This is a genomic window from Streptomyces sp. NPDC002835 (assembly GCF_053591995.1).
The window spans coordinates 1-57,366 of record NZ_JBSFUW010000041.1 but is presented as its reverse complement, the minus strand read 5'-3'; the positions used below and the strand labels follow the sequence as shown (position 1 = coordinate 57,366).

The window sequence follows — 57,366 nt, the reverse complement described above, 5'->3', positions numbered from 1 at the left end:
GACCGGCTGCCGTTCATGACCCGGACCGGGCCCTCGCCGGTAGGGGTCGCGGAGTCGACCTTGTAGATGAGGACGCCGGCCGAGCACGCGTGCCGGTCGTTGCCCTCGGCCCGGCGGGACTCCGCTATGTACGCCGTCGTCTCGCTGATGCGCAGTACGGCGATCTTGGTTCCGCCGGGCCGTTCCACCGGGGTCAGGCGTACGGTGCGCCGTCCGGGAGAGGCCAGGCAGGCGACCTGGCCGTCGCGGGTCCAGCCCAGCTTCCAGGAGTGCCAGCCCAGGTACTGGGGAGCGTGGCCGGCGATGTTGCCCATGACGTCCCAGCCGCCGACGTACTGATGGGTGGCGCCGGTGAAGGAGTACAGGTCCGGGAGGCCGAAGGTGTGGCCTGTCTCGTGGGCGACGACCTTGTGGCCCCAGCGCCAGAGGTCCTGTCCGAAGGTCACGGCCCACTTCAGGCGGGTGCCGTCGGCGGTCACGCCGGACGAGGCGGGGTCGTGGAGATAGGTCGGGGAGAAGGGGATCGCGGACGCCGCCCTGGTGGGGACGACGTAGACCATGTCGTAGCGGGAGAAGTCCGCATGCGGGTCGGCGGCCGTGATCGCGTCGCGTACGTACTTCTCGTGGGTCTCGAAGGTGAGGCCGCGTTCGAAGCCGTACGAGTCCGAATCCGCCGGCATGCGGATCCAGCGGTGCAGGGAGGTGAGGGCGAGTCGGGAGCGGCCGTAGCTGGCTGTGCGCATCCAGGCGGCGGCCGGGGCGAGCTGAGCGGCGTACGCGCCCGTGGAGTCGGTGGCCTGGGCGTCGGGGAAGTCCACGAACAGCGTCAGTACGCGCCGTGTTCCTGTGGCGGGCTGGAACTGGACCCGATCGGTGTCGTGGCCTTCGTCGGTCCACCCGGTCCTGCCGGGGAGCGCGCAATCGGAGGCGGGAGCGGCTGACTGGGACGCAGAGGATGGGGCGGCCGCGGTCGCCGTGGCGGGGGCGGTCAGGCACGAGGCGAGGGCGAGAGTCGCGGTGACGGAACGCAGACAGATCGGCAGGACAGACATGGGACTCCTGTCGGAGGCGGGCGATGACTGACGGGGCAAAGGCGGCGAAGCGAGGGTGGGCGGGTCAGGCGCGGCCCGCGGCCAGATCCATCAGGCGGGCGAGTACGTGGCCGCCGGAGGTGGTGACGCCGTCGTGCTCCCACTCGTTGGTGACCCAGACACGGGCGGCGCCGACGTCACGCGCCGTGCGCAGGGAGAGGTCCGCGTCGACGTACATGTCGTCGTGGTAGACGACCGCGGCGAGGGGGACCTGGTTGGCGGCCAGGCGGCGAGGGTCGTAGAGCGGGCGCCAGTCGCTTCGCTGGGCCAGGAGGTCCGCGGCGCCCGCGAAGGGGCGCAGGCCCTTGATCTTCTGGAACATCCAGGGGTAGATCATCTCCCCGGTGAGCAGGAGAGGGTCCGCGTCCTCGGCGAATTCGGGGAAGGCGGCGAGTGCCCGGGAGGCCGCCCAGCCGGTCGGACCGGCCCCTTGCCCGTACAGGGTCTCCTGCATGACGGCGAACAGCGGGTTGTCGGTGAAGCCGGACAGGGCCTCCACCTGGTGGAGGAAGGTGTCCGTCAGCTCGCCGTCCGAGTCCATGGATTCGTCGAGCAGCCAGTGAAGGCGCTCGAAGCCGTCACCCATGCCGAGAGCGAGTCCGAGGGTGCGCAGGCGGCAGGGCGTGAGGCGGTCCCCGCCCGGCAGCCGGGTGTCGTCGGCCGCGAGGAGGTCGGCGATCTTGCGGAGTCGAGGGGCGTCGTCCGGGTAGCGGGCGTAGAAGTCGAGGACCCGCTCCCGTACCCGGGGGTACGTGCGGGCGTACACGTCATCGGCGGTCGCGGTGAGACCGGGGAGGCCGCCGGTGACGTAGCAGGCTCGCAGACCTTCCGGGGCCTGGGAGAGGTAGGTGAGGGTGATGAAGCCGCCGTAGCTCTGGCCGAGCGTCTCCCAGGGCTCGCCGCCGCACAGTTGGCGGCGTATCAGTTCCGCGTCGGCCACGATGGCGTCGGCACGGAAGCGGGCCAGATGCGCGGCCAGGCGGGCCGGGGAGTCGAACCGGGAGGCCGTGCGGGCGGTGATCGGCGTGGAGCGGCCGGTGCCGCGCTGGTCGAGAAGCAACACCCGGTGGGTCTTCAGCGCCTGGGGCAGCCACCCCGGCGAACCCGCCGAAGGCCGTGGGCTCTTGCCACCGGGGCCGCCCTGGAGAAAGAGCAGCCACGGGAGTTGTTCACCGGTACGGGCCCGGTCGGCGACCTCGCGTGCGAACACCTGGATCGTCGGGCCGGCGGGAAGGGAGTGGTCCAGCGGGACGGTGAAGACGTGATCGGTGGTTGCGTACGCCGGGTTCATAGGTCCCCTTTCACAGCACACGGGCATCGAGTGATGTGTGACATTGCATAACCAGCGTGAATCAGTGGCCTCGTTCCGAGGAGCTCTCACTCGGGCATAGCAACGCGTTATGGGCCGCCTGTGCCGCCTCAGGCCGAGCGCTTCCCCGTGTCTCGAGTCGATCGCTCGGTCCCGGCCGAGGCAGAGCTGTCGCTGCCGGCCCACAGGGAGCGGACATGTCCCAGGTGCCTGGCCATGCACTTCTCGGCCTTCTTCGCGTCGCCCGCGAGCATCAGGTCGAGGAGTTCCAGGTGCTCCTCGGCCGAGGGGATGAGATCGCCGCGCTCGTTCAGGGCGGTGAGTCCGTACAGGCGGGAACGCTTGCGCAGGTCGCCGACGGTCTCGACAAGGCGCTCGTTGCCGGAGAACGCGAGGAGCGACAGATGGAACTGCCGGTCGGATTCCAGATAGCCGATCAGGTCGTGGTCGCGGGCGGCCCGGACGATCTCCTCCGCGACCGGGCGCAGCGCCTCCAGTTCCTCGCGCGTGGCGCTGTGGGTGACCCGGCCAACCGTCGGGATCTCGATCAGGGCACGGATCTCCGTGTACTGGTCGAGGTCGCGCTCGCTGACCTCGGTGACCCTGAAGCCCTTGTTCCGTACGGGCTCGACCAGGCCCTCACGGGCCAGGTCGAGCATCGCCTCGCGCACGGGGGTTGCGGAGATACCGAAGTCCTCTGCGAGCGTGGGCGCCGAATACACCATGCCCGGACGCAGCTCACCGGAGATCAATGCCGCCCGCAGGGCGTGGCTCACCTGGTCCCGCAGCCGCTCCCGGCCAGCGTTGAGATCGGTCTGCTTCAGGTGGCCCATGGAGGTCGTGATCCCTTCGGTACGGTATGCACCTACCGTACAATGTCACGTTGCTTTGGTAGGTGACAGGGTGTAAGTCCGGCTGGAGGTGTAGAACTCCGACGCCGCCCGGCCCTGTTCGCGGAGCCCGTGGCTGGATGCCTTGGCGCCTCCGAACGGCAGGTGGAAGTCGACGCCGGTGGACGGTGCGTTGATCCTGATCATTCCGGTGTCGAGCCGGTCGAGTCCGCTCAGGGCCGTGTTCAGATCGGCGGTGTGGACCGAGGTGACCAGGCCGTGCGGCACGGAGTTGGAGAGCCGCACCGCGTGGGCCACGTCCTCGGCGGGCAGCAGGGCCGCTACGGGCCCGAACACCTCTTCGCGCAGCAGGCGGTGCCCCAGGGGGACCTTCTCGACCAGGGTCGGGGCCGCGAACCAGCCGGGCCCGTCCGGCACGGTGCCGCCGGCCAGCGCACACAGGCCGTGCCAGGCGTCGCAGACCTGGTCGCGGGCTTGCTGGTCGATGAGCGGCCCACTCACGGTCGCCGCATCGGCCGGGTCGCCGACCGGAACTGCCCGCAGCTCTTCGGAGAGCGCCTCACGCAGAGGGTCCAGGGCCTCGGCCACCGCGATGACGCGGCTGGTGGCGGTGCACTTCTGCCCTGCGTACCCGGCGATCGCCGCGGCAATGTGGGCCGCGGCCCGCTCGATGTCGGCGTCCGGGAGGACGATCGCCGCGTTCAGGCCGCCCATCTCGGCCTGCACCGGAATGCCCCGGGCCGTGGCGGCGCGTGCGACGGCCCGGCCCACGGCGGTCGAGCCGGTGAAGGAGACGACATCGGCGGAGGAGACGAGCGCGTTGCCCTCCGTCGCCCCACCGGGCAGGACGGTGAAGACCCCGGCCGGCAGGGCCCGCTGGACGATCTCGGCCAGGCGCTCGGCGCAGGCGGTGGCCTCGGGGGCGGGCTTGAGGACGACCGCGTTCCCGGTCGCGAGTGCCGGGGCGGCCTTCCAGCTCGGGATGGCGAAGGGGAAGTTCCAGGGTGTGATCAGTCCGGCCACGCCGTGCGGCCGGCGGCGGGTGAGCAGCAGGCCGGGGCCCACGGCGGTCTCGTGGACAGCGCCGACGGGCTCGTACGGGGCCTGGGAGTAGTAGCGCCAGATCGCGGCCGTGCGCGCGACCTCGGCACGTGCTTCGGTGAGCGGCTTGCCCACCTCCCGGACGGCGAGAGCGGTCAGCTCGGCCCCCGCGGCGTCGATGGCGTCGGCGACGGCCCCGAGGGCCGCCGAGCGGGCGGCCGCACCGCCGAGCAGCCACCCCGGCTGGGCGGCGCGCGCCCGTTCCACGGAGTCGACCGCCGCGAAGGCGCCGGGCGCCGGAATCTGAAGCAGGACGTCGGACGGATCGGCCGGATTGCGAGAGATGATGAGGGACTCGGTGGCGGTCACAGGAGGAAACCTCCGGGGAAGGGGTCGTCCGGGTCGAGGAAGTACTGGGCGGTGCCGGTGATCCAGGCGCGTCCGCTGACGGTCGGCACGACGGCGGGCACCCCGCCGACCGTGGTCTTCTCGATCAGGCGGCCGGTGAAGCGCGTTCCGATGAAGGACTCGTTGACGAAGTCGCGGCCCAAGGGCAGTTGCCCACGGGCGTACAACTGGGCCATTCGGGCCGAGGTGCCCGTACCGCACGGGGAACGGTCGAACCAGCCGGGATGGATGGCCATGGCATGCCGGGAGTGGCGGGCGCCGGAACCGGGGGCCGCGAGGTAGACATGCTTGACTCCGGCGATCTCCGGCCGCTCCGGGTGCACGGGCCGCTGCGGCGAGGCGTTGATCGCCTCCATGATCCCGAGCCCGGCGGACAGCAGCTCGTCCTTGCGGGCGCGGTCGAACGGCAGCCCCAGCGCCTCCAGTTCGACGAAGGCGTAGAAGTTCCCGCCGAACGCCAGGTCGTAGGTGACCGTGCCGTGGCCGGGCACAGTGATCTTGCTGTCCAGAGCGGCGCAGAACGCCGGGACGTTGGTGAACGTGACCGACCTGGCCGCACCGTCCTCCACTCGTACGTCGACGGTGACGAGTCCCGCCGGAGTGTCGAGCCGGACGGTGGTGACCGGTTCGACCACGGGCACCATGCCCGTCTCGACGAGGACGGTGGCGACGCCGATCGTGCCGTGCCCGCACATCGGGAGCAGCCCGGAGACTTCGATGTAGAGGACTCCGTAGTCGGCGTCGGGGCGGGTGGGCGGCTGGAGGATGGCGCCGCTCATGGCGGCATGACCCCTCGGCTCGTACATCAGGAGCGTCCGGAGATCGTCCATGTGCTCGATGAAGTGCAGCCGCCGCTCGGCCATGGTGGCGCCGGGGATGACCCTGACACCACCGGTGATCACACGCGTGGGCATGCCCTCGGTGTGCGAGTCGACTGCGTGGAAAACGTGGCGCGTACGCACGGGCTTCCTTCCGTCAGTGGGCGGTGTGGTCACCGGTAGCCGTCGGCGACGGCCTTCTCGGTGGCGTCGCGCACGCCCTCTTCGATCTCCCCGGTGAGCGGGAAGCGCGGCGGGCGGGTGGGGCCGCCCAGCCGGCCCACGATGTCCATGGACAGCTTGATGGACTGGACGAACTCCGTCTTGGAGTCCCAGCGCAGCAGGGAGTGCAAGGACTTGTAGAGCGGGAGGGCGGTGGCCAGGTCGCCGGCGACGGCGGCGTGGTAGAGCTCGGAGCAGATGGCGGGGAAGGCGTTGGGGTATCCGGCGATCCAGCCGACGGCACCGGCGACGGCGAGTTCGAGCAGAACGTCGTCGGCGCCGATCAGCACATCCAGTTCGGGGGCGAGTTCGGCGAGCTCGTAGGCCCTGCGGACGTCGCCGGTGAACTCCTTCACGGCGACGACGCTGCCGTCCTGGTACAGCCGGGCCAGCACGTTGGGGGTGAGGTCGACCTTGGTGTCGATGGGGTTGTTGTACGCGACGACCGGGACCCCGGCGCGGGCGACCTCGGCGTAGTGGGCGTGTACGGCGGTCTCGTCGGCACGGTAGGCGTTCGGCGGCAGCAGGAGCACCGAGCCGCAGCCCGCCTCGGCAGCCTGTTCCGCCCAGCGCCGCGCTTCACCGCTGCCGTAGGCGGCGACGCCCGGCATGACGCGCGCCCCGTCGCCCGCCGCCTCGACGGCGGTCCGCACCACGCGGGCCCGCTCCTCGTCGGTGAGGGTCTGGTACTCGCCGAGCGAGCCGTTGGGCACGACGCCGTCGCAGCCGTTGTCGAGCAGCCAGCGGACGTGGGCGGCGTAGGCGTCGAAGTCGACGGACAGGTCGTCCCGCAGGGGCAGGGTGGTGGCGACCATGATGCCGCGCCAGGGGCGGGTGCTGTTCCAGGTGGGGGCGTTCATGTCAGACACCTCTCTATGGAATGTGACATTTTATTATTGGGCGGGGTGCCCACGAGGGAACCCCGGTCAGGCGTCGCGCCGAGGCACGACAGGGTCGTCGAGCGCGGCCAGTGCCGCGAGGGGAACGGGGACTGCGAAGGGGCGGCGTTCGGGTGGGGGTTCGGCGACCTCGCCCCGGGCCGCGAGGCAGGCGACCGCCGGACCGCACATACGCCCCTGGCACCAGCCCATGCCGGCTCGGGTGAGCAGCTTGACGGTGCGTGCGTCACGTGCACCGAGGTCCTCGATGGCTTCATCGATCCGCCCGGCGGTGACCTCCTCGCAACGGCACACATCGGTGTCGTCCGTCAGCCAGCGTGACCACCCCGGGCCGGGCGCATGAGCGGCGGCCATCGCGTCGGCGAAGGTGCGCATCCGGTCCCTGCGGCGCTGGAGTTCCCGGACCCGGCCGCCATGGGCAGGGCGTCCCAGCACGCGGGCGGCGACGGCCATCCCCGCCAGCTCTCCTTCCGTGCGGGCCAGCGCCGCCCCTCCCACTCCCCCGGTCTCGCCGGCCGCCCACAGACCGAGCACCGAGCTCTCCTGGAGGCCGTCCAGAGCCAGGGCACTGGTGCCGTCGGGCAGGGAGCGAGTGGCGCAGCCGAGCGCCGTGGCCAGTTCGATCTGGGGGACGAGACCATGCCCGGCGGCCAGCGCGTCGCACTCGATCCGGCGTCCCGTCCCCCGTACGGGACGCCAGTCCGGGTCGAGACGGGTGACGGTGACCGCCTCCACCCGGTCGGTGCCGTGCACCTCGGTGACCGCGCTGCGCAGTCGCACCCGCACCCGGTGCCGCAGCAACCCGGCGCCGTGGACCAGCGCCTCGACCGCCTTGTGCGGATTGGTGACGAGCGCCCGGGGATGCCGGGCGTACCGCAGATAGCCGGACGCCTCGACGACGGCCGGCACCCTCGCGCCGGCGGCTGCCAACGAGGAGGCGACCGCGAGCAGCAAGGGGCCGCTTCCCGCCACGACGATCCGCCGGCCCGGCAGCACCAGGCCGGACTTGAGCATGGCCTGCGCTCCGCCGGCGGCCACGACACCGGGCAGGGTCCAGCCGGGAAACGGCAGCTGGCGTTCGTACGCCCCGGTGGCGAGCAGCACCGCGCGGGCCCGCACGCGCACCGGCCGCTCTTCACCTCCGTCGACTCCGGTGACGGCGTGCACGGCCCACATGCCGGTGGCCTCGTCGTCCTTCGTCACGCTCCACACGTGATGTCCGTGAAGATGGCTGACATCGCTCTGCGCCAGCCGTCGGCGCAGGTCGGCGTAGGCGGACCAGTCGTGGTGCAGGGCCTCGGGCCGCACAGCTCCCATGGCAGGTGCGGGATGGCGGTAGAACTGCCCTCCTGTGTGCGCGGAGGCGTCCAGCAGAGCTACGGACAGGCCGAGTTCACTGGCCGTGACGGCTCCGGTCAGTCCGGCGGACCCGGCTCCGAGGACCGCCAGGTCGTACGGCTCAGACTCCGAGGTGGTCATGGCCGTGTCCCTCCTGTGTGGTGATCACGTCGCCGGGTCGCGCGGGCACCAGGCAGGCCCTGCGGTTGGGCTGTGCGTTGATGGTGGCCAGGCAGTCGAAGCACTGGCCGATGCCGCAGAACACGCCCCGCGGGCGGCCTGCACCGCGGGTGGTGCGCCAGGCCAGGATCCCGGCTCCCCACAGTGCGGCGGCTACCGACTGCCCGGGCCGGGCGGTGATGCGGCGGCCGTCGAAAGTGATCTCGAACGGCGGATCGGGCTGCGCCCCGACCAGCTCGGCGGGGGTACGGGCCACGGGCCCCTCCTCTCATGACGAACGTCTCAGGCGGCAGAAGAGAAGCGTTCCGGCCTGAACGGGCTGATGTCGAGCGGCGGTGCACCATCGGTGAGGCACCTGGCGACGATCAGACCCGTCACCGGCGCCAGTCCGATTCCCGCCCCCTCATGGCCGCACGCGTGCAGCAGGCCGGGGACGCGCGGGTCGGGACCGATAGCGGGCAGGTGATCCGGGAGATACGGGCGGAAACCGGCGTACGTACGCATCGCACGCACCCCGGCGAGCACCGGGAAAATCACCGTGGCCCCGGCCGCGAGGCGCCGCAGCGCTTCCGCCGACAGCATCCGGTCGAAGCCGACCCGCTCACGGCTGGCGCCGATCAGGACCGGTCCCGCCGGTGTGCCCTCGACCACCGCCGAGGTCTGCAGCGCGGCGGCCCCGCTCGCCACGTCCGCCACATAGTCGGCCGCGTACACCTTGTGGCGCACGACCCGCGGCAGCGGCTCGGTGACGAGGACGAATCCCCGGCGGGGCCGCACGGGAAGGTCCACACCCGCGAGGCGGGCGAATTCGCCGCCCCAGGCACCGGCAGCGTTCACCACGTAGGGGGCGTGGATCTCCCCTGTGGTCGTACGTACTCCGCGCACCTCGCGGCTGGCGCCGAGGAGCAGTCCGATGACCTCCTCCCCCAGCCTCAGGCGCACCCGGTCGCCGCAGGCGCGCAGCAGGTGCGCGGCGGCGAGTGCGGGCATGACCTGGGCGTCCTCGGGGTAGTGGAAGCCGCCCGCCAGGCCGGGGGCGAGGTGGGGCTCCCGGTCGTGGAGCCCGCCACCGGAGATCTCCTCGGCGGTGACGCCCGCCTTCCGCTGCCGCGCCGCGAACTGCCCCAGTGCGGCCATCCCGGCCTCGTCCGAGGCGACGACGAGACCGCCTTTGGGTTCGTACTCGATCTGCGGCGGCAGCAACCTCGCCAGTTTGGTCCACAACCGGGTGGACAGCAAGGCGAGTTCCAGTTCCGGACCCGGCTCCTTGTCGGAGACGAGGAGGTTGCCCTCGCCGGCCCCTGTGGTGCCGCCCGCGACAAAACCGCGGTCGATCACGGTGACACGGAGACCGGCGCCGGCGGCGTGGTAGGCACAGGCCGCGCCGACCACACCGGCACCGACGACGATGACGTCCGAAGAGTTTCTCGTGAGCACAGCAGTAATATTTCACATTGCACTCACGTTCGCCAGACCACAGCGCCAAGCTCGGACACGGGTGGATAACGAGCCTGCCGATACCTTGCCAGTACAATTTCACATTACTATGTTACAGGGCACACTCCAGCCTCCCTCGGCTGTCCAACTGCTTCCGGAGCGACCACTCATGGACAAGCGCACCTGTACCGCTCTCGCCGCCGCGCTGGTGGCGACCCTCATCCTCGGCGCAGCCGGCTGCTCCGGCGGGCCGGAGGCGAGCGGCGCCCGCAACGGCAAGAACCCGGCAACGACCAACAACGGCCAAGTGGTTGGCGGGACCCCGAAGAAGGGCGGCACCCTCACCGTCCTCTCCAACCAGGACTTCACCCACCTCGACCCGGCCCGCAACTGGGTGATGGGCGACATGGACTTCGGCACCCGGTTGCTCTACCGCACCCTTGTCACGTACAAGGCGGAACCGGGCGCCAAGGGCGGGGAGCTGGTCCCCGACCTCGCCGAGGATCTCGGCGTCTCGTCCAACGGAGCCAAGACGTGGACCTTCAGGCTCAAGAAGGGCCTGAAGTACGAGGACGGCTCGCCGATCAACGCCCAGGACATCAAGTACAACGTGGAGCGGTCCTTCTCCCCCGACCTGCCCGGCGGCCCCGACTACGCAGCCCGCTACCTCGCCGGCGCCGAGGGCTACCAGGGCCCGGCCCAGGGCAAGCATCTCAACTCCGTCAAGACCCCCGACAAGCACACGATCGTCTTCGAACTGCGCAAGCCCTTCGCGGAGTTCCCCTACGCCACCGTGCTGCCCACCTTCGCCCCCGTGCCCCAGGCCAAGGACGCGGGCCCCCAGTACGACAACCGCCCCTTCTCGTCGGGGCCGTACAAGATCGAGTCGTACAGCCGCGACAAGCAGCTCGTGCTGGTCCGCAACACCCACTGGGACCCGGCCACCGACACCGTGCGCAAGGCGTATCCAGACAAGATGGTCGTGGTGATGGGCCTCAAGGCGAACCAGATCGACGACCGACTCATCGCAGGCCAGGGCCCGGACGCCGCCGCCGTGTCCTGGGGCAAGCTGCGCCCCGAGAGCACCCCCAAGGTGCTGACCAAGGACGAGGTCAGAAAGCGGCTGCTTGCCGAGTCCTCCAACTGCACCGAGATGGTGCAGATGAACACCGGCCGTGCACCGTTCGACAACGTCAAGGTGCGTCAGGCCGTGCAGTACGCCCTGGACCGCGAGGGCATCATGACCGCCTCCGGCGGGCCGGCGCTCAACGACGTGGCCACCGCCTACATGCCGGGCCCGCTCTTCGGCGGCGACCAGCCCGACACCCTGAAGATCCCCGTGACCGGTGACGTGGAGAAGGCCAAGCAGCTACTGAAGGAGGCGGGCAAGCCGGACGGGTTCTCCACCAGCATCACCGTCTCCAACGGCGACAAGGGCGTCGGCGAGGCGATCCAGCAGTCGCTCGGCCGGGCCGGGATCAAGGTCACCATCGAGACCGTCGACCCGTCCGCCTTCTACGACACCATCGGCGACACCAAGAGCCGTACCGACCTGGTCTACACCGGCTGGTGCCCCGACTACCCGTCCGGCTCCACCTTCCTGCCCTTCGTCTTCGACGGCCGCTACATCAAGGAGAAGGGCAACTCCGGCAACCACTCGCTCTTCCGCGACCCGGCGACCATGCAGCGGATGGACGAGATCACCGCCATGACCGACGCCCGGCAGGCGGGCAAGGCGTGGCGCGAACTGGACGGCCAGATCCTCGCCAAGGCCCCGGCGGCACCCGCCGTCATCGAGCGCATGCCCCTGCTCGTCGGCACCAACGTCGCGGGCGCCTTCGGCCACACGTCCTTCGGCGGCCAGCTCGACTACGCCACGGTCGGCCTCAAGAACCCCTCAAAGAGCAGCAACTGAAGGAACGTCACCTCATGGCTTCCACCGCTTCCGTTCCGGTGGGGAGCAGCCCCTGGCAGCTCGCCCGCGCGGAACTGCGCCGTCGCCCCTCCGTGAAGGTCTCCCTCGTCGTGGTCGCGCTCTTCGCGGTCATGGCCGTGGCCGCCCCCCTGCTCAGCTCGCTGGGCGGCTGGGGACCCGAGGAGTTCGACAAGTCGGCCATCGACCCCTATCTGGGCGGCCAGCCCATCGGCCCACTCGGTGGCGTCTCGGCCGAGCACTGGCTCGGCGTCGAACCCGTCACGGGCCGGGACCTGTTCGCCCGGGTCGTGCACGGCGCCCGGATCTCCCTGCTCATCGCCTTCGCCGCCACCGCGATCGTCGTCGTCGCCGGGACCTTGGCCGGGATCGCGGCCGGGTACTTCGGCGGCCGCACCGACGCCGTGCTCTCCCGGCTGATGGACCTCACCATGTCCTTCCCGTCGCTCATCTTCATGATCGCGATGATGTCCGTGGCCAGGGACGTCAACCGGGTGGTCCTGATGACCTCCGTGATCGGCCTGTTCGGCTGGCCGGGCATCGCCCGCGTCGTCCGCGGCCAGACCCTCTCGCTGCGGCATCGCGAGTACGTGGATGCCGCGCGCGTCGCCGGATCGGGGCCCTGGCGGATCATCAGCAGGTCCATCCTCCCGGGCGTCGCCGGGCCCGTCATCGCGTACACCACCCTGATCATCCCCGGGATGATCGCCACCGAGGCAGCGCTGAGCTACCTGGGCGTCGGCGTCCGTCCGCCCACCCCCTCGTGGGGGCAGATGATCGCCGAGAGCGTCGCCTTCTACGACACGGATCCCATGTACTTCGTCATCCCGAGCCTCTGCCTGTTCCTCACCGTGCTCGCGTTCACCCTGCTCGGGGACGCGCTGCGCGATGTCCTCGACCCGAGGGGCAGCCGCACGTGATCGTCTACCTCGGCCGCCGGATCGTCGCCGTCGTCGGCGTCCTGATCGCCATCGCGGCCGTCACCTTCACCATCTTCTACGTCCTCCCCTCCGACCCGGCCGCCGCGGCCTGCGGCAAGTCATGCAGCGCCGAGCGGCTGGAGGCGATCCGCGCCCACATGGGACTGGACCAGCCGCTGTGGCGGCAGTTCGCGGACTTCGTCACCGGCATCTTCACGGGCCGCACCATGGGCAGCGGTCAGTACGCGCTGCACTGCGACTTCCCGTGCCTGGGCTACTCGTACGAGAACAGCCAAGGCGTGTGGGACCTGCTGATGGACCGGCTCCCGGTCTCCGCCTCACTCGCCCTGGGCGCCGCGGTGATCTGGCTGCTGCTCGGCCTGAGCGCGGGAGTCACCGCCGCCCTGCGCAAGGACACCCTCACCGACCGGGCCCTGATGGTCGGCGCGGTCGCCGCCGCCTCGATGCCCGTCTACTTCACCTCCGTGATCCTCATCTACGGGCTGATCCGGACGGCCGGCCTCCTCCCCTACCCGCAGTACGTAGAGCTCACCTCCGACCCCCTCCGCTGGGCCTCGAACCTGCTGCTGCCCTGGCTGGCCCTGGCCATCCTGTACGCGGCCATGTACGCGCGGCAGAGCCGCAGCTCGATGATCGAGACGATGGCGGAGCCGTACATCCGCACCGCCCGCGCCAAGGGCCTGCCACGTCACACGGTGGTCGTCAAGCACGGGCTGCGGGCGGGCATGACGCCGATCCTCACCCTCTTCGGGATGGACCTGGGCGGCCTGCTCGCGGGCGCGGTGATCACCGAGTCCATCTTCGGGATCCCCGGCATCGGGCGACTCTTCTACGGAGCGCTGTCGACGGGCGACCAGCCGGTCATCCTCGGCGTCACGCTGCTCGCCGCCACCTTCATCGTCGTCGCCAACCTGGCCGTCGACCTGCTCTACGCCGTTGTCGACCCCCGAGTGAGGTACTGATGGGCGCCCCCGAACCCGTGCTCTCCGTACGGGATTTGAAGGTCACTTTCGCCACCACTCGCGGTCCGGTGCGGGCCGTGGACGGCCTCGGCTTCGAGGTGCGGCACGGAGAGACCCTCGGCATCGTCGGCGAGTCCGGTTCCGGCAAGTCCGTCACCTCCCTGGCGGTGATGGGCCTGCACACCGGCGCCTCGGTCACGGGCTCCATCACCCTGGACGGCCGGGAGCTGACCGGTCTGCCGGAGCGCGAGCTGAACCGGTTGCGCGGTCGCAAGATGGCGATGATCTTCCAAGACCCGCTCTCCAGCCTCCATCCGTACTACACCGTGGGCGAACAGATAGCCGAGCACCACCGCGTGCACTTCGGCAGCGGCAGAAGGGCCGCCCGTGAGCGGGCTGTGGAGGCACTGGCCGAGGTCGGCATCCCCGAGCCGAGACGCCGGGCTCGGGAGTACCCGCACCAGTTCTCCGGCGGCATGCGCCAGCGCGTGATGATCGCGATGGCCCTGTCCTGCGAACCCGAGCTGCTGATCGCGGACGAGCCGACCACCGCCCTGGACGTCACCGTGCAGGCGCAGATCCTGGAGCTCATCGCACGGCTCCAGCAGGATCGAGGTCTGGCCGTCATCATGATCACGCACGATCTGGGCGTGGTCGCCCGCGTCGCCCACGAGGTCCTGGTGATGTACGGGGGCAGGGCTGTCGAAAGGGCCGACGTGGACACCCTGTTCACGGCACCGGACCATCCCTACACCCGCGGCCTGCTCGACTCCCTCCCCCGCCTCGACGACAGCGACGACGAACCGCTGCGAGCGATCCCCGGCACCCCGCCGTCCCTCCTCACCCCGGCTCCCGGCTGCGCGTTCGCGCCCCGCTGCCCCAGGCTCGCCCGCACCTCCGCCGAGGAGCGCTCCCGCTGCGAGACGGTGCTGCCGCTCCTCGTCGGCCCGGCCGGGCATCCGGCCGCCTGCCACTTCCCCGCGTACGAAGGCATCGCCTCATGACTCCCGCTGAACCCCTGTTGTCTGTACAGAACTTGACGATGACGTTCCCCGGACGGCGGCGATCCTCCCCGGTCCGGGCCGTCGACGGCATCACCTTCCACGTGGCGGCGGGCGAAACGCTGGGGCTGGTCGGAGAGTCCGGCTGTGGCAAGTCCACCACCGGCCGCATGATTGTCCGGCTCCTGGAACCCACCACCGGTTCTGTCACCTACGACGGACGCGACATCAGTCACCTGTCACAGCGGGAACTGAAGCCGCTCCGCAAGGACCTGCAGATGGTCTTCCAGGACCCGCACTCCTCCCTCGACCCCCGCCAGACGGTGGCGCGGATCATCTCCGACCCGCTACTCGTACAGGGCGGTCCGGCGGCGGACGCCCGCACGCGCGCCGCTGAGCTGATGGAACTGGTGGGGCTCATCCCCGAGCACATCGACCGCTATCCCCACGAGTTCTCCGGCGGTCAGGCCCAGCGCATCGGCATCGCCCGCGCACTGGCCACCGGCCCCCGGCTGATCGTCGCCGACGAGCCGGTCTCCGCCCTCGACGTCTCCGTCCAGGCCCAGATCGTCAACCTGATGGAGCGGCTCCAGGACGAACTCGGCCTGACCTACCTCTTCATCGCCCACGACCTGTCGGTCGTCAAGCGGGTGTGCGACCGGGTCGCCGTGATGTACCTGGGCCGGATCGTCGAGATCGGCCCGAAGGACCAGGTCTACGCCGCCCCGGCCCACCCGTACACGCGCGCGCTGCTGTCCGCCGTACCGCTGCCCGACCCGGCCGCCGAACGGTCCCGAGAGCGGATCACCCTGCTCGGGGACCCGCCCAGCCCGGCCTCGCCCCCGCCCGGCTGCACCTTCCATCCGCGCTGCCCCAAGGCCCAGGAGATCTGCCGTACTGAGGCACCGTTACTGGGGAACAGGGCGCCGGGCGCGGCGCGGCAGGTGGCCTGCCACTTCCCCGAAGCGGCCTGAACTGGTGCCCGACCTGCAGAGCACGGCTGTGCCCCGACTCCCGCCGAAGGTGCCGGGGCACAACCATCCGCGTTGCGCTACGACTTGGTGATCCGCACGGTCTCGCCGTATCCGTCGGCGCTCAGTACGTCGATCCGGACACCGGCCGCGGCGTCGGTGAACGACTCACCGGCCCAGTACGGGGCGTCGTCCAGCGGGCGGCACCCGGAGGCCGGCGTGCCACTCGGTTTGGCGTCCATGACCCGGATCGGCCCTTCACCGGTCCGCACGGAGGTGTCGATCCGGTAGATCAGCGCACCGGTGGAGCAGGCGGCCGCGTCCGCCTGGACGCTCCGCCTCGATTCGACGACGTACGCAGTCGTGGGACCGGTGCGTACGACCGCCATCTTGGTGCCGGATCCGTACTCGACGGCGGTGAGATACACGGTGTCGCTGCCCGCAGAGGCCCGGCAGACGACCTGACGGTCCTGGGTCCAGCCGAGCTTCCAGGAGTGCCAGGCGAAGTGCTGTGGTCCCGCTCCTCCAATCAGGCCCATCACATCCCATCCGCCCACGAAGCGGTGGGCATCGGTACCCGCGGCGAAGGCGTACAGGTCGGGCAGGCCGAAGGTGTGGCCGGTCTCGTGGGCCACCAGCTTCTTGCCCCAGTGCCACATATCCTGGCCGAAGGTCACCGCCCACTTGATCCGGCTGCCGTCGGCAACGACACCCGCCGTTCCGGGGTCGTACACATAGGTGGGGGTGAAGGAGATCGCCGACGCGTTCCTCGTCGCCACGGCGTAGACCATGTCGTACCGCGAGAAGTCCACGTACGGGTCGGCCGCCGTGACCGCGTCCTTGACGTACGCCTCGTGCTCCTCGTGCGACAGCCCACGCTCGTATCCGTAATCGGTCGATTTGTGCGGCATCCTCACCCAGCGCTGGTGCTGGGTGATGGCCAGCCACGCCTTGCCGTACGAGGCGTTCCACAGCCAGTCCGCACCGGGCGTGATCCGTGCCGCGTCCTCGGCAGGAGACTCGGTGGCGGGGGCATCAGGGAAGTCCACGAAGATCATGGCGACCTTGATGTTCCCCGACGGGCGCTTGAACACGGAGTAGTCCGTGTCCTGCCCTTCGTCCGTCCAGCCGGTGGTACCGCGCAGCGCACAGGCCGACACGCTGTCCGCGGCCGTCGCAGCCCGGGCGGGAGGGTTGCCGAGAAGGAGGAGCGGGAGCAGGGCAGCGAACAGCAGCGGCAGAAGAGCCGGCCGAGTGGTCGACGAGAGAGGTGAGGGTCTCACGTGATCACTACCTTTCCATTAATGGCGTGTGACATTTCACATAAGACTGATGCCGCACGGCCCGGTCCGAAAGCTGTCGCCGGTCCATAACATCCGCGCCATGGATCTGGAGATACGGCACCTGCGGGTGGTGTGCGCGATCGCCGAGGCGGGGAGCCTCACCCGCGCCGCCGCCGCGCTCCGCATGACACAACCGGGCCTCAGTGCCCAACTCCGGCGCATCGAGACCATGCTGGGCGGGACCCTGTTCGACCGGCGACAGGAGGGCGCCGTCCCCACGCCCTTCGGCGAGCTCGTCATCGGGAGAGCCGGCGCCGTCCTGCCGGGCATCGACGGGCTGCTCGCCGACACGGCCCGGGCCGCCCGCCGCATGTCGCCCGCGGACCGGATCCGCGTCGGCTCGGTCGGCGCTCCGCTGCTCGGTCACCTCCTCCTGGCCGTAAAGGCGTTGCTGCCCGAAGCCCACCTGACCGCCCGCTGTCAGTACTCGCCCGTCGCTCTGCTCGACGACCTCGCCGCGGGCCGGCTGGAAGCGGCGGTACTCGGTGATCACCCGGAGCAGGAGCTGCCGCAGCGTGAGGGCGTGGCACTCCATGCGATCGTCACGGAGCCGGTCTTCGTCCTCCTGCCGGCGACCCACCCGCTTGCCGCGCGGGACGAGGTTCCGCTGCCCGAGCTTCTGGACGAAGACTGGGCGGTTCCCCGGCCCGACGGCGACCGGACCCCCGAGTACTGGGCCTCCGTCTGCGCCCTGACGGACCGTGCTCCGTTCGCCCCTTACGAAGCGGAGGGGCGGCAGCTGATCGAGATCATAAGGGCGGGCCTGGCCGTCAGCCTCTGCCAGGCCACGTTCATCGAGGTACCCGGTGTAGCGGTCCGCCCTCTGGCCGGAAACCCCTTGTGGTACCGGCACATTCTGGCCTGGCACCACGATGGCCCTCTCGCGGCCTGCGGCACCGAGGTCCTGCGCCGGGTCGTCGATGGTTACCTGTCCACCTGCACTGCCGGCCCGACGTACGCGCGCTGGCGGGAGCGGCACCGGGCTGCAGCCCGGCCGGTGGCGGTGCCGCCCTGAACCTTCTGAACCTGAAGACAGCAGCAGGAGGGGCATCGATCCACTGCAGATCGTCGACGACGAACACCAAGGGACCTGAGCCTGCTGCTCGTGCGGCGTGTGCGTCGACGTGGCGCAGCGCCTCGTGAACCAGATCGTGGTCTCCGCCGACGGCCGCCAGACCGTTGCCGCTGTCGCCTCCCACGGTCAGGAGAGTGCTGCCGGTCACCGGTTCGAACAACTGGCGCACCACTCCGAAGGCGAATTCCTGCTCCAGGGGACGGCATCGCGCCCGTACGACCGCCAAGCCGCGGACGCGTTTCCGCCAAGCGCTCAGCAGCTGGAAGTGCAGCCGCTGCGGCCGATCATTGAGCGGGCCGTCCTGGCGACGGGCAAGGAGGTACACGTACTCGGCGTCAGCGACGTCCTGGTCCGGACCGACCGACGACGGCTGGAACGCGTGCTGGTCAACCTCATCGCCAATGCGTACAAGCACGGCACTCCCCCGGTAACCGTCGCCATCGAGGGGCCTGTCGTCACCGTCCGGGACCACGGGCCGGGCTACCCGGATCACCTCCTGGAAGCCGTGCCCGCAGCGGTTCCGGACCAGGGCTACGGCCACACCGGTGGGAGAGCAGGGCACGGGCTGGGCCTGACCATCGCCCAGGGCCAGGCCAGAACGCTGGGCGCCGTCCTGGAGTTGGCGAACGCCGTCGACGGGGAGGTGCCGCTACGCTCACGCTGCCCGAAGCCCAGGCGACGCCGCACCGGGAGGTGTCCGCGGCGGACTCCCGGCGCTTTGAGTAGCCGTCATCTCATTTGGCTGCCTGGGTAGATGTCGGCCGTCATGGGGAGCGTCGAGCGGCTGGTGCCGGACGAGTTGTGGGCCTGTTCCAGCCGGTGGCTCCCGCTGTGCGTCCGTCAGTTCGTGTCGCCGCCATAACAGATCATGCCGGGTGGTCGGTGGCCGCACTCGCGGACGCAGGACTGTCGGGCAGGCGTGGGAAGCCATGGCCTGGGTCATGTGGCGATGCCGGCCCGGGTAACGGCAGTCCTGGCAGTGGTCCCGATACGGTCCGGGCCTGCACAACCTGGCCTGCTCGCCCCGGTGTCCGGCCGTTGTTCGGCTCCAGCGGAGCGTCATGACCGACATCGGCCACGGAAGCGAAACGGTCCCGCCGAGGCTAGTAGTGGACGGCCCAGGTCGCCGTGGACTGCATGGTCACGGCGACGGCCGGGTCGCGGACCGCGTCGGTTCGATCGGTGACGACGACGGTCAGGTGGTGCCGACGGACCGAGTGGGAGTCCAGGGGCAGGGCAGAGACGGGTACCGCGGTGCGGCTCTGGTGCGCGGCGACACGCTTGCCGTCGAGGTACCACTGGATGTCGAGTTGCCGCTCACCGGAAAGCCTGGGCACGTCGACCCTGGCGGTGTCCCGGCGGCGCAGGGTGCGGTCGGTGGGAACGCGGGGGGTGACCAGGTTGGCATGGCGGTAGAAGCCGCCGATCATCGCCTCGCGGCCGGGCAGGCTGAACGGTTTGTCGAGGATGCGCATGAGCGAGGCATCGGTCGGCCGGTTGAGGCCGGTCACGTAGTAGCCGCCGCCCTCGTAGGCGCCGACGAGGCCGCCGTCGGGCGAGGTCTCACCGAGCCAGCGATACCACTTGGTCCGGTTGGTGCGCATGCCGTCGGCGGTGAGGGTGGAGATGTTGGACTCCCCGGGCTCCTTGCCCTCATATTTCTCGTACCCGGGGTAGTCGGCGTAAAAGTACTCGTCGGCAAGCTTGCCGAGCGAGTGGCCGGTCTCGTGGATGGCGACCTGTCCCGACTTCTCGTTGCCGGCGGAGGCGGTCGAGATACCCTCGTACCCGAGCGTCTTGCTGGGGGTGTTGTAGCCGGCGCCACCGTACTTGGAGCTGTTGGAGAGCACCACCACGAGGTCGGCCTCGGGAGCCTTGGCAACGTACGAGTCGACCTTCTCCTCGTCGACGCAGAGGAGCCGCTCGACGCCGTCGCACCAGAAGTACGAACCGAGCGCGGTGTTCTTGACGATGTCCTTGCCGGGGTCGCCGCTCACGCCCGATTCCTGGGAGACGGCGTCGACCGTCCAGACGTTGAAGAGGTTGCGGTATGTGGTGTACGGCTCAACGCCGGTGAAATCGGCCCACTTCTTTGCGGCGTCGGCATGGAACTGGTCGAGTTCCTCGAGGGTGTAGCCGTCGCCGACGATGACGACGTCCAACCGGTCGCCGGTCGGGCCGTTGTCGACGAGGGACGAGACGTCACCGTCGGCGCGGGACTCGGCCAAGGACAGCCGGCCGGTGCGGGAGGCGGTGCCGGAGGTGACGGGCACCCAGGTATAGCCCGATCCGGCCTCGACGGCGCCCGTTCCCTCGGCGCCGGGTATCTCGACCCGAGTCTGTGCGGTGTCGTCGACGGGGCCGGCCGAGGCCGATCCCGGAGCGAGGGCGAGTGCGGCGGCGACGGCGATGGTGACGGCAGTAGCCGCGGCACACCGTTCACGCAGAGCGAGGGGCATCCAAGTCCTCCTGGCGGAAAGCGAATTAAGTAAGCGCGTAAATGCGCTTAACAAGACGCTTAAGCTAGGGGCGTCGGCGGGTGGCGCACAATGCCCTTGCCGCGGTTGTTCATGAACGGACGCCGTAACGACCTGGCCGGGGGTGCCCACACGTTCCGCGTCAGGTGCCCGACCGGACGTGGCACCGGGTCGCCGAACCTCGGCACCACGCCCGGACCTGGCCGCATGAAGGGAAGCCGCCATGGACGAACCAGCCGTCATCGGAGAGCGCGTACAACGCCTGCGCCAGGAGCGCGGCCTGACGCAGCGCCGGGTCGCCGAACCGGCCTACACAGCCGCCTACGTCTCCACCCTGGAGGCCGGCAAGGTGCGGCCGTCCGAGGCGGCGCTGCGCTTCCTCGCCGACCGCCTGGGCACCACGTACGAGGAGCTGGCGACCGGGCGCCCCGCCCGACTGGCCACGGAACTCCGGCTGGCGCTGACCGACGCTCGCCGTCTGCTCGCCACCGGTGAACCCGGCGAGGCCGCCGCCCGTTACCAGGACCTGCTCGACGAGGCCGGACGCCTCGGCCTGGAGCGCGAGCGGGCCGAGGCCCTCACCGGACTGGGCGAGTGCGCCCTGGAGGGCGGTGAACTCGACGAGGCCCGGGAGCAGTTCGAGGCGGCCGAGCGCCTGCTGGCCGCCGAACCACCGCCCAGCCGGGCTCGCGCCGTGCGCGGTCGCGCCGTCGCGTACCTGCTCGCCGGTGAACTCCGGTACGCCTGCTACGTCCTCGAGACCGCCCTGGCCGAACTGGCCGAACGAGGCCTGTGCGACCCCGACGCCCTGGTGCTGCTGTACGCCGCCTCCATCGCCCCGTACATGGACATGGGCGCGCACGCACGCGCCGCCCAGGCGGCCGAACGGGCCCTGTCACTGGCGCCCCGCGTGTCGGAACCCGCCCTGGTCGCCGGCATGCACCGCAGTGTGGCACGCACACTGCTCGCCGAGGGCCGGATCGCCGAGGCCGACGCCTCGCTCGCCAAGGCCCAGGAGCTGTACCAGCAATCACAGAACCGCACGGAACTGGCGCACTGCCACTGGATGCGCGGCTACGTCCACGCGCAGAACGGGGACCTGGCGGGCGCCGAGGCGGAGCTGCGCACGGCCCGGGAGATGCTGACCGCGCAGCGCGCCGCGCTCTACACGGCCCAGGTCGAGGTGGAGTTGGCCGATGTGCTGCGTCGCCGCGGCCAACGCACGGAGGCGGTCGCGTTGCTCTCCCGGCTGCTGGAGCGGGGACTGGCGACATCATTGGGTGACCGGCGCGGCGCGGTGCACGCGGCGGGCACGCACCGCATGCTCGGCCTGATCGCCGAGGACGAGGGCGCCGACGAGCGCGCCGAGGAGCACTACGTGCGGGCGCTGGCGCTCCTGGAACGCAGCGGAGCGGTGGGCGACCTCGCGGACCTGTGCCGCCTGCTGGGCGACCTGCTGCGGCGCACGGGGCGGATGGAAGCGGCACTGGACGCGTACCGCACGGGACTCGGGCACCGGGCGGCGCCCGGCGCGACCACGCTGGGTCCCGCTGCGGTGCCGCCCTCGTTTTGCCGGGTGACCGGCTGACGCTCGCGGTGGCCACGGACCGCGCCGGGCGAGCCGGCTTCCTTCCGCGGGGCGCCGGGACGCCCGGGGTCTACGGGAAAGTCGATCCGCGCCCCATGGCGTCCTGATCTTGCCGTTGGGGTTGTCGCCGGCCGAACCCCTCCTCCCCCAGCAGATCGGCGACAGTGTCGGCGCAGACCTTGCGCCGGTCCGGGTCAGCTCCCGAACGGGTGATCTGCAAGCCCTTGAGCAAAGGCGTCGGTCGGAAGAGCCTGCTCCGTCTTCCTCTCGATGCTTCCGACCAGGCCAGTGGGCGAAACGCTGCTCGGGTACCAGAGCCGCCTTCAGCCGCTACCGTCCCACCGGGGTCGCCCACGCGGGCAGCACCGAGGGCCGTTCCCACAGCCGCTTCCTCGACGCCGTCGGGGCCATGGATGCCGTCGATGCGGCCCTCGCCGCCGCTGGCCGCCATACCGAAGTGAGGGTGACCGTCTCGATCTTGTCGCCGGGCACCGTCAGGGACGACAGTGCCGGTCGGGAAGCCGGGCGGCGGTGGCACGGTGATCTTCTCCTCGCTCGCGGCGGGGCCTGCCAGCCCGCCGTGCGTAGGGCCGCCAGCACCCAGGCGGTCTCCGGGGGCAGGTTCAGGTTGCCCCGCTTCAGGTGGGCGCCTCGCAGCATGCTCCGGTTATCCCAAGGTCCGCTATGGCACCACTACTTGACTCACCATCAGTTCGATTTATCGCGTGCAGCCGGCTCCCGATCCGGCATGGAATGTGAAATTGTACGGTCACACGTCACATGCACGGCAGCTCGGGAAGTGCTCAATTTCCGCTGCCGTCACGGTCCGCATCCCCCACCGCCGTGCCCCACGCACGGCTGCCGACCGGCCTGGAGGCCATCGCCATGCGCAGACCCCCCACCCTCAGGAAAGTCGCCCACCTGCTGATACCCACCGTGGCCGCCGCCAGCCTGGGGCTCACCATGCTCGCCCCCCATGGCGCGGCGGCCCCGGCCGGCGCCGTGGCGCCGAAGCCCGCGCCCAGGCCGGCCCTCCCACCACAGCCCGCCTCCGCCACCGTGCTTGCCGCCGAACTCGCACCCGGACACGCCACCGACCCCGCGCGATCGGCCAAGAAGATCTCGGCCCCCGCGCAACGCCCTCCGCACCCCGCGGCCCAGAACGCCGCTCAGCGCGAGCAGGCCCCCTCCGCGGCGAACGCCGCGGCGGACTGCAACGTCGGCGACTTCACCTCGAAGACCGGCGCTGCCCTGGTCAAGCAGATCAAGCAGTCCGAAACCACCTGCATCAACACGCTGTTCAGCGTGACCGGTGAGGACGCCAAAGCCCTCTTCCGCGAGGAACAGATGATCACGGTGGCGAACGCGTTCAAGGACGTCGCGGCCACCTACCCCGGCGACAACAGCACTTTCGCCACCCAGATGGTGCTCTACCTGCGCGCCGGCTACTACATCCAGTACAACCAGCCGGAGAGCGTCGGCGAATACGGTCCCACGCTGAAGAGCGCCATTCAGGGCGCCCTGGACGCCTTCTTCGGCTCGTCCCACGCCTTCGACGTCACCGAGGCCAACGGAGAGCCCCTGGCCGAGACGGTCACGCTGATCGACAGCTCCGAGGAGAACGCCCGCTACCTCGACGTGGTCAAGCGCCTGCAGAAGAACTACAACTCGTCGTACGACGAGTTCTACGGGATGCTCGCGGCCGTCAACAACACCTACACCGTGCTCTTCCGCGGCCACCAGCTGCCGGAGTTCGCGCGAGCGGTGAAGGCGGACCCGAGCGTCCTCACCGGACTGCGTGACTTCGCCGTCGTCCACGACGATCTGCTCGGCACCGACAGGTCCTACCTGGCCAGCAACGCCGGACGCGAACTCGGCCGCTTCCTGCGGCACGCCGACCTCAAGGACACCGTCAAGCCGCTGGTCAAGGAGCTGCTCGGCCGCAGCCAGATCACCGGACGCACCGCACCTCTCTGGGTCGGCCTTGCCGAGATGACGGACGAGTACGACAAGGAGAACTGCGCCGAGTACGACACCTGTGACCTGCAGAACCGCGTGCGCGACGCCGTGCTGCAGGTCACGCACGCATGCGGTCCGAGCGTGAAGATCCTCGCGCAGGAGCTGACCGCGTCCGAACTGTCGGCCACGTGCGACAGCGTCCTCAAGCAGGACCCGGTCTTCCACGACATCGTCAAGGACAACGGTCCGGTCAAGGACGACAACAACACCAGCATCGAGATCGTCGCCTTCAACTCCAGTACGGACTACAAGACCTACGCCGGTGTCGTCTTCGGCATCGACACCAACAACGGCGGCATGTACCTGGAGGGCGACCCGGCCGCTGAGGGCAACCAGCCGCGCTTCATCGCCTACGAGCAACCGGCCCCGGACGGCGCCTTCCAGATCTGGAACCTCAACCACGAGTACACCCACTACCTCGACGGCCGCTACGACATGTACGGCGACTTCGCCGCCGGGCAGTCCACCCCGACCGTGATGTGGATCGAGGGTTTCGCCGAGTACCTCTCCTACTCCTACCGCAGCATCACCTACGAGAGGGCGATCAAAGAGGCAGGCAAGAACACCTACAAGCTCAGCCAGCTCTTCGCAACCACCTACGACAACGCAGACACCACCCGCATCTACCAGTGGGGCTATCTGGGCGTCCGTTATATGCTCCAGTCGCACCCCGAGGACGTGACCACCCTGCTCGGCCACTACCGCGCAGGCGAGTACGACGCGGCCCACAACCTGCTCCGAGACACCATCGGCACCAAGTACGACACCGACTTCGCCGACTGGCTGAGCAAGTGCGCCGGCGGCGACTGCGGCCAACTGCCGGCCCGGAGCGGCCGGTGACCGGGACCTTGGTCACCGGCAAGAACTGAGCCAGGACAGCCTGGTGTCCCACGCACGAACGATGCGCGGGACACCAGGCCCCTCAACCGCCCGGGTTCATCCGCCCTGAAAACGTGGAGGCTCGGGACTGTAAATCGTTCGGCCCTGTCGCACATCCGATGGTGACGGAGTATGAGAATCTTCCGCCGTCAGTTGCAGAGCGTGCGATCAGTGCCCTGACCTCGATGTTTCGCGAGCGGTCGGCGCTGCCGTGAGGAAGCGTCCCGGCACGCCAGCCTCACATCGGCGGGCACCGTACAGGCCGCCGACTCCAGATGGCGACCGCTGCAACGTGCTGACCTGCGGCTCCCTGATCGGTGGGTCCACACCGTCACATCACCGTCCGTCACCGCCGGATGTGAGACAGGGCCGATCGTTTGACAGACCCAATGGGCCTGACACGGTGGGGGCGCCCGTACTGCTTCATGCCCCGGTGCGTGCCTGGTGGCGCCGTTGCTGGCGAGCTGCACGAAGAGCGGCGCGCTGTTCGCCAGGCCGTGCACGAACAGGTGGTGCTCGGTGGCTGTCAGTTGGGTCGGCCGGGGTCCGTCCGGTCCGCTCCCGTCGCGGGCGGCAGCTGCCCGGGGTAGGGAACGTCGGGGCTCAGGGCCTGAAGCCACTCGATCTCTGCCCGGGAGAGTTCTCCCTCTCGGGCTTTCGCGGCCACGCCCATGGCCGCCACGTCCGCCCGGGCCGAGGCGTGCGTCGAGTGCTGCTGCATGATCGCCCACGCGTAGACCGCCCGTTGCTCCCTCGTCGTGGTCGCGAACTTGCGGATCATCCCGATCAGGACCACCAGGAAGACGATCCCGATGAGGATCATCATGACTCCGCCGCCATTGTCCTCGGAGTTGCTCATGAGGACGAAGACGCCCCCGGCGGGGCACAGGAGCGCGAAAAACGCCAGGACGCCGATCTGTGTCACCCAGTATCCGGTGCCCTTGTACTGTCGGTTCACTTCTCCCCCTCGCTGCTTATGACGGCCACCTGGTCCGACCACGGCGCGAGGACCGTCGCGCGCGACTCGGGATGCTCCCGCAGCCACGTCAGGAACGGGAGCAGCTCACCGGCCGGAGCGTACAGCCGGAGCGAAGCCGCCTCGTCCTCGGAGCGTTGTCGGCCTGCGATCCGGTAGGAGGCGGCCGGGGCGACGAGATCGAGGTGCAGCCCGTTCGTCACGCGTGCCCCGACCACGTCTTCCCACGGCACTTCGACGACACCGTACATATTCGACCGCACCACCGCCGGGGTGAGTTCGAGCGTCGGCTTCCTGGGCCTGCGCAAGGACCGCACGGCCATCATGCTGAAGCCGGCCGGCACCAACAGGAGCAGGCCGATCCCGAAGACCACGACCGGCCGATACCCGGAACGAACCGGCCGATACCCGGAACGATTCGACATCCATATGTATTCGTCGCCCCAATGCGACGCCACGGTCCCGCACATCACGACCGCGCTCGTCGCCATCAGGCACGCCAGCACGATGAACAGTACGGCCCGACGGCGTGCCTGGCGGAATTCTGCCGGTTGCTGCGGGGCGTAAGCGACACCCGCCGCCGTCGATCGCCACAGTCCGTCGAGGCGAGGAGGTATCGCAGCAGTTGGCATGTGCAGCACCTTACGACAGCCGTGAACCGCATCAAAAAGATCAAAAGGCAGCTCTACGGTCGCGCCGGATTCGAACTGCTCCGCAAAATGATCCTGCTTCAGTAACCCTCCGCGACGGCCCCCAAGATCTGTGCCAGAACCTGGTGATCAACAAAACCATCTTCAGGTAGACGTGGTGAGCCGTGAGCCTGTCAGGTGGAGCTCGCGCCGATGCTTCCGTACGCCCTGTTCCGGCCCACCGGCGCGGAGGACGATGGCGTCATGGGCGAGCACGACCAGGACCAGGGCGACGTCGCCGGTCCGGCGCGGCCGCCGTTGAGCGTGGCGCAGGTTGGTAGGTGACGACACCGCCACCTACCGGCAACCCTTGACGATCCGGACCTGGGATTCCACAGCATCATCGCGGTGATCTTTGCTGCTTGTGAACGCCACTGGGCCGGTGCCGCCTGGGGTTGCCGACACAGCCGGATCACGCCTGCGGCGCTAAGGTTTTCCGGCCTCGTCGGGTGGCCACGGAATGCGCTCGGCGGGTCAAACTCAGCGGCGCAGCACGGCATCGTTCACGATCAAAATCATGTGGGCGGACCAGTCAGCGTGGCATTGACCGCCCAATGGCAGGCCGACCACGAGGCGTTCGGCGAACGCGACCTGTCCGAATCGGACCACGTCTACGTCTGGGCCGACGACATCCACCTGCGCATACGCCTGGCCGAGGCGAAGTCGTGCGTTCTGGTGCTGATGGGCGTGCGCGCCGATGGCACCAAGGAGCTGATCGCCATGGCCGGCGGTTACCGCGAATCAGCGGACTCGTGGGCCGATCTGCTGCGGGACTGCCGGCGCCGGGGCATGCGGGCACCGGTCCTGGCCACCGCATCCCGGCGCGGCCGCGCCAGCTACGTCGGCGACCATGCCATCGGTGTTCCCGACCCTGGTGCCCTCGCCGTCGCCCTACTCTTCACCGCGATGGCCGGCATCCACGAGCCGACCATGGCCGGCCGCCTGCCCACTCCCGGGTCCCTCACCGTCCACAGGCCTTCCTGACCGAGGTAGGCGCACCCGCCCCCTCCGTCGGCCGGGGAGGCGCGGGAGCAGGAGCGTCGGCGCTGCGTACCAGCGACCGTGGTGGTGGCCGGCAAGGCCGGGCAGCCGCCCGCCGACTGGCTGGGGCCTACGGAGGCGTTGCCGGACCGGCTCCCCGACCGCATCTGCTGAGCGGCCCCGCCCCGGAATGGCCACCGATGTGAGCATCCTCCCGGACCGTCGGGCGGCTCATCTGTCACGGTCCTGTTGCAGCCTCGTACCAGGAGGGCCGGCCGGTGCCGCCGGGAATACCCTGTCCGTCACGCCGTGCAGCTGATCATGAAAGACGCACGCCGACGAAACACCGGATCGCACCCGCCCGTGAACGGTGGCGGGCGATCCGGTCGGGAGGGGGTCCCGTGCCAGATGTACAAGACGCACCACCGCCGAGGTCCAGTACCGGACCTTCAAATGCCTGGGCAGGACCGGCGCCCTGGCCGCCACCACCGCACGGCACCAGGATCAGCCCCGTCAAGCCGGCCGCGGCGAGCGTCGCGACCCTGTTGTGCGTGCTGGCCACCGCGGTGTTCAGTGCGTCTCTGCTGGGTGACGGCGCCGGCCTGAATCTGCTGATCGTCGCGGCGCCCGCGGCGCTCGGCGCGTATTTCGCCGCCCGGGCCGCCGGCCGCAGACTGCGCCCGTGGACCCTGGCGTGGGCGCTCGGTGGCGTCGCACTGCTTTCCGTACCCGCGCTGCGCGACGCCGGCTGGCCGACGTTCCTCGCCGTCGTGTCGTCGTTGGCCCTCGCGTCCATGGCGCTGAACGGCGGCCGGACCTGGCTGGGCGTGCTGCTGGGCCCGCTCGGCCTGCCCAGCTCGCTCGGTACCGGCGTTGCCTGGGGATGGGGTGGACTGCGCACCCACGCCGCTGCCTCGAACGGGCGGGTGGCACCGGTCCTGCGGACGGGCGCGGTGGCGGCGTTGCTGGTGATCGTGTTCGGAGCACTGTTCGCCGGAGCGGACGCAGCCTTCGCCGATCTCCTCGGCGGCCTGATCCCGGATGCCTCGGTCGCCGATGGCCCCTGGCGTTTCCTGCTCTTCCTGCTCGGCCTGGTCGGCGCGCTCGCGGCGGCACGCCTCGCCGCCGCTCCCCTGCACTGGGACCGTCTCGAGATGCGCCCCGGCCGCGCCCGCTCCCGGTGGGAATGGGCGCTGCCGCTCGTCGTCCTCAACCTGCTCTTCGCCACGTTCATCGCCGTCCAGCTCGCCGTGCTCTTCGGCGGCTACGACAAGGTGCTCAGCGAGACCGGTCTGACCTACTCCGAATACGCTCGCCAGGGCTTCTGGCAGCTGCTGTTCGTGACCCTGCTGACGCTGGCCGTGATCGCCCTGGCCACGCGCTGGGCCCCGCGCTCCACCGCGGGCGACCGCGCCCTGGTCCGTGCCGTCCTCGGTGCGCTGTGCGTGCTCACTCTGGTCGTGGTGGCGTCGGCGCTGCGCCGGATGGACCTGTACGTCGACGCCTACGGACTGACCCGGCTGCGAGTGTCCGTCTCAGCCATGGAGTTGTGGCTCGGACTGGTGATCGTCCTCATCATGTTGGCCGGGGTGTACGGCATGAAGTGGTTGCCCCGTGCCGTGGCGGCGAGTGCCGCGGCGGCCGTGCTCGCGTTCGGGCTCGCCTCACCGGACGACCTCGTCGCGGAACGCAACGTACAGCGCTACGAGCGCACCGGAAAGATCGACATCGACTATCTCGAAGAGCTGTCCGCTGATGCCGTTCCGGCGCTCGACGGTCTGCCGGAGCCGCTGCGCACCTGTGCGCTGGAGGAAATCGCACGCGACCTGGAGGAGACGGACGACTCCTGGTACGCCACGAGTTGGGGCGAGTACAGGGCGCGCAGCATCCTGGCCGAGCGCGGCGTCGCCGACGACGTGGTGTGCGACGCGGTCGACAACCGCTTCTACGATGACGGCGAGTGGGAGCAGGAGGGCGAGCTCGGCCCGTCCGACGACTACTGAGACGGCGCAGGCCTCGCCCGCCTGATTGATGCGGTGCGGGGCCTTGGGTACGGGCCGCCCCTTGTGCCGGTTCGTACCGGATCTGCTGCGGCTGGGCCCTGTCCGGGCCGACCGCCCGCTGTCCCGCTGAGTAGCTCCAGGTCGCTCCTGCGTACCCGGAAGACGAACGCTGCGGCCAGGCCGGCCAGGCCCGCACCTGCCCAGAACGCCGTGGCGCATCGGAGGCATCCGCCCGTCGCACCGAGGAGCGGGGAAGCTTCCCTCGCAGCCGAGGACACCGGAACCTCCCCTGGCCGCCGGTGCCCATTCGCGCTGACGACTGCCCCTGGCACAGCCGTCATACAGCCGTGGGCAGGTCCGCGGTCTGCCAACGAGGCCAACCGGCACGGCTGGATCGTCGAGATCGACCCGTACGACCCCGACTCCACTCCGCGCAAGCGCACCGCGCTCGGCCGGTTCAAGCACGAGGCCGCCGAGCCCCGGCTGACCTGCGACGGCCGAGTCGCCCTCTACATGGGTGACGACGAACGCTTCGACTACCTCTACAAGTTCGTCTCCACGAACCGGTTCAAGAAGGGCGACAGCCGCACCGCCCGCGAGCACAACCTGCGCCTCCTCGACGAAGGCACCCTCTACGTCGCCAAGTTCACCGGCGACAGCCCCGCCGCCGAGATCGACGGCACCGGCACACTCCCCGAGGACGGCGACTTCGCCGGCTCCGGCACCTGGATCCCGCTCGCCACCGGCAACACCTCCCACATCCCCGGCATGACCGCCGACGAGGTGTACGTCTTCACGCGCCTGGCCGCCGACAAGGCCGGCGCCACCAAGATGGACCGCCCCGAAGACGTCGAGCCGCACCCCCACACCGGCCGCCTCTACGTCGCCCTCACCAACAACAAGGACCGCGGCGCGGCCGGCAAGACCGGACCGGACGAGGCCAACCCGCGCAACGGCAACAAGCACGGCCACATCCTCGAACTCGACGAACACCGCGGCGACGCCGCCGCCACGTCCTTCGCCTGGCGCCTCATGCTCGTCTGCGGCGACCCCAAGGACCCCTCGACCTACTTCGCCGGCTTCGACAAGAACCAGGTCAGCCAGATCTCCTGCCCCGACAACATCGCCTTCGACGAGCACGGCAACCTCTGGCTCGCCACCGACGGCGCCGCCCTCGGAGCCCACGACGGCCTCTTCGCCGTCCCGGTCAAGGGCCCCCACCGCGGCCGCGTCAAACAGTTCCTGACCGTCCCCAAGGGCGCCGAGACCTGCGGCCCGATCATCACCGACGACCGCACCCTGATCGCCGTCCAGCACCCCGGCGAACTCGACGGCGCCACCGCCGAGAAGCCCGCCTCCCAGTGGCCCGACGGACCAGACAGCATCCCCGGCCCTCCGTCGTCGCCGTATGGAAGGGCAGCCTCCGTAACTGACCCCACCCGGATGCCCGGCCCGCCATGCGGCGGACCGGGCATCGCTCATACGAGTCGCAGCTCTCCCGGAATGACAGCCATCGAACGGGGCCGGCACCGGCGCGCGCCGGGAGACAACGCGATCACAAAGCGTCACCGTTCGCCTCACCGAGGCTCGGCCGATTGCGCACCAATCGCCGCCGCAATCGCTGCTCGTTCGGTCCGGATTCCGCCGCTTCCCCACTATGCAGTGCTCAGCGGCGCGCGGACCCTACACACAAGGAAGCGGCATCAGGACCTGTCGGACACCGAGCTGGCGCGCCGGCTCCAGGATCCGCAGTCTCGTGAGCATTTCCGCGTGGTCATGAGCATTAGCGATGTTCAGTAGTTGCCATCCGCAGGTTCTTGCGATCTTCCGGAGGGAGTCGTGCTCGAGCTTCCTACGCGGGTCGGTACGACATGAGGTAACCGCTCGCAGGTCGGGGCAGTGCTCCTTCCCGCGTGGTGGCCTCACCAGGCGGTGGGTGGGAGTGCTCGCTGGCGCGGCTCGACGGCACTGAACTCGAACGGACCCTCAGGGAGTCGGACTTCATTTCGCTGGGCGAGGCGTGCCCGGCCGACGCGGCGGCAGGCGACGGGCTCGTGGTGTACGCGGCGCCGGTTCGCCCAGCCGCAGACGAACGCCCCGGTCGGGGGTGTCTGGCTGGTTGTCGCGTTCACGGCCGCCGCCACGGTGGCGGCGGCGACGTTCACGTCTGTCGGAATGGCTCGCGCGGGCGCGCCGAGGATTCCGTGTCTCCTACGGGGCCGGGCAGAAGAGTCGCCGCCGGCTCGCACCTGAGACGGGCAGCTGCAGCGGCCGCAGGCTCACGCGCCGACGGGTTTCCCGGCGGCCCGGCCGATCAGTCCCCGTCGTCAACCCACCGCCGGCCGCATCGCCGGCACCTGCCTCCCCACCACGGGTCATCCCAGTCGTGTTCGGTGACGACCTCGCGGTCTGTCTCGCCGCATCGCCGACAGATCTGTGCGAAGTCGCAGGGCCTGGCCCTGCGGTTCGGGGTGACATAATCCGGGCGCTGCGGCACGGGGAGGCCGTTCACTGCCACGAGGTCGTGCGTGTGCCGGACCCACGCGGATTCGTGTCCGCAGCGAACGCAGGCCACAACCTTCCGGCACGATGGATCCCTCGATTCCGCGCGCCCGTACTCGTGCAGCACACCGGAACGCTGCAGCCGATCGCAGCTCACACACCGCCACTCGTGAAGGCACGGCTCCGAAGCGCGACTGCTCACGTCGGCCAGGACGCGCCGATACGCGTGGACCCCAAGCCGGCAAAGCGCACGCCGCACGAACGAGACAGACTGGCCAGGAGTGCTCATTCCCGCAGCCCCCTCCCTACTCGCAACCCCGGCCGTCGGCATCCCGGCCTGCGGCCCCGCCCGCATCGTAGGCCGCACTTGCCCGACCGTGAATGTCCTCATACGGCTCGAAGCCGGTTCTCGCCATCTCGGCGCGAGCACATGAGCCGACTCCCACAGAGCTGATGAAGCCCGGTGAGCGAAAACGGCGTTCAGTACGCCCATGGATAGCTCACTCGCTGTCACCGACCCGATCGCGGAGAACCGCCGATTGCTCACCATCCCCCGACTCGGCTGCTGCTCAATGAGCGCGGATTCCAGAGTTTCCGCAGGAGCCAGTGCTCACGAAGTCGCGGATCCTAGACACGCGGAAGCGGCGTGAGGAGCTGCCGGACACCGAACTGTGGGTGCAGGCACGGCTCGACGCGCGAACCGAGTTCGCTCTCGCGCTGCAGGAATGGGAGCCGGTGACCCCTTGCAGCGCCCGGCCCGCCGCCAGCGCACGCCGCGAGCCTCAGTCGGCAGGCTCGTGACAGCACCCATGCACTACTGGCGGGATGTCCATGCGTCGGGCCCAGGTTCCGGATCTTCTTTCACCGGGATGCTGAGATCGATCTCGATCCGATCCCTCGATAAGATGCCGGCCGCTTCTGCAACGACCACCGGGCCGTTCAATGCGTCCGTTTCGGCCTGCGCCGCCAAGTACATCGCCGGCGAACTCGAACCGCTCAAGCCGGCCCGGGCACCGCGCCCCACGACAGGCGGGAAGCCGGAATCCAAGCCGAGCACGAGCCTGCGGGCAGGCGACGACGAATGGACGCACGTCGAAGCCCGCTGCGCACAGGACACCGAGCGGCTGGGCTTCCACGTGAACCCCTCACGGGTGATCACCCAGTACCTGCGCGACACATACCTGGCCGGTCGAACCGACGGGAAGTGACCGAGAGCCTGAAGCGTCGGGCTCGACCGGCCGAACTCCGTCATGCCGGGCCGACGACGCCGCTGTAGCGTTGCGAGCGAAGGCCGTCTCTGACAGGACACACGGCCGGGCGGTTCCGCGGTCGATCGCACGTTACGCGGAACCGCCCCTTCCTCCCCGCAGGTGAACCGAGAGACAACTCTCCTGTGCCCTGCGTCCGGCACCTGGACCGTGGGCCTGAACCGTTCCGGGTTCGGTAGGGACTCGATCATTTGAGAGGATCGAGCCATGGTGATCTTCCTGCGGAGCAGGTGACACGGCCTGGGGCCGGTTCCGCAGGCCTGCTGCGCGTCCCAACTCCGCTACCGCCTGCCTTCTCTGGGTACAGTGCCGCCACCTCACCGCGGCAAGCGTGGTCTGGCCAGGTCGTGTTCGAGCGTGAGGCTGGAGCTGGGCCGTCCAGCCTTGTCCCGTCCAGCAGCTTGTTCAGGTTGGTGATGCCGGCGATCACAGCCGCGGCCGTGGGGATGTGTGAGCGGACCCTGGTAACCAGTCGTCGAAACCGGCCGTTGATTTCGTGTGCGCTGTCGCCGAACTCTCCGCCGCCTCGCCGTGTCGCGCCCGCCTGGCCGTGCCGTTTCGGCCGGGCTGGGGGCGTCTGCCGGGTGCCTCAGGCGGCTGGGTCACTCCGGTTTGCCGACGTGGGCTCGGTTTCCGGCCAACGAGGGGGACGAGCGGCATCTTCGGGCCGGTCTGGTGGCAGGGCAGAGCCATGGAAATCTGGGTAGGAATCATCGCCGTCACCAGCACCCTGCTGGGCGCTGTTGTGTCGCATGGTCTGCAGTCCCACACGGCCAAAAGGCTCCATGCGGAAAGCTTGACGGCCGAGAGCAGACGCGAACTTCGTCAAGCCACCGCTCGCCTGCTTGCAGCGAAGACCATACTGCGCCGCCTGCAGTACGACCGTTGGGGGGCCCGCGAGGCGGAACCTGCGGAGAGGAAGGCAGCTGCGGACGCCGCTCTGGAAGCCCGCTCGTCGGTCATCGCAGCGCTGGCCGAAGTCCAGCTGCTCACCGATAGTAGCGAGGCACGCGAGCGGCTTGCCGAGTTGGTGGACGCGACCTTCACTCTCCATCAGGCTTCTGACGAGGAAGACCTCGCCACCCGCTCTCTACAGGCTCGCGCTGCCGCCAGTAGTGTGGTGGACGTTCTTGGACGTCTCGTCCGTTGCTGACCGTGTGCTTGGCGGTGATCCGGGACTGCGGTGGCCGGGGCGTGGAGTCCGTCATCGTCGAATCGCGCAGTTCGGTGGCCGTCCAGTCGGCCACTGCAGTCCCTGTATACGGCTGGGACCACAGCGCGTGGCGGTGCCGGGGTCGTCCCCGCCCGCCAGCCGCGTGCCGCCGGCGCCGTCCCGGTGGTCGTCGTACCGTCGCCTGGTCGCCTCCGTCGTGGCCCCCGGCCGCGGCGACGTGCCGCAGCCCCGGCCGGCGCTGCGGCGTGGCGCCGTGCCGGTGCCGCATTCCGCGATCGAGGTCCGCTTCGGCACGAGCCGGGCCGGGGCCGTCGACGTCGCGCTCTACCGGTCCGCCGACGTCGACGCACTGCCCGCCGCACACCCGGAGGTCGACTGGGCGCAGCTGCGCGCGGTCCCCAAAGGCCGGCGCTCCCCGCTCGCGGCGCTGGCGAAGCAGGCCGCTGTGGCGTGACGTCGACGGGCCCCGTTCGTTGAACGGGGCTGCGGAGCAAGGAAGCAAGCCTCCGGGACCGGTTGGGCCTCGGAGGCTTCGTCATCCTGTTCCGGCTGTGATCAGTCGCCGCCCCGGGGTGAAAGCTCCCAGCCCTCGGGGGTCGGATGCTGGGAACGGACGACGGTGGTCGTGGCCGCCAGGACGTTGCCGTGTTGGTCGTACTGAATGGCCTCGTAGACCACGACTGGAAGCATGGCGTACCTGGGCAAGCCGAGGGCTTCGAGTTCATCCGCAGACGCGCCGCGTGCTGTGACCTGTCGTTCGACGCGCGTGCATCCGGGAATCACTGGTGCCGGGGAGTCCCCTCCTCCGCGACTGAAGTCGGGGTTGATGCGGGGCTCCTGTGCGGTCACCGAGGTCTCCTGGGTTGAGGGCATGGCGGGCGATCCGAGCGTACGCGGGGAGACCGACATCCCGGCCCCGGTCTGGACAGCAGGCAGGCCCGGGCACCAAGTGTCCGACCCTGAGCAAGCAGCCGAACGGCCTTGATCGCCGCGCGGTCCTCGTCATCCCGCCGGGCGGCGCGGCAACTTCGGTGCCGTTCCGCCCACCGGGCCGAACGCCGGGCAAGCCCTTCATGCGTAAGGGCATGCCCGGCGTCGTGCGCGGCGTCAGCGGCCGGTGGGCTCGGGGTAGCGCCGGCGGCGCCGGTCCGGGTCGTCGATGCCAATCTCGTACCAGGGCTCGCCGCGCTGGAGCCGGGGCAGGGTGTTCACCCACACCGCGACGGCGATCCCCTTCACGTCGGCGGTGAGCGCCTGGAGGCGGTTGTCGAGCAGGTGCTCCTCCTTGCCCGCCAGGACGACGTGCAGCCGCGGGAAGGTCTGCGAGCGGGTGTAGCGGTGGCGCTGCCAGAACGGGAACGTGCCGCCGATCGTGCCGCGGGCGCCTTCCCAGACGCGGTGCCCGGCGTAGCGCTCGCAGTCCCAGACCTCACGTGCGAGGCGGGCCTGGGACATGCTGCCGTTGCCGAGCTCGAAGAGGCGCACCTCACTGGTCCTGGCCGGCACGGCGAGGACGGCGTCGGTGCCGATCTCCCCGAGGATGAGGTAGCGGTGCTCGCCCGGGACGTGGTGACGTATCCCGAGGCTGTCTCGGTCACGGCGATTCTGTGTGACCGGTTGTGGCGACAACACGTATTAGAGGACACGCACGGTCAGATGCCGCACACGCTGGCCGAGGTTCCCCGTCTGCTGACGGCCTCGCGGACGGCGTCGTACACCGCGGTTTCGATGGCATGCTGCGGCGCGGTGAGCGCGTCGGCTTCACCGTCCACCGGCCGCAGCCTGATGGCCACTTCACCTCTTGAGAGGCCAGTCGGACCACTTGCCAGCGGTACGGGGTGGGCGTATACATGGACGAGCCAAGCTATACCCCCTAGGGGTATAGCCTCATAGTTGGAGGAACCCATGTCCTGCTGCACCCCCGACGGAAGCTGCTCCACCGGCGCGGCTGCAGAAGCAGTTGTCGACGGCCGCACCACCGTCTACAACGTCGCCGGCATGACCTGCGGTCACTGCAAGGCCACGCTCACGAAGGAGATCGGAGCCCTCAGTGGCGTCCTGTCCGTCGAGGTGGACCTGAGCGCCGGTCAGGTCGCCGTCACCACCTCCGACGAGCCCGACGACGCCCTGTTCGCCAAAGTTGTCGACGACGCCGGCTACGAGCTGACCGGCCGGGCGGCCTGAGCCGTCCATGCGCTGCTGCCGTCCCCGGGACCGGGGCCGGCAGCAGCGTCATGTCCATCCGTACCGGGCGCCACTCCACCAGGAATCCGCATGCACGAGTTCGTCTATCACAGCAGTGACGGCTGCCCCCTCTACGCGGTGGCCACGGGCGGCGGGCCGGTCCTCGTCCTCCTTCACGGCGGGGGACCGGATCACCGGAGCCTCCTGCCACTGGCCGATCGGCTCGCCGACACGTACACCGTCGTCCTGCCGGACGTCCGCGGCTACGGTCGCTCCCTTTGTACCGACCCTGCGCGCCACACCTGGGCGCAGTACGCCGAGGACGTGGGTGCGCTCCTCGATCACCTCGATCTGCGGCGGGCGGCAGTGGGAGGTACCGGTCTCGGCGGAACGATCACCCTGCGTGCGGCTGCGGCCTATCCGGGACGCATTCGGGCCGCTGTCGTAATCAGTGTCGAGGACATCGAGGACGATTCCGCGAAGGCGGCCGAGGCCACCATGATGGAGAGCTTCGCCGCTCGCGTCCTCGCCGAAGGCGTCGAGGCGGCTTGGGCGCCGATCCTGCCTGAGCTCATGCCTCTGATCGGATCGCTCGTACGGGAGGCCATTCCGCGTTCGGACCCGGCGAGCATTGCCGCCGCGTGCGCCATCGGACGGGACCGGGCCTTCCGTAGCGTGGAAGATCTCCGCTCGATCACCGTTCCGACACTGATCATTCCCGGTGCCGATGTCAGACACCCGGCTGCCCTGGCTCAGGACGTGGCCGAGATCCTGCCCCACGGCCTCCTGGCCTCGGTCGCTCTGACGGCGGCGATGCAGACCGCGGACGACTTGGCGCGAACCGTGGCGCCGGCCGTCTGGGACTTCCTCATGAAGCACCTCACCATCCACGGCGCGAAGTCCGCGCCGGGCGGCGCCTGAGCGATCAGTGCTCGGGGCGCAGTCCTGCCAGAGTCACTTCCACCAGGCGGCGGACCGCCGCTTTGGAGCGCAGCGATCCGGCCGCGGTGAGTGCGTGCAGGCAGTAGTCGGCCAACTCGTCGGCCGCGACGTCATCGCGGAGCTCGCCGGCGGCGGCACCTTGCGCCAGCAGGTCGTGGACGATGCTGTGGAGGTGCTGGTGTGCCCTGGCGACGTGCTCGCCCCGGTGGAGCATGCCGACCAGTTCATCGCCATGGCCGTGACGCTCGTACGCGATCAACGCGTAGGCCTCCAGCACCGCTTCGAGCCGCTCCAGCGGTGTCCCGGCCCGGTCGCGCACCTCGGTCAGCCGGGCCGCGTGCGCGGTCACCTGGCGCTCGTGCCATGCCAGGAGGACGGCTTCCACGTCGGGAAAGTACTTGTAGAGGGTCGCCCGGCCGATGCCGGTCTCGGTGGCGATCTGCGACATCGTCACTGACCGGAGGCCGTGTCCTGCCACCAGCTTCGCCGTCGTGTCCAGGATCGCGTCCCGCACAGCGCGGCGGTGCTCTTCGACCGTCTCGTTCCATAGCTTGGGCACCGCCCCAGTATGCGTCCTGTTCGCCTGGGGACGGTGTGGTTCTGACATAGACAGTGTGTCTCGTAAAATGCTTGAGTAGAGCTGCCGCTGCACGACATGGACAGAGACGAGGCCACACCATGACCGAGCCGCTCTCCTCACCCGAGCCGCCTGACGAGGGCGGTGCGCCTCGCTGGGTGAAGGTGTTCGGCGGGGTCGTCCTCGCCGTGGTCGTGCTGTTCGTCGCGATCCACCTCGCCGGCGGCGGCATGGTGGGGCACACGCCGTGATGACCATGCCCCCGCGCCTGCGCAAGATCGCGCTGACCGCCCATGTCACCTTCTCCATCGGTTGGATCGGCGCGGTCGCCGTCTTCCTCGTGCTCGCTCTCGCCGGTTTGAACGGTCAGGACTCCGAGACGGTGCGAGCGGCGTACCTCTCGATGGAACTGACGGGATGGCTCGTGATCGTGCCGCTCAGTCTCGCTTCCCTCCTCACCGGTCTCGTGCAGTCGCTGGGGACGGTGTGGGGCCTGGCGCGCCACTACTGGGTGCTGATCAAGCTCCTCATCACTGCTCTGGCGACCGTGGTGCTGCTCGTCCACATGCAGCCCATCGGTCACATGGCCGATGCTGTCAGACAGGCGACTCTGTCGGACGGCGAACTCGGCGGCATGCGGATCCAGCTCGTCGCCGACGCAGGTGCCGCGCTGGTGGTGCTCCTGGTGGCCGTGGCACTGTCGGTCTTCAAGCCACGCGGCATGACCCGATACGGACGGCGCCGCCTGCGGAATGCCCCGCCTTCATGAGCCTTGCGCAGAGGCACACTCAGCCGCAGGGGCAAGGGCGCCCGGGACCTACTATGGAGCCGCGAACAGTGGAGCGGAAGGAAGACGGGCCATGCGGCGGCTGGGGGAACTCGAGGCGGAGATCATGGACCGCCTGTGGACGTGGAACCGCCCGGCGACGGTCCGCGAGGTCGTCGACGACATCAACAAGCACCGCCCGATCGCGTACAGCACGGTGATGACCGTGACGAACATCCTGCACGGCAAGGGATGGCTGGTGCGCAGCAAGCAGGGCAGGGCCTGGCTCTACACGCCGGTCCGCAGCCGCGAAGCTTACGCCGCCGCGCTCATGGAGGATGGCCTTGATACCAGCAAGGACCGCCCGGCCGCCCTGCTCCACTTCGTCGAGAACATGTCCGAGGACGAAGTCGACGCCCTGCGCCAAGCGCTGCGGAACGTGAAACGGCAGGGCATGGAGTGAACGCCGCGCCCGCGCTGATCGGCTACATGGCGACCGTTGGCGTCGCGGCACCGCACCTGATGCTGCGCAGCACATGGCCGCACCGGGCACCGGTACTGGCGGCAGCGGTCTGGCAGGCGCTCGCTCTCTCGTTCTCGGTCGCCGCAGGTCTTCTCGCCTACAACCTGGCGACGCCAACCGAGCACCTCCACGCCGGCTTCATCGGGCTGCTCCACGCATGCGGTCTGCCCGCGGGCGCCGGGAAACCAGACCCTGGCACGGTGGAGCAGCTGGCCGTCGTGCTGCCGGCGGGCGTCCTGCTGGCTCTGGCAAGCAGCTTCACATTCCATGCCCTACGGGCCCGCCGCGCGCGTACCCGTCACCGCGAGACGTTGGACGTGGTCGGTCGTCACTCCGATGCCCTGCGGGCGACGGTCCTCGCGTACGGTGTGCCCGCGGCGTACTGCCTTCCCGGTAGACGCCCCAGGATCGTCGTCAGTGACGCGGCGGTCGAGAGGCTGTCACCGGAGCAGCTCCACGCCGTCCTGGAGCACGAACGGGCACATGTGGCAGGCCGGCACCATCTCCCCCTGGCCACTGCGGAGGCTTTCGCCGCGGTGTTCCGATGGCTGCCCTTGGCGCATCACGCCAAGGAGCAGACAGCGCTGCTGCTCGAGATGATCGCGGACGACCGTGCCGTACGGAGCCAGTCGCACGATGTGTTCGCCGCGGCCATGTACGAGATGGCCACCGCACGAGCTCCGAGGGGCGCGTTCTCGGTCGGGGGAAACAGTGCCGTGATCCGCATGCGCAGGGTTCTGGGACGACACAGAGCACCGCACCCCGTACTGCGTGGAGCCGCTGTCGCTGTAACTGCGGCCGTCCCGCTGCTTCCCCTGCTGCTCGTCTGCCCACCCGGCCTCGGATGAGACGGCACGGCTGATCAGCTGATGCGAACGCCCCACATGAAGGGCATTCCGCTGCGCGCGATGGACTCGTACCGTACCTGCGCTCCCGGCTTGGGGGCATGCAGAATCTGTCCGTTCCCCGCGTAGAAGCCCACATGGCTCAGGTCGCTGCGCATGATGATGAGGTCGCCGGGCTTGAGTGCGCCGAGGGAACTGATACGGGTTCCGGCATTGGCCTGCGCCTGTGAGGTTCGGGGTATGGAGACGCCGGCCTGGCGGAAGGCCCAGGACGTCAGCCCGGAGCAGTCGAAGGAGCTCGGTCCGGACGCTCCCCACACATAGGGCATACCGACCCGGCTCTTGGCAGCGTTGAAGGCGGCGGCCGCGCGCTGCGAGGCGCTGGCCTCATTGCCGAGATCGACGCGGTCGCTGGACCGGTTGGCGCGATCCTCTGCGGCCGCGATCCGGGCCCGCTCTGCGGCCGTCATCGTGTTGAGGAGCTGCTGGGCCTTGGAGAGCTTGCCCTGGATCTCCTGCTTCCTGCTGCTCAGTTCCTTGCGGGTGTCCTCAAGGTCTCTGAGTTTCTCCGTGGCCTGGCTGCGCTGCTGCTGCAGCGCGCGCTGCTGGGACATGAACTGCTGGAGCAGAGTGACCTGCCGCGTGTTCAGCCGGTCGATGTCCGAGGCCTTGCGGAGGTAGGTGTCGGGGTTCTCCGAAAGCAGGAGTTGCACGGAGGGGTCGAGACCACCGCTGCGGTACTGGCCGGCGGCCATGGTGCCCAGTCGGTCGCGCAGTTCGTTGAGCTCGCTCTGCTTGCGAGCGGCCGTCTCCTGCAGGTTCTTGACCTGCTTCTGCAGGTCGTCGGCCTTCTCCTTCGCCCCGTTGTACTTCTCGGTGGCCTGCGTCGCCTCTTCGTACAGCCGGTCGACCTGCGCCTTGACACCCTTCGCCTTGGGATCGGGCAAGGGGTCGGCCGAGGCCGACTGCGTGGACAGAGCAACGGCCGCTGCCGCTGTCACAGTGAGCGCGGTCGCATAGCTCGAGTTCGGCTGCTTAGGACGACGGTGGGACGCCACTGAGGCGAGCTCCTTCTCCCTTGGCCGCCAGTGGGAGGGAGACGTGCTCCCCGGCGCCACCTGAGTGGTGGCCATGGCGGTCGCCTCCGTTGCCACCCCGGGCGGGTGATCGACCGTGCGGAGACTCGAGCGGATACTAATCTGTTAAGTGGCTTAGTTCCAATGTTCGAGGTGCTTGCCGCAACAAGGGGCCCAGCGTGAGGGGCGTGGTGACGCGACAACGAACCTGTCGGGTGTGCCGCTTGAGCCGTCAATGGCCGGATGCAGCCGCGCCGACCCCCGACCGAAGCTGAATCGGACGTCTCCGCCTCCTGGTTGGTGACCGCGGTGACCGCCCTGGGACATGCCGCGGGCGACGAGGAAACCGGATCGCGTACCGGTCGAACCATTCCGGCGGAACCCACCCGGCCAGCCACTCCGGCTCGTGGGCCGCCACGCTGTTCAACGCGGCGCGCAGAGTTTCACCGAGCCGCACCAGCCCGTTGATCTGCCGGGCGGCGGACAGCACGATCGTGGAGTCCGTGCGTGCACGGCCACCGGCCTTGAGCAAGCCGTGATCTGCGGCGGCCTCAAGGACCCGGTCCAGGAGCTCGATCCCGGCGTCTCCAGCGATCAGCCGGTCCCTGAACTCGGTGAGTACCGAGTGGTCGAAGCCTGAATCGGCCAGCTCCAGCCCCAGCAAGTACTTCGAGTCCAAACGTCCGCGCACCGCGTCCGCAGCCTGCCGATCCGACAGGCCCTCGGCAAACTGCATGACTGAGCTTGTCGTTTAACGTCCGACCCCGGAAACCAGCAGACACGGCTTCGGCATCTGCTCGATCATGAGCTGATGACTGCGTTCTACCATGTGTGCTTCGTCGTGCCGGACATCGAGAGGGCTATGGATGACCTTGGGAGGTCCGTGGGAGCCGAGTGGGGTGCCCCGGTAACTGATCGACTTGGCGAGTGGGACTTTCGCATCGCCTTCACCCGCGGCGGACCACCATTCATCGAGCTGATCAAGGGGCCTGCAGGGAGTCCTTGGGATGCTTCGCAAGGAGCTCGGTTCGACCATCTGGGCTACTGGACCAGCTCTGTCCAGCAGGGTTCTCAGCGGCTGGAGGACGATGGTTTCACCGTTGACTTCACCGGCTGCCCCTATGGCCGGCCCTTCGCGTACCACCGCTTGGACAGCATTGGCGGCCGCGTCGAGCTGGTGGATGTGACACGGCAGCCGACCTTCATCCAGAAGTGGCATAGCGATGGGGGCCCAATGCCCGTGATCGACGAGAGATGACAGCAAGGTCCTCGGCCTCGCTGTGTTGTTCACCCCGCGCGTCGTGGCTTGGTGCCCTTCTTGTGGTGTGAGGGGCGTGTGTAAGCCTCGCCCGTGGCCAGGACGCGTCCAAGTCGTGGCGGGCCGCTGAGCGATGGTTCTTCGAACCTGCCGGGCGTCCCGGGCCGGGCTGGGAGGGTTTCGGTGCACTCGCTGGTGAAGGGCTCTTCGCGTGAAGGTTCCGGAACCCCCGGCGGACCCGGGCTGGGGTGAGCCTGTGCGGCTCGGCCTTCTTCTCCCACGGCCGAAGGTCGACCGCCAGAGGCCGGGCAAGCCGCAGTTGGGTGTGAGCGGCGATCACCAGCCAGGTCCAGCGGTCCGCCGCATCCGGGCTGCGCAACCGTGGTTTCGTCCACCCGAGTGTCTGCTTGAAAAGACGAAACGTGTGCTCAAGGTCGAAGCGACGCAGGAACGCCTGCCAGCAGCGGTCGACATCCGCCGGGGTCGCGTCGACTCGGGACCACCACAGCCAGACTGGCTTGTTGTCGCCGCCGGATGGGAGACGCTCGACGGTCAGCCGGATGACGGTGCCTTCGATGATGGGCAGCGGCCCCTCATGGTCGAGCCAGGCTGCCCGCTTGGTCAGCCGCGGGTGAAGCCTGTTCCAGGCCTGCGCGGTCGCCTTGCCATAGCGACGGGTGTCGGTCACGGTGACGGCCTGCTCGGAACCCCAGGTGGCGGGGTCGCCGAAGACGAACTCGCTGCCATGCTTGGGTGGTCGGCCGCCCTTGGGGTCGTAGACGCGTGGCGGTGTCGGGCGCCGCAGGACCCGGTCGGACCGCATCCGGCCCAGGATCTCGACGGGAAGGTCGCCGAGCAGGTGGGCGATGCGCAAGCGTCGTATCCGGCGTCCAGCACCACCAGGATGTGCGGGTCGCCGTCGGTCCACTGGCCGGCCGCGACGAGCCGTTGGATGACGTCGCGGATCTGGGCGGTGGTGACGGCGGCGACGTCCGCACCGGGCTGGAGCCGGATGGCGTCCGCGGATGGTCGAGCTTGCCCTCACGCCTCATGACCTTCCCTTCTCTCCGCGGATTTCGCGCCGTCGCGCATCGAAACGGTCTCGCTGATGTCGCCCGGCGGTGCGAAGTACCAGCGAGCGGTAAGGAGCATCGGAATTCCCATCACACTGGCCACGATCATTGCCGCGGCCGGGACGGACGTACCGGCGAGCCATGCGCCGAAGGCGCTCCCCAGGAACATGCAGGCATCGCCTACGGGGATCAGCGCGGCGTAGTAGTAGCCCATGACGGAGCGTGGGATCCGGATCTGGACCTCGGCGTAGTACAGGACATAGCCGGCCGACTCCATGATCCCGATGGTGACCATCACGGCCATCGCGGTGGAGAAGTTCGGCAGCCACGGCAGGGACAGCCACCCCACCGCCTCGATCAGCATCACGGCGACGTAGAGGGTGCCGGTGCTGCTCCGCTTGAAGCGCGCTATGAGCAGGCTTCCGCACAGACCGCCCACTCCCATCGCGGCCAGCATCCAGCCGTAGAACCCGGAGATCTCGGAGTAGTGCTGCGCCCCCATGACGACCAGCATCATCCGGCCGAGCGTCACAGCCAGGAGATAGCTGAACGAGGTGAGGGTCGCGCCGCGGATGAACGCGTCGGCCGAGATGACGCGCAGGAGCGCCCGGGTGCTGGTGACGTAAGCCGTCCTGAGCCCCCTGCGGTCCTTGGCGCCCGTGGACTCGGCTTCCTCGCCCACGGCCGGCGGCAAGGGCGGGACCCGGAGCATCATGACCGCCGCGACGAGTGACGTCGCCGCCTCGAGGAGGAAGGCGACCCACAGCGGCCAGCCGATGGCGATGATGACGCCGACCAGCGGGGGACCGGAGAGGGTGGACACCCGCTGAGCGGCCATGAGCAGGCCGTTGCCGCGCCGCTCGTCGCCTTCGCTCACCACCGCAGGACGCAGGACGAGCCGGGCGGGGCCCGCGAGCATCACCGTGAGACCGATGCCGAGCGTGAGGATCTGGATCTGCCACAGCGCCCCGCACACCGGGATGAGCGCGGCGAACAGCGCGGACAGGAGCGAGCTGATCACGGCGATACGGCGTGGATCCCGCCTGGCCAGGAGCCTGCCCACGATCGGCCCGGCGACAATGCTGGGAACCAGCCTGATGGCCAGGGTCAGACCCGCGGCCAACGTGGTTCCGTAGTCGCGGATCAGGAGCAGGGGAAGAGCGACGGCGGTCATGCTCGTTCCCAGGTCGACAGTGAAGATGCTGACCATCAACGGGATGAGGCCCGGTTTTCGCATGCGTCAATGCCCCATGCCCAGGCCGCCGTCCACGGGGATCACGGCCCCGGTGACGAACCCTGCTCCGGGCGAAGCCAGCCACTGCACCGCGGAGGCGACCTCGTTGGGGTCGCCTCCAAGGTGCATCGGAGTGTCCGCGACGATCTCGTCCTGTCGTTTCTGGGTGAGCCCCTTCGTCATGTCCGTCGGTATGAACCCCGGAGCGACAGCATTCACCGTGATACCCCGAGGGCCCAACTCCCTCGCGAGGGACCGGGTGAGGCCGACGAGCGCTGCCTTGCTCGCGGCGTAGTTGGCCTGTCCCTCCGATCCCCTGAGTCCAGCAACGGAGGAGATGAAGATCTGGCGGAGCTGGGGGCCGACGGCGTCGCCGGGGATCGCCTCACCGATGTCCGGGTCGACGGAGATGACGACCAGGGCGCGGTCCACGGCGTGGATCCCCGCCTCGCTGGCGATGTTCTCAAGCTGCTTCGCGGCGGAGTCGGAGAAGGCGATACGGGCGCGGCGAGGCCCGTGCCCCGCCGGCATCAGGCCACGGCGGGGCGCTGCGCGGCGAGCCGGGCGAGGTGGGTCTCGCGGAGCTCCTCCCACGGCGTGCAGCCCTCCACCGAGGGAAGCCCGTTCTCCGCGATGTCCTCCAGGACGGCGGCGAACTGGTCGGCGTTCTCCCGGGTTTTGGCCGCGTACGCGCGGACCGCGTCGGCGGCCGCGGGCTCCAGCTGCTGCCGGACGTGGTCGGCGGGGACCGGCTGTTCACTCATCGAGGGCTCCAGGAGGGCGGAACTGCGTCTGCTTCAACGGTATCGGCCGCCCCGGCCCGTGGGGACCGGTCCAGAGAACCCGGCCGCACGAAGGTACGCGACCCAGTGACCCAGGTGGACCCAGCTTCTGGCGCGCTCCGTGTTCCCCAGGGAGAACACCGGTCCCAGGACCCAGTGAGCTGAGGCGATTGCCGGGTCCAGCTGGGTCCGCCCGCGAGATGACACGGTTCGGCCGGACTGCTCAGGCAGGGATGCCCGGCAGGACCTGGCCGTTGGTGATCTGGAGGCGGGCGGTCCTCGCGTGGCCGTGGCACACCGCGTACCGGTCGCCGTCGTCGGCCCGGACGGCGCGGGTGGCCGACTCCGGGCACGGCGCGTCCAGCCGGCGTCGACCAGGCGTTCAGGCCTGCGAGGCGCGCACCAGGCGCGGCCGTAGCGGTCTCGGTAGTCACCCTGGGATTCTTCCCCACCGGGCCGAACCGGGCCGGTGGCTGTGGCGCCGTTCCAGAAGCTGCCAGCAAGATCGGCGGCGGCGCACGGCGGCGGGATCCGCGTAGTGCCCGAGGTGCGCGGCCAGGGCGTGGGCGAGCCACGCGTCAACGTCCTTCGGCACGTACGAGCCGGCCCGCCGGGTGAGTTCGTCCCGGGCGGCGGCAGCCGCTGCTTGGGTGGCGAGCTCGGCCTGGACGACGTCATCGGGGTCCGGCCGTAGACGGTGCCCGGCACCGCAGCGGTGAGCAACTGGGCGAGGCGTTCCCACTCCCGCGAGCTCCGCTCGGCCGCGGATGTCGTCGGCCAGGTCCTCGTGCCGCGAGTCCTGCCGGGCGAAGAACCGGGCTTCCTCGAGGGCCCCCGCGACGGTGCAACAGGTGTGGTGCCATCGCTGGTTCGGGTGAGATCCCTCTGGCCGGGCAGTCAGGGGGCGACGGAAGCCCGTGATTCTGCGACGGCACCCCGTTCCTGACCCGTTCCCGTCCGGAGAGCTCCCTCAGTCAGGCCATGCGAGGAACCCTCCGACGATGGTGCCGTAGGCGAGGTGTGCTGCGAGCGTGACGGTCGGTGTGCCGCGGCCGTAATTGAGCATGAGGAAGCCGGGTGGTTCCAGCAGCGCGACGTCGGGGGCGCTGGTGTGGGGTGTGCCCATGCGCGGGTGAATGAGGGGCAGCAGGATATTGACGAGCGCGGTGGCGGCGAACAGGCCATGAACGAGGCCGAAGATGGTGCCCAGCCACCAGCTGCTGTAGCCGATGGCAGCGAAGACGGCGTAGTACAGCAGGGCGAAGATCTGGCCGTTGACGAAGTGCGCGCCGTAGCCGATGGCTTTGGCGCGGGTCCGGTTGCTGGTGAAGGCGGTGCCGAGCAGGAACGGCAGGTCGATGCGGGAGAGGTTGGCGGCGTTGGCTGCGCGCAGGCCAGTGGTCAGGATAAGAGTGCCGACGAGTCCGCCAGCCAGTGCGGCCCAGATGCTCATCGTGCCGCCTCGCCGATCGCGCAGGCGGCGCTGATCAGGGCCAGGTGGGACAGGCCCTGGGGCAGGTTGCCGAGGAACATTCCGGTGGTGGGGTCGACCTCTTCGCTGAAAAGGCCGACATCGTTGGCGAGGGCCACCAGCTGCCCCATGAGGTGGGCGGCTTCGTCTGCGCGACCGACCAGGGCCAATGCTTCGGCCAGCCAGAATGAGCAGGCGAGGAAGGCGCCCTCACTGCCGGGGAGGCCGTCTGGGCGTAGGTAGCGGTTGACGTAGGGGCCGTGTTGGAGGCTGCGCTGGATGGCGGCGACGGTGCCGCGCATGCGCGGGTGGTCGGGCGGACGGTAGCGGTGGAGCAGACCGAGCAGGAGACCGGCGTCCAGGGCGCTGCTGTCGGCGGAGCGCACGTAACTGTTAAGGCGCGGGTTGAAACAGCGGTCGTCGATAAACTCGGCGATGGCTTGTCGCTCTCGCTGCCAGCGAGCAGAGTGCCGTTCGGGGATCAGCTGCCGCCCGGCCAGGTCGAGGGCGCGGTCGAGGGCGATCCAGCACATCATCTTGGATTGAGTGAAGTGCTCGGGGTCGCTGCGTACCTCCCAGATGCCTGCGTCGGGGTGCCGCCAGGCGGTGCAGATGAAGTCGGCGGTCTCGGCCAGTCTGCGGGCGATGTCGGCGTCCAGCCTTCGGTCTGCGGCGGAGTACAGCCAGGCGGTCTGCAGAAGTTCCCCGTAGGTGTCGAGCTGGAGCTGCCCGGCTGCCGCGTTGCCGATGCGCACGGGCGCCGAGCCTCGGTAGCCCGCCAGGGGCAGGGTTTGCTCGGGTGTGCTGGTGCCGCCGTCGAGGCGGTACAGGACGTGCAGGCGGGGGTGTGTGAGCTGGGAGGCGTGCATCAGCCACCAGAAGTAGCTGGTGGCTTCCGGCGCGCAGCCCAGCTTGAGGAAGGCGTCCAGGGTGAAGGCGGAGTCGCGGATCCAGCTGAAGCGGTAGTCCCAGTTGCGTTTCCCGCCGAGCTCCTCGGGCAGCGAGGTGGTCGCGGCGGCGGCGACCGCGCCGGAGGGCGCGAAGACCAGGAGCTTGAGGGCGAGGGCGCTGCGTAGCACCGCCTCGCGCCATGGTCCGGTGTAGGTGCGATGGTCGGTCCACTGTTGCCACCTGGCGGTGGTCTTGTCCAGGCGCTCCTCGCATTCGGCGCGAGTGGGCAGGACCAGCGGCTCTTGGTGTGCGTATGCCAGCGCGATCAGGGCCCGGGTAGCGGCATCGGCGTGGAATCGTGCGGTGACCGAGTCGTCCGTGCACCGCGGCTTTCCCGCGTTCCAGGCGCAGACGGCGACCGCGTCGGGCCCCGAGGCTGCCACCGGAATCCCGGCGCGCTGAGTCATGAGCGGTGCGCGTGTGCCGTACTCGAAGCGTGGCTGGACGCTCCAGCGCATGGGGACACTGCCGGCGAGACCCTCGATCCGCCGGACCAGTTCCCGACCGGGTGCCAGGGAGAGGTTGTCGGAGAGGGTCAGCGCGTCGGTCAGCCGGACCGTTCCGTGCGCGGTGGTGAACGTCGTCTCCAGGACGTTGGTGCCGGGAAGGTAGCGGCGGGTTGCGGTGTAGGGCACGTCGGGCTGGAGGAGGAACCTGCCGCCCCGGGTCTGGTCGAGTGGAGCGCATCGAGTGGATTCCACTGCGCGCCGATGCGCATCACGATGGACTCCACTCTCCACCCGGTGCGCACTATGGCGTCCACTCCACCCGGTGGAGCGCACCGCGGTGTTGGAGTGCATGACATCGTCCGCACCACGCACCACCCCTACACACGGTGACGGTGCGCGGTGCGCCGGGAGGGAGAGATCTCCCCTCCGCCACCGTGCATCGGGGCCCGGTGCGGGCTGCCTCCGAAGTGGTAGCGGACGTGGTCAAGGTTGAAACGTCGAAAGATCGCGGGAAACTCGTGGCTGGACAAGGGTTGCTTTCCACTGGGTGGAATCCGGCGGCACACCCGTTTGACAGACCCGAAACGTGCCGTAGGCCGGGCGGAACGGTGAGTTGCTCGCCGCTACCGCGCTGAACCGTCGCTGGGCGGGGGCTCGCCCGCCCGGGCCGTGGCGGTCGCGAGGCCGGGGTCGGTGCCGACTGGAATGTCCGCGTTCTACGCCGGCTCGAAGGTGCCAGGAGCTGATCGAGCTGCGGCTTGTCAGGCTGCCGCGGGTGTGGGGCGGAAGGTGCGGCGGTATGCCTGGGGTGTGACCCCGATGGCGGCATGAAGGTGCTGGCGCAGGGAGACACCGGTGCCGAATCCGGCGCGGTCGGCGACCAGGTCGACGGGCCAGTCAGTGGTCTCCAGCAGGTGCCGGGCCAGGTCGACGCGCTGGCGGACGAGCCACTGGCCGGGGCTGGTGCCGACCTCGTCGCGGAAGCGGCGGGTGAAGGTACGCACGCTGACGTTGGCGTGGGCGGCCATGTCAGCCAGGGTGACGGGTTCAGCGAGGTGTTCCATGATCCACGCCTGTGTGGGGGCGGTGCCGGGGGCAGTGGGGTCGGGGACGGGGCGCTGGATGTACTGGGCCTGGCCGCCGTCGCGCCAGGGCGGTACGACGCAGGAGCGGGCGACCTCGTTGGCGATGTCGCTGCCGTGGTCGCGGCGGACGATGTGCAGGCACAGGTCGATACCGGCGGCTACCCCGGCAGAGGTGAGGATCTCGCCGTCGTCGATGAAGAGGACGTCGGGGTTGATGCGCGCGGTGGTGAACATGCGCTGCAGGTGGTCGGCTTCGCGCCAGTGGGTGGTGGCGGGGCGGCCGTCGAGTAGTCCCGCGGCGGCCAGCACGTAGGTGCCGGTGCAGATCGCCACGATCCGTGTTCCGGGGCGGATGGCCGCCAGGGCCTCGCGCAGGGTGTCGGGCAGGCGGCCCTCCTCGCGGATGGGGCCCAGCGCGTGGGAGGGGGGGATGACGACGGTGTCGACGCCGGCCAGCAGGGAGGCGTCGTGGGAGACGGTGAGCTGATAGTCGGCATCGGTGCGGACGGGGTGGCCGTCCAGGCTGCACGTGGTCACGGAGTAGAGCCGGTTGCCCGTGCCGTCGCGAGCGGCGCCGAAGATCCGCCCGGGGATGCCGAGCTCGAAGGGGACGACGCCTTCCAGGGCCAGAACGCCAACGTGGTGCATGACCCGATCCTTTCATTTCATGGCCATCGGGCCACTACTGGGGGTCTTTCCGCCCAGGCAGTCTGAGGACGTGCCCAGGAGAAACGGCACGAACGACAAGAAACGCACTGCTGAAAAGAGCACGTCATCATGGACCAGGCCCCCAGCCCCTCGACCATGCGCGCCATCTCGCAGGACGCCGCCGGAGCCCCGGGGGTCCTCAAGGTCGTCGAGACGCGGCGTCCCGTCCCGGGCCTGGGCGAGATCCTGGTCCGGGTGCACGCGGCAGGCGTGAACCCGACCGACTGGAAGACCCGCGAGCGCGGCGTGTTCGCAACCGGGGCCAGGCCGCCGTTCACCCTGGGCTTCGACGTCGCAGGGGTGGTCGAGGCGGTCGGCGGCGGGGTGACACTCTTCGTGGCCAGCGACGCGGTGTTCGGGATGCCGCGCTTCCCGCACCCGGCGGGCGCCTATGCCGAGTACGTCGCCGCCCCGGCCCGGCACTTCGCCCCGCGTCCCAAGGGTCTGGACCACATCCAGGCCGGCGCCCTGCCGCTGGCCTCGCTGACCGCTTGGCAGTCCCTGGTGGACACCGCGAACGTCCAGCCCGGCCAGCGCGTCCTGATCCACGCGGCCGCCGGAGGCGTAGGCCACCTGGCCGTACAGATCGCCAAGGCCCGCGGCGCGTACGTCATCGGCACGGCCAGCGCCGCCAAGCACGAGCTGCTCCGCTCGCTGGGCGCCGACGAGCTGATCGACTACCGCACCCAGGACTTCACCGAGACCCTCCGCGACGTCGATGTCGTTCTGGACACCCTCGGCGGCCCCAACTGGGCCCGGTCCCTGCAAACGCTGCGTCCGGGCGGCACGCTGATCTCGATCCTGCCGCTGGACGACAGCTTCCCCGCCAAGGAGGCCGAGGCGGCCGGTATCCGGGTGGTGTTCATGCTCGTCGAGCCCGACCATGCAGGGTTGCGCGAGGTCACCTCCCTGGTCGAGGGCAGCCGCCTGCGCGTGATTGTCGACGAGGTCTTCCCCCTCGAAGAAGCCGTCCGGGCCCACACGCTGGGTGAGACCGGCCGCACCACCGGCAAGATCGTCCTCTCCATGACTCCCTGACCCACCCCGCCGCTTCTGCCCTGCGGCAGCCATGCCGCCGGCTCCCCGGCCTGCGGCAGGCAGGACCCATCCCACCCGCACCACGACCACACACCACACAGAACGGAACCACCATGAGCATCATCCCCGCCCCGGCCGACACCCGTGACGTTGTCGACGCGTTCTTCGCCCGCTTCGGCGAAGGCGACATGCCCGCCCTGCTGGACCTGTTCGCCGACGGCGTCGCCTTCCACGTCGGCGGCGCTCCCAATGTCCCGTGGGCGGGCAGCCGCACCAGCAAGGACGACATCGCCGCGTTCTTCGCCTCCTTCGGCCAGCACCTCACCCCCGCAAAGGAGTACGTCGTCGCCACGACCGTCGTCGATGGCAACCACGCCGTGGTCATCGGCCACAACCGCTTCGGGGTCCTGGCCACCGGCAAGACCTTCACCAACCATTTCGCCCTCCACATCACGGCAGCCGAAGGCAAGATCACCGGCTACCGCATGTACGAGGACAGCCACGCCATCAGCGAAGCCTTCACCGTCTGACCGCGCGGCACCACCATCCCGCGACCGGACTGCAGAGGCGCGGCCGGAGTGTCGGCAAACGAACGTCTGCCGACACTCCGGCCGGTGGGCACGAACCCGGGCACTCCGCCCGGGAGGTAGTGGGCAGCGTCCGAGCAGGTGGCGTCGTCGTGCATGCGGCTCCTTCCTCGTCAGAGCGCTCTGGGGTGAGGGAGAGCCATGACCGGGGCGGCCGACTCATTGCCGATGCTGCGGCCGCCCCGGGACTTCACGCCGCGAGCTGGTTCGCAGGCGGGGCGGTGTAGCTGTGCCGGTCGGCGGGGGTGCCGTCGTAGCACTCCAAACAGCTGCTGGTTCTGTCGACGGGACCCGGCACCACTTGTCGCTCAGTGCCGAGAGCGCCTCGTTTCGCCATCAGGCGATGTCTGTGAGTTCTGGCAACGCTTGAGGGCTTGTGGTGGGGGCATGGATGTGCCCTGCGGGATGAGGCTGCGACGGCGCCATCGAAGCCCACGGTCGACTTGTAGGCGGCGATCCGCCGTGATGCTTACCACGGAGCTGTCCTACCGGGCCTTGAGAGCGAGCACGGTGTCGGGTTCGCACGGTCGGGAAACGGAACCGAATGGACAGGTACGGGCGTCGAGGCCACCATGAAGGATCACCCGGACGGCATCGTCCTCGTAAGCAATCCGTGGGCCACCGCTGTTTCGCTCACAACTACGGGAATGGTCAACTGCGCCACCAAGCGGTGGCACTGGTCATACCGGGACCGCTCCTGGACCTGGTCCACCGCCGCCGTCTACGGGCCCGTGGAACGGGAGCTTGCGGCATGACAGGCAGCACTTCTGCGATCAGCTCGGACGACCGCCGGGCCGACACCTCCGTCGTGGCCGAGGCCCTGCGGATCACCGGCCGCGACCGGCGCCCCGTGTTCGGCTCCGCCGTCCTGGCCAGCGCGGCGGCGCTGCTTGTCGGAGGGGGGATCGTGGCAGGCGCGTTCGCCGCGTCGTGGGGTCTGTTCCTGGAAGCCAGAAGAGCCGCCGAGCTCGCCATCGAATACGAGGACTCCTACGTCGCGTACGCCGACCAGTGGGACAGCCTCGTCAAAGTCGCGTTCTGCGTGTTCCCGCTGCTGCTCCTCGTCGCGATGGCTTCGATCGCCTGGCTGCTCACCGCCCAGGCCGTCACCGTCGCGCACGCGCGGGAACGCGCGGCGGCGGGCACGGACCCGGCCTCGGCCCCTGGTGCGCTCACTCTCCGCGCCCTGTGGCGCCGCTCCCGTCCGGACTTCGGCGCCGCCCTCCGCGTGCAGTTGCTGACCCTGGTGTGCGCCCTCGTCCCGGGACTGGCGGGCCTGCTCGTCCTGGTTGTCGTCGCCATGGAGATGGTGCCCGGGGTCGTGTGGCCCACGTACCACGATCCCGCGACCGTGCAGTTCATCCTGGTGGGCCGGATCCTGCCCGTCGTGCTCTGGGCTCTCGGACTCGTCCTCCTGGCCCGTTTCTCACTGGCGACCGCTGTACGGGTGGCGGACAACTCCTCGGCGACGGCAGCGATGCGCCGTTCCTGGGTGCTGACCCGTACGGCACGTCTGTACACCACCGGGATCTTCCTGCTGAGCACGGTCGCGGTCGCCGTCGCCTTCACAGTGCTCAAGTGGCTCGGGACGTACGTGGCGCACTGGGCGGGGCTGCTCATACTGGCCACCACCGGGGACAACGTGTGGGTCACCGGAGTCCTCGTCATCATCACCCCGGTTGCGGTGGCGCTCGTGCTGCTGCCCTTTGCACTGGCGCCGATGGGCGTCCTGCTCGCGTGCCTGCGCGAGCGGCTCGACGGCGGCACGGGAGAGGCCCGGGTGCCGTCCAGTGTCCCGATCGGGTAAAGCCCCGGCGAGGGGTGCGGGAACCGAGCCAGCCGCTTGGCTGGACCGACGCGTCCACGCGCCCCGACAGCGGGCCGCCATCACGGTACTGGACGGCACCGTTGCCAGTTCGCATCGACATTTTCAGGCCCTCGAGATCGGTAAGTGCTGCCCGAAACCGCCGACGAACGTTCCCCACTTCCACCTGTACAGCCAAGCTGCCGAGAGTGCGCAAGAGTACTGGCGGAGTGCACTTGTTCTGTGGGTGCGCTATTCGTGCCGGAGGACCGTAGTCGGGGGCCAGGTGGGGGGTGGGTGCATCCTCGTCGGCACCGTCACCGCCGCAGCAGTCATCCGGCTCCGCTCATGAGCGGGCGGGCATCGCATGGCCTGCTCCGCATGCCCGAAATCACCGCGCATGCGCGACGCGACGACAATCCTGAGGAGTCCCGACAGGCGCGTCTGAGGCGGACATTCGACGAGGACGCGGAACTGTACGACCGGGCCAGGCCGGGATATCCGCCGGAGCTGTACGACGACCCGCGGAACTTGCAGGTGCCCGTCCCGGCAGTCGCGTACTGGAGGTGGGCTGTGGGACCGGCCAGGCCACGGCTCCCCTGGCCGATCGGGGCTGCCAGATCACGGCCGTCGAGGCAGGACCACACATGGCCGCGATCGCCCGTCGCAACCTGGCCGGGGCTCCGCTGTGGAGGTGGTGACGGCCGAGTTTGAGAGCTGGCCGCTGCCGACAGAGCCGTTCGACACCGTTCTCGCGGCGACCGCGTGAGCAATTGGCAAGAGTTGTGGTTCGGATGACGCGCAATCAGGCAGAGGCGGGCGGGGTCCTGTCGGCTGCCAGGGCGGGGGGGCGCCAGTGCGCGGGCGGCGGGGCGGGTGGGGTCGGCCGCGCGGGTCGTAGGCGAGGTGGCGGCGGGCTTCGGCGAGCAGGTGCCGGCGCTTGAGCGCGCCTCGTATCAAGGCACAGGTGAGGGCGCTGATGTCCCGGCCCGTCGAGTTGGTCGACAGGTAGCCTGACCATACAGTTGCTTGCGCCTACAACCATATGGGTCTGGTGCGACCTGAGATGGAGCATGAGGACGAAACGAAGAGATTGCATGAGCATGTATCCTGTTGTCAAACCCAGCCCCGAAGGACTCCCCCATGGCAACGTCGCACGTCGCACCCTCGCGCACCTCCGACCAGGCGGCCTGGGATCGCGTGCTCGCGCTCCACGCACACGTGGAGCGCGAGCTCGCCCAGGCCCTGCAGCGCCGCCACGGAATCGGCCTGTCGGAGTTCCGCTCCCTGAATCACCTCGACCACTCCTCGACGGGCGAACTGCGCATGCAGGACCTGGCCGACAAAGTCGGGCTCGGGCAGTCCTCCGTGACCCGCCTGGTAGGGCGGCTCGAAGCTGCCGGGTTCGCCTACAAGGACCTGTGCCCGTCGGACAAACGCGGCGTCTATGCGGTCATCACGGATGAAGGGCGACAACGCTGCCAGGCCGCGCGTGCGACCTATGCGGAGATTCTCTCCTCCTCGCTGAATACCTTCATCGCTGACCCCGACCTCGGCCCGACCGTCCAGGCCCTGCGCGGGGCCCACGGCCACAGCTGACCGCCGGCCGCGCCAGCGGCCGCCATGACGCGGCGCACTGCATCCCGGACACACTCGTTGCGTCCGGGCGTTCTTTTCTTCGCCTGATCAGGCGTCACTACCTGAGCCGCAGCCCCTTCGGCGAGTAGATGCTTGACCAGGGACCAGATGCTTCGTTCCCGTCGCCGTTCCGCCGTGCCACTGCCCCGCCCGGCCGAGGCCGCCGCCGTCCATGGCTGAAGACCGGGCCCCCACACGGCACTTCGCTTCAACGACGAGGCCGTCGCCTGCGGCCGGTTGAGCGTTCCCACCCAGACGCTCCGCGACCAGCTGCTGCAGCTGCGCCCTCCCGCCGGCAGCACCGTGTGCGTCCCGGCACTCAAGACACCGCAGGCGACCACACTGCTCCTGACCATCCCCCACGAGGGCCTCATCGTCCTGACCCCTCCCCCGACCTGGACAGCAGCGCGTTCGAGCGCCTCCCGAAGCAGGCCCGGCTACCCCACGTCCGGTCCGCGAGCGCCGAAGGCGCCCTGAAGACAGAACCGGTGACACGGAACAAACAGAGGTGGCCAGGGTCTGACACACCCGATCCGTCGCGGACCGCCTACTGGCCGACCGCACCGCTGAAGCGTTCGGCGCCGCCAAGACCCGCGCGGCGCGGATCTTCTCCGGCCACCCGCATGACCCGTTTGACAAGTAGATATATGTACATGCAAGCTCTCACCCTGACTCCCCCGGCCGGCAGACCGGCTCACTAAAAAGATATATTTGCACGTACAAGCATGTTGTGGGCAGGCTGCACCAAACAACCGTCCGAGAACCCCCTGCACTGGCGCCAACGGCGGCCGCATCGAGGGCGTCCCCGCACCAGCGCAGATCCACGTCTCCCGAGAGAGACGCACACAGGGCCCGGCCCCGTGCCTCCGGCGCCAACCGCACTGCACCAAGCCCCGCAACAACTGACCGTCACAGAACGAAAGGACCCTCCCGTGCACTGGCTCTACCTCGCCGTCGCCGTCACCTTCGAAGTCACCGTCGCCATCGCGGCCGGCAAGGCCGAAGGCTTCACCAACCGCCGGTGGACTGCTGCAACGCTGATCAGCGGCGCCATCGCGACCTTCTTCCTCAGCAAGGCCCTGCTGACCTTCGACGTCGGCGTCGGCTACGCCCTCTGGACATCCGTTGCCGGTATCGGCATCACCGTCCTCGGAGCCCTGCTCTTCGGCCAGCGCCTGGACTGGCGCAAGGGACTCGGCATCGCCGTCGTCATCGCCGGCGTCGTCGGCCTCCAGCTCAGTGGTGCCGCCTGAGAACCCCGCCGCCACCCGACCCACTACCCCGAAAAGGACTCACCCACATGTCCAGCACCACCACCCCCAGCGCAGCTCGCCCCTGGCTCATGCTCCTGCTCGCCGGAGCGTTCGAAGTCGTCTACGCACTCGCCGTCGGCGGCAGCGAGGGCTTCACCATCCTCCCGTGGTCCCTGGTCGCCATCGTGTTCTTCCTGCTGACGCTCTACGCACTCAGCTCCGCACTGCGCACGATCGACGTCGGCATCGGCTACGCCGTCTGGGCAGGAATCGGTGCGGTCGGCGCAGCACTGTTCGGTCCCCTCTTCTTCGATGAGACCCTCACTGCCGCCAAGTCCTCGTGGCTGGCAGTCATCATCGCCGGCGTGGTCTGGCTCAAGCTCAGCGACAGGCAGAAGAACACACCCAAGACCGCAGACGGTCCGCAGGACACGCAGGAGGTCACCGGCCGGCCGCGGGGCACCCGGACCGTATGACGCTGAAGACGGACCCGACCCCCACGCCACACGGAGCGCCGTCCGCAACAACAACCGGTCCGGCCGAGTCGCTGATCAACTGACCGTGGCACACCAGAGCAAAGTGCAGGACCCCTGACAGCTCGGGATCTCGAACCCCGACCGAGCAACCAGGGGCCCTGCGCCCCCTCCCGGTCTAGTACTGCAACGGTCTTTTGCGTGACGGTGGGGCAGTTTCTGGTGGTGTGTGGCCTCGTCGCTTGTAGTGGCTGATACGGGCTTGGTGTTGTC

General features: G+C 69.5%; 50 protein-coding genes and 7 pseudogenes (1 of these 57 only partly in view). 31 read left to right on the top strand and 26 right to left on the bottom strand.

All coding sequences use genetic code 11. The features are described 5' to 3' along the window. The 9 genes from ACWD01_RS31420 to ACWD01_RS31380 all read right to left on the bottom strand — a co-directional run. Positions 1-1,052: the 5' portion of a M6 family metalloprotease domain-containing protein gene (locus ACWD01_RS31420; RefSeq protein ID WP_451166581.1), read on the bottom strand. It extends 229 nt beyond the left edge of the window; 1,052 of the gene's 1,281 nt are visible here — the first part of the coding sequence; its start codon is at positions 1,050-1,052; its stop codon lies beyond the left edge, outside the window. A 64-nt stretch (positions 1,053-1,116) separates the two neighbouring features. Continuing rightward, on the bottom strand, positions 1,117-2,382 hold the full coding sequence (locus tag ACWD01_RS31415; protein ID WP_451166579.1) for an alpha/beta fold hydrolase: 1,266 nt from the start codon (positions 2,380-2,382) through the stop codon (positions 1,117-1,119). Positions 2,383-2,510: 128 nt separating this feature from the next. Further along, the gene (locus ACWD01_RS31410) at positions 2,511-3,233 is read right to left on the bottom strand and encodes a GntR family transcriptional regulator (protein WP_451166577.1); all 723 of its coding nucleotides are present in this window, start codon (positions 3,231-3,233) and stop codon (positions 2,511-2,513) included. Between the two features lie 45 nt (positions 3,234-3,278). Beyond that, on the bottom strand, positions 3,279-4,661 hold the full coding sequence (locus ACWD01_RS31405) for an aldehyde dehydrogenase family protein (RefSeq protein WP_451166575.1): 1,383 nt from the start codon (positions 4,659-4,661) through the stop codon (positions 3,279-3,281). Beyond that, on the bottom strand, positions 4,658-5,662 hold the full coding sequence (locus ACWD01_RS31400) for a proline racemase family protein (protein WP_451166573.1): 1,005 nt from the start codon (positions 5,660-5,662) through the stop codon (positions 4,658-4,660). Before ACWD01_RS31400 ends, ACWD01_RS31405 begins: the two co-directional genes overlap by 4 nt. Before the next feature lie 29 nt (positions 5,663-5,691). Beyond that, entirely contained in the window at positions 5,692-6,600 is a 909-nt protein-coding gene (locus tag ACWD01_RS31395) for a dihydrodipicolinate synthase family protein (RefSeq protein ID WP_451166571.1), read from the bottom strand. A gap of 66 nt (positions 6,601-6,666) precedes the next feature. Beyond that, positions 6,667-8,118, bottom strand: a complete 1,452-nt coding sequence (locus ACWD01_RS31390) for an FAD-dependent oxidoreductase (protein ID WP_451166569.1) — start codon at positions 8,116-8,118, stop codon at positions 6,667-6,669. Then, on the bottom strand, positions 8,099-8,413 hold the full coding sequence (locus ACWD01_RS31385; protein ID WP_451166567.1) for a (2Fe-2S)-binding protein: 315 nt from the start codon (positions 8,411-8,413) through the stop codon (positions 8,099-8,101). The genes ACWD01_RS31390 and ACWD01_RS31385 overlap by 20 nt, the downstream gene beginning before the upstream one ends. Positions 8,414-8,439: 26 nt before the next feature. Then, complete coding sequence (locus tag ACWD01_RS31380; protein WP_451166566.1) at positions 8,440-9,594, bottom strand: NAD(P)/FAD-dependent oxidoreductase; 1,155 nt, start codon at positions 9,592-9,594, stop codon at positions 8,440-8,442. 169 nt (positions 9,595-9,763) lie between these two features. Here ACWD01_RS31380 and ACWD01_RS31375 point away from each other — a divergent pair, with 169 nt between their 5' ends. From ACWD01_RS31375 to ACWD01_RS31355, 5 genes and pseudogenes are all read left to right on the top strand, one after another. Beyond that, positions 9,764-11,509, top strand: coding sequence for an ABC transporter substrate-binding protein (locus ACWD01_RS31375; RefSeq protein ID WP_451166564.1), 1,746 nt, complete (start codon positions 9,764-9,766; stop codon positions 11,507-11,509). Between the two features lie 14 nt (positions 11,510-11,523). Continuing rightward, positions 11,524-12,447 carry an ABC transporter permease gene (locus tag ACWD01_RS31370; RefSeq protein ID WP_451166563.1) on the top strand — a complete coding sequence of 308 codons (924 nt, stop codon included), beginning with the start codon at positions 11,524-11,526 and terminating at the stop codon, positions 12,445-12,447. Continuing rightward, entirely contained in the window at positions 12,444-13,430 is a 987-nt protein-coding gene (locus ACWD01_RS31365) for an ABC transporter permease (protein WP_451166561.1), read from the top strand. Before ACWD01_RS31370 ends, ACWD01_RS31365 begins: the two co-directional genes overlap by 4 nt. Next, positions 13,430-14,347, top strand: a pseudogene (locus ACWD01_RS31360) (ABC transporter ATP-binding protein); the annotation flags it as partial. The gene ACWD01_RS31365 and the pseudogene ACWD01_RS31360, both read left to right, overlap by 1 nt. A 125-nt stretch (positions 14,348-14,472) precedes the next feature. Beyond that, the gene (locus ACWD01_RS31355; RefSeq protein WP_451166559.1) at positions 14,473-15,405 is read left to right on the top strand and encodes an ABC transporter ATP-binding protein; all 933 of its coding nucleotides are present in this window, start codon (positions 14,473-14,475) and stop codon (positions 15,403-15,405) included. A gap of 77 nt (positions 15,406-15,482) precedes the next feature. Here the strand turns inward: ACWD01_RS31355 and ACWD01_RS31350 are convergent, their stop codons facing one another. After that, a complete protein-coding gene (locus ACWD01_RS31350) occupies positions 15,483-16,685 on the bottom strand; it encodes a M6 family metalloprotease domain-containing protein (protein ID WP_451166557.1) in 1,203 nt (400 codons plus the stop codon). Between the two features lie 100 nt (positions 16,686-16,785). Between ACWD01_RS31350 and ACWD01_RS31345 the strand changes: the two genes are divergently transcribed. Continuing rightward, entirely contained in the window at positions 16,786-17,760 is a 975-nt protein-coding gene (locus ACWD01_RS31345) for a LysR family transcriptional regulator (RefSeq protein WP_451166555.1), read from the top strand. A 124-nt stretch (positions 17,761-17,884) separates the two neighbouring features. Next, positions 17,885-18,574 carry a sensor histidine kinase gene (locus tag ACWD01_RS31340; protein WP_451166553.1) on the top strand — a complete coding sequence of 230 codons (690 nt, stop codon included), beginning with the start codon at positions 17,885-17,887 and terminating at the stop codon, positions 18,572-18,574. A gap of 349 nt (positions 18,575-18,923) precedes the next feature. Here ACWD01_RS31340 and ACWD01_RS31335 read toward each other — a convergent pair whose 3' ends face one another. After that, entirely contained in the window at positions 18,924-20,279 is a 1,356-nt protein-coding gene (locus ACWD01_RS31335) for a M64 family metallopeptidase (protein ID WP_451166551.1), read from the bottom strand. 241 nt (positions 20,280-20,520) lie between these two features. Between ACWD01_RS31335 and ACWD01_RS31330 the strand changes: the two genes are divergently transcribed. Continuing rightward, complete coding sequence (locus tag ACWD01_RS31330) at positions 20,521-21,885, top strand: tetratricopeptide repeat protein (protein ID WP_451166549.1); 1,365 nt, start codon at positions 20,521-20,523, stop codon at positions 21,883-21,885. A gap of 885 nt (positions 21,886-22,770) precedes the next feature. Further along, on the top strand, positions 22,771-24,744 hold the full coding sequence (locus tag ACWD01_RS31325) for a collagenase (protein ID WP_451166548.1): 1,974 nt from the start codon (positions 22,771-22,773) through the stop codon (positions 24,742-24,744). A gap of 565 nt (positions 24,745-25,309) precedes the next feature. Here the strand turns inward: ACWD01_RS31325 and ACWD01_RS31320 are convergent. Then, positions 25,310-25,741: a hypothetical protein gene (locus ACWD01_RS31320; protein ID WP_451166546.1), complete on the bottom strand. Its 432-nt coding sequence runs from the start codon at positions 25,739-25,741 to the stop codon at positions 25,310-25,312. Further along, a complete protein-coding gene (locus ACWD01_RS31315) occupies positions 25,738-26,133 on the bottom strand; it encodes a hypothetical protein (protein ID WP_451166545.1) in 396 nt (131 codons plus the stop codon). The genes ACWD01_RS31320 and ACWD01_RS31315 overlap by 4 nt, the downstream gene beginning before the upstream one ends. Positions 26,134-26,601: 468 nt before the next feature. Here ACWD01_RS31315 and ACWD01_RS31310 point away from each other — a divergent pair, with 468 nt between their 5' ends. From ACWD01_RS31310 to ACWD01_RS31280, 7 genes and pseudogenes are all read left to right on the top strand, one after another. Further along, positions 26,602-26,733 carry a hypothetical protein gene (locus ACWD01_RS31310; RefSeq protein WP_451166543.1) on the top strand — a complete coding sequence of 44 codons (132 nt, stop codon included), beginning with the start codon at positions 26,602-26,604 and terminating at the stop codon, positions 26,731-26,733. Positions 26,734-26,991: 258 nt separating this feature from the next. After that, positions 26,992-27,432, top strand: a pseudogene (locus tag ACWD01_RS31305) (transposase); the annotation flags it as partial. 230 nt (positions 27,433-27,662) lie between these two features. Further along, positions 27,663-29,432, top strand: a complete 1,770-nt coding sequence (locus tag ACWD01_RS31300; protein WP_451166594.1) for a DUF4153 domain-containing protein — start codon at positions 27,663-27,665, stop codon at positions 29,430-29,432. Between the two features lie 360 nt (positions 29,433-29,792). After that, a pseudogene (locus ACWD01_RS31295) lies at positions 29,793-30,865 on the top strand (PhoX family protein); the annotation flags it as partial. Between the two features lie 1,938 nt (positions 30,866-32,803). Beyond that, positions 32,804-33,142 (top strand): hypothetical protein, encoded by a 339-nt coding sequence (locus ACWD01_RS31290; protein ID WP_451166541.1) that lies wholly within the window; start codon positions 32,804-32,806, stop codon positions 33,140-33,142. A gap of 751 nt (positions 33,143-33,893) precedes the next feature. Beyond that, positions 33,894-34,355 carry a hypothetical protein gene (locus ACWD01_RS31285; protein WP_451166539.1) on the top strand — a complete coding sequence of 154 codons (462 nt, stop codon included), beginning with the start codon at positions 33,894-33,896 and terminating at the stop codon, positions 34,353-34,355. A gap of 259 nt (positions 34,356-34,614) precedes the next feature. Further along, positions 34,615-34,830 (top strand): annotated as a pseudogene (locus tag ACWD01_RS31280) (hypothetical protein); the annotation flags it as partial. A 101-nt stretch (positions 34,831-34,931) separates the two neighbouring features. Here the strand turns inward: ACWD01_RS31280 and ACWD01_RS31275 are convergent. The 3 genes from ACWD01_RS31275 to ACWD01_RS31265 form a co-directional block, all read right to left on the bottom strand. Next, the gene (locus tag ACWD01_RS31275; RefSeq protein WP_451166537.1) at positions 34,932-35,225 is read right to left on the bottom strand and encodes a hypothetical protein; all 294 of its coding nucleotides are present in this window, start codon (positions 35,223-35,225) and stop codon (positions 34,932-34,934) included. Positions 35,226-35,483: 258 nt separating this feature from the next. Then, positions 35,484-36,008, bottom strand: a complete 525-nt coding sequence (locus ACWD01_RS31270) for a replication-relaxation family protein (RefSeq protein ID WP_451166535.1) — start codon at positions 36,006-36,008, stop codon at positions 35,484-35,486. 20 nt (positions 36,009-36,028) lie between these two features. Next, positions 36,029-36,169 (bottom strand): hypothetical protein, encoded by a 141-nt coding sequence (locus ACWD01_RS31265; RefSeq protein WP_451166533.1) that lies wholly within the window; start codon positions 36,167-36,169, stop codon positions 36,029-36,031. Between the two features lie 112 nt (positions 36,170-36,281). Here ACWD01_RS31265 and ACWD01_RS31260 point away from each other — a divergent pair, with 112 nt between their 5' ends. Continuing rightward, positions 36,282-36,560 (top strand): heavy-metal-associated domain-containing protein, encoded by a 279-nt coding sequence (locus ACWD01_RS31260; protein ID WP_451166531.1) that lies wholly within the window; start codon positions 36,282-36,284, stop codon positions 36,558-36,560. Between the two features lie 90 nt (positions 36,561-36,650). Beyond that, entirely contained in the window at positions 36,651-37,481 is an 831-nt protein-coding gene (locus ACWD01_RS31255; protein ID WP_451166529.1) for an alpha/beta fold hydrolase, read from the top strand. Positions 37,482-37,485: 4 nt separating this feature from the next. Here ACWD01_RS31255 and ACWD01_RS31250 read toward each other — a convergent pair whose 3' ends face one another. Then, complete coding sequence (locus ACWD01_RS31250; protein ID WP_451166527.1) at positions 37,486-38,061, bottom strand: TetR/AcrR family transcriptional regulator; 576 nt, start codon at positions 38,059-38,061, stop codon at positions 37,486-37,488. A gap of 119 nt (positions 38,062-38,180) precedes the next feature. Here ACWD01_RS31250 and ACWD01_RS31245 point away from each other — a divergent pair, with 119 nt between their 5' ends. The 4 genes from ACWD01_RS31245 (at position 38,181) to ACWD01_RS31230 (ending at position 40,216) form a co-directional block, all read left to right on the top strand. Continuing rightward, on the top strand, positions 38,181-38,330 hold the full coding sequence (locus tag ACWD01_RS31245; RefSeq protein ID WP_451166525.1) for a hypothetical protein: 150 nt from the start codon (positions 38,181-38,183) through the stop codon (positions 38,328-38,330). Beyond that, a complete protein-coding gene (locus tag ACWD01_RS31240) occupies positions 38,330-38,848 on the top strand; it encodes a hypothetical protein (protein ID WP_451166524.1) in 519 nt (172 codons plus the stop codon). The genes ACWD01_RS31245 and ACWD01_RS31240 overlap by 1 nt, the downstream gene beginning before the upstream one ends. Before the next feature lie 91 nt (positions 38,849-38,939). Beyond that, positions 38,940-39,308, top strand: a complete 369-nt coding sequence (locus ACWD01_RS31235) for a BlaI/MecI/CopY family transcriptional regulator (RefSeq protein WP_451166522.1) — start codon at positions 38,940-38,942, stop codon at positions 39,306-39,308. Continuing rightward, positions 39,305-40,216: a M56 family metallopeptidase gene (locus tag ACWD01_RS31230; protein ID WP_451166520.1), complete on the top strand. Its 912-nt coding sequence runs from the start codon at positions 39,305-39,307 to the stop codon at positions 40,214-40,216. The genes ACWD01_RS31235 and ACWD01_RS31230 overlap by 4 nt, the downstream gene beginning before the upstream one ends. Positions 40,217-40,230: 14 nt before the next feature. Here the strand turns inward: ACWD01_RS31230 and ACWD01_RS31225 are convergent, their stop codons facing one another. Together ACWD01_RS31225 and ACWD01_RS31220 are read right to left on the bottom strand one after the other, a co-directional pair. Next, complete coding sequence (locus ACWD01_RS31225) at positions 40,231-41,271, bottom strand: NlpC/P60 family protein (protein ID WP_451166518.1); 1,041 nt, start codon at positions 41,269-41,271, stop codon at positions 40,231-40,233. Positions 41,272-41,521: 250 nt separating this feature from the next. Continuing rightward, positions 41,522-42,025 carry a transposase gene (locus ACWD01_RS31220; RefSeq protein WP_451166516.1) on the bottom strand — a complete coding sequence of 168 codons (504 nt, stop codon included), beginning with the start codon at positions 42,023-42,025 and terminating at the stop codon, positions 41,522-41,524. A gap of 75 nt (positions 42,026-42,100) precedes the next feature. Here ACWD01_RS31220 and ACWD01_RS31215 point away from each other — a divergent pair, with 75 nt between their 5' ends. Next, on the top strand, positions 42,101-42,547 hold the full coding sequence (locus ACWD01_RS31215) for a VOC family protein (RefSeq protein ID WP_451166514.1): 447 nt from the start codon (positions 42,101-42,103) through the stop codon (positions 42,545-42,547). 29 nt (positions 42,548-42,576) lie between these two features. Here the strand turns inward: ACWD01_RS31215 and ACWD01_RS31210 are convergent. From ACWD01_RS31210 to ACWD01_RS31180, 7 genes and pseudogenes are all read right to left on the bottom strand, one after another. After that, a pseudogene (locus ACWD01_RS31210) lies at positions 42,577-43,567 on the bottom strand (transposase); the annotation flags it as partial. A gap of 21 nt (positions 43,568-43,588) precedes the next feature. Then, positions 43,589-44,830, bottom strand: a complete 1,242-nt coding sequence (locus ACWD01_RS31205; protein ID WP_451166512.1) for an MFS transporter — start codon at positions 44,828-44,830, stop codon at positions 43,589-43,591. Positions 44,831-44,860: 30 nt separating this feature from the next. Further along, positions 44,861-45,205: pseudogene (locus tag ACWD01_RS31200) on the bottom strand (SDR family oxidoreductase); the annotation flags it as partial. Positions 45,206-45,384: 179 nt separating this feature from the next. Next, positions 45,385-45,618, bottom strand: a complete 234-nt coding sequence (locus tag ACWD01_RS31195) for a hypothetical protein (protein WP_451166510.1) — start codon at positions 45,616-45,618, stop codon at positions 45,385-45,387. A 988-nt stretch (positions 45,619-46,606) separates the two neighbouring features. Next, positions 46,607-47,089, bottom strand: a complete 483-nt coding sequence (locus ACWD01_RS31190; RefSeq protein WP_451166508.1) for a hypothetical protein — start codon at positions 47,087-47,089, stop codon at positions 46,607-46,609. Then, positions 47,086-48,693, bottom strand: a complete 1,608-nt coding sequence (locus ACWD01_RS31185; protein WP_451166507.1) for a glycoside hydrolase family 15 protein — start codon at positions 48,691-48,693, stop codon at positions 47,086-47,088. The genes ACWD01_RS31190 and ACWD01_RS31185 overlap by 4 nt, the downstream gene beginning before the upstream one ends. Positions 48,694-49,268: 575 nt before the next feature. Beyond that, complete coding sequence (locus ACWD01_RS31180; protein WP_451166505.1) at positions 49,269-50,240, bottom strand: GlxA family transcriptional regulator; 972 nt, start codon at positions 50,238-50,240, stop codon at positions 49,269-49,271. A 129-nt stretch (positions 50,241-50,369) separates the two neighbouring features. Between ACWD01_RS31180 and ACWD01_RS31175 the strand changes: the two genes are divergently transcribed. The 8 genes and pseudogenes from ACWD01_RS31175 to ACWD01_RS31140 all read left to right on the top strand — a co-directional run bounded on the left by ACWD01_RS31175 (position 50,370) and on the right by ACWD01_RS31140 (position 57,096). Next, positions 50,370-51,338 (top strand): NADP-dependent oxidoreductase, encoded by a 969-nt coding sequence (locus ACWD01_RS31175; protein WP_451166504.1) that lies wholly within the window; start codon positions 50,370-50,372, stop codon positions 51,336-51,338. A 113-nt stretch (positions 51,339-51,451) separates the two neighbouring features. Then, complete coding sequence (locus ACWD01_RS31170) at positions 51,452-51,868, top strand: nuclear transport factor 2 family protein (RefSeq protein WP_451166502.1); 417 nt, start codon at positions 51,452-51,454, stop codon at positions 51,866-51,868. A gap of 629 nt (positions 51,869-52,497) precedes the next feature. Continuing rightward, the gene (locus tag ACWD01_RS31165) at positions 52,498-52,680 is read left to right on the top strand and encodes a hypothetical protein (RefSeq protein ID WP_451166500.1); all 183 of its coding nucleotides are present in this window, start codon (positions 52,498-52,500) and stop codon (positions 52,678-52,680) included. Further along, complete coding sequence (locus tag ACWD01_RS31160) at positions 52,677-53,732, top strand: hypothetical protein (RefSeq protein ID WP_451166498.1); 1,056 nt, start codon at positions 52,677-52,679, stop codon at positions 53,730-53,732. Before ACWD01_RS31165 ends, ACWD01_RS31160 begins: the two co-directional genes overlap by 4 nt. Before the next feature lie 378 nt (positions 53,733-54,110). Beyond that, positions 54,111-54,495 (top strand): annotated as a pseudogene (locus tag ACWD01_RS31155) (class I SAM-dependent methyltransferase); the annotation flags it as partial. A gap of 377 nt (positions 54,496-54,872) precedes the next feature. After that, the gene (locus ACWD01_RS31150) at positions 54,873-55,328 is read left to right on the top strand and encodes a MarR family winged helix-turn-helix transcriptional regulator (protein WP_451166496.1); all 456 of its coding nucleotides are present in this window, start codon (positions 54,873-54,875) and stop codon (positions 55,326-55,328) included. Between the two features lie 971 nt (positions 55,329-56,299). Further along, positions 56,300-56,620 (top strand): DMT family transporter, encoded by a 321-nt coding sequence (locus ACWD01_RS31145; RefSeq protein WP_451166494.1) that lies wholly within the window; start codon positions 56,300-56,302, stop codon positions 56,618-56,620. A 47-nt stretch (positions 56,621-56,667) separates the two neighbouring features. After that, positions 56,668-57,096: a DMT family transporter gene (locus ACWD01_RS31140; protein WP_451166492.1), complete on the top strand. Its 429-nt coding sequence runs from the start codon at positions 56,668-56,670 to the stop codon at positions 57,094-57,096. Positions 57,097-57,366: the final 270 nt, after the last annotated feature.

Bases quoted from the DNA above. Each gene is read 5' to 3' on its own strand.
- ACWD01_RS31415 (WP_451166579.1), bottom strand. From the start codon at position 2,382: ATGAACCCGGCGTACGCAACCACCGATCACGTCTTCACCGTCCCGCTG.
- ACWD01_RS31410 (WP_451166577.1), bottom strand. From the start codon at position 3,233: ATGGGCCACCTGAAGCAGACCGATCTCAACGCTGGCCGGGAGCGGCTG.
- ACWD01_RS31395 (WP_451166571.1), bottom strand. From the start codon at position 6,600: ATGAACGCCCCCACCTGGAACAGCACCCGCCCCTGGCGCGGCATCATG.
- ACWD01_RS31390 (WP_451166569.1), bottom strand. From the start codon at position 8,118: ATGACCACCTCGGAGTCTGAGCCGTACGACCTGGCGGTCCTCGGAGCC.
- ACWD01_RS31375 (WP_451166564.1), top strand. From the start codon at position 9,764: ATGGACAAGCGCACCTGTACCGCTCTCGCCGCCGCGCTGGTGGCGACC.
- ACWD01_RS31370 (WP_451166563.1), top strand. From the start codon at position 11,524: ATGGCTTCCACCGCTTCCGTTCCGGTGGGGAGCAGCCCCTGGCAGCTC.
- ACWD01_RS31355 (WP_451166559.1), top strand. From the start codon at position 14,473: ATGACGTTCCCCGGACGGCGGCGATCCTCCCCGGTCCGGGCCGTCGAC.
- ACWD01_RS31345 (WP_451166555.1), top strand. From the start codon at position 16,786: ATGGATCTGGAGATACGGCACCTGCGGGTGGTGTGCGCGATCGCCGAG.
- ACWD01_RS31335 (WP_451166551.1), bottom strand. From the start codon at position 20,279: ATGCCCCTCGCTCTGCGTGAACGGTGTGCCGCGGCTACTGCCGTCACC.
- ACWD01_RS31330 (WP_451166549.1), top strand. From the start codon at position 20,521: ATGGACGAACCAGCCGTCATCGGAGAGCGCGTACAACGCCTGCGCCAG.
- ACWD01_RS31325 (WP_451166548.1), top strand. From the start codon at position 22,771: ATGCGCAGACCCCCCACCCTCAGGAAAGTCGCCCACCTGCTGATACCC.
- ACWD01_RS31310 (WP_451166543.1), top strand. From the start codon at position 26,602: ATGCTTCCGTACGCCCTGTTCCGGCCCACCGGCGCGGAGGACGATGGC.
- ACWD01_RS31290 (WP_451166541.1), top strand. From the start codon at position 32,804: ATGCTGAGATCGATCTCGATCCGATCCCTCGATAAGATGCCGGCCGCT.
- ACWD01_RS31285 (WP_451166539.1), top strand. From the start codon at position 33,894: ATGGAAATCTGGGTAGGAATCATCGCCGTCACCAGCACCCTGCTGGGC.
- ACWD01_RS31260 (WP_451166531.1), top strand. From the start codon at position 36,282: ATGTCCTGCTGCACCCCCGACGGAAGCTGCTCCACCGGCGCGGCTGCA.
- ACWD01_RS31255 (WP_451166529.1), top strand. From the start codon at position 36,651: ATGCACGAGTTCGTCTATCACAGCAGTGACGGCTGCCCCCTCTACGCG.
- ACWD01_RS31245 (WP_451166525.1), top strand. From the start codon at position 38,181: ATGACCGAGCCGCTCTCCTCACCCGAGCCGCCTGACGAGGGCGGTGCG.
- ACWD01_RS31240 (WP_451166524.1), top strand. From the start codon at position 38,330: ATGACCATGCCCCCGCGCCTGCGCAAGATCGCGCTGACCGCCCATGTC.
- ACWD01_RS31235 (WP_451166522.1), top strand. From the start codon at position 38,940: ATGCGGCGGCTGGGGGAACTCGAGGCGGAGATCATGGACCGCCTGTGG.
- ACWD01_RS31220 (WP_451166516.1), bottom strand. From the start codon at position 42,025: ATGCAGTTTGCCGAGGGCCTGTCGGATCGGCAGGCTGCGGACGCGGTG.
- ACWD01_RS31215 (WP_451166514.1), top strand. From the start codon at position 42,101: ATGACTGCGTTCTACCATGTGTGCTTCGTCGTGCCGGACATCGAGAGG.
- ACWD01_RS31205 (WP_451166512.1), bottom strand. From the start codon at position 44,830: ATGGTCAGCATCTTCACTGTCGACCTGGGAACGAGCATGACCGCCGTC.
- ACWD01_RS31195 (WP_451166510.1), bottom strand. From the start codon at position 45,618: ATGAGTGAACAGCCGGTCCCCGCCGACCACGTCCGGCAGCAGCTGGAG.
- ACWD01_RS31190 (WP_451166508.1), bottom strand. From the start codon at position 47,089: ATGAGCATCTGGGCCGCACTGGCTGGCGGACTCGTCGGCACTCTTATC.
- ACWD01_RS31180 (WP_451166505.1), bottom strand. From the start codon at position 50,240: ATGCACCACGTTGGCGTTCTGGCCCTGGAAGGCGTCGTCCCCTTCGAG.
- ACWD01_RS31175 (WP_451166504.1), top strand. From the start codon at position 50,370: ATGGACCAGGCCCCCAGCCCCTCGACCATGCGCGCCATCTCGCAGGAC.
- ACWD01_RS31170 (WP_451166502.1), top strand. From the start codon at position 51,452: ATGAGCATCATCCCCGCCCCGGCCGACACCCGTGACGTTGTCGACGCG.
- ACWD01_RS31165 (WP_451166500.1), top strand. From the start codon at position 52,498: ATGAAGGATCACCCGGACGGCATCGTCCTCGTAAGCAATCCGTGGGCC.
- ACWD01_RS31160 (WP_451166498.1), top strand. From the start codon at position 52,677: ATGACAGGCAGCACTTCTGCGATCAGCTCGGACGACCGCCGGGCCGAC.
- ACWD01_RS31150 (WP_451166496.1), top strand. From the start codon at position 54,873: ATGGCAACGTCGCACGTCGCACCCTCGCGCACCTCCGACCAGGCGGCC.
- ACWD01_RS31140 (WP_451166492.1), top strand. From the start codon at position 56,668: ATGTCCAGCACCACCACCCCCAGCGCAGCTCGCCCCTGGCTCATGCTC.